The following is a 54,622-nucleotide window of genomic DNA, read 5'->3' as shown; positions in this document are numbered from 1 at the left end:
GAGGGCGTTGTAGCCGCCGTTGCCGAGGCCGTCGTCCGCGAGGGAGCCCATCACGTCGTACAGGGTGATGTCGGCGTAGACAGCGAAGAGGTCGGCGGCGATGACCACGCCGAGCAGAATGGCGACGGCCTTGCCGAGCCCGACGGGCGACCGCAGCCAGGCAGGCCCGTGCGGCTGGACGACGGGTCCGGCCGAAGTGGGTGTCCGGGCACGCTTGCTGAACATAAGGATTCCCCCGCATACGAAACTGTGTGCGGAACCTATGGTTCACCCGGCCCCCGCGTCCAGCCGGTATCAGTCCGACCCGCCCGTCTCAGCCCAGTTGCTTCGCCAGCTTCTTGAAGTCGGTCCAGGACAGGGCCGGTTGGGTCCGGGGATCCCACAGTTTCTGTACGGTCGCCCGCAGCGGCAGCCGGATTCCGGCGGCCACCTGGCTCTGCGTCTGCGATCCGGCGAGGTCGCACCAGACGGCGAAGACCCCGCCGAGTATCTGGCTGTCGTACGTCGAGGAGACGGCCGTACTGCCGCGCAGCACCCGCGGCGTCCACTGCTTGTAGATCCGCTCGCCGGTGGGATAGACGAAGGTGTTCGGCTGCCCGAGCACGTAGTAGAGGTACTCGTCGTTGTAGTTGACGACCTTGCGGCCCGCGCTCAGATACGCGGCCGGCTTACGGGCGCCGATCTCCTTGCCGGTCCAGTAGGCGACCTGGACGTTCTTGCCCGCCTGGACCGAACTCGACGCGTAGAAGCCGTCGTTCCAGGCCCGCACGGTCCGGTTCCGGGGTGCGTGGGAACGCACGGTGGCGGCGCGGTCGTTGAGCCACCCCGTCGCGAGGTCGGAGACACCGGCGCCGGCGCCGTACTTCGCGGTGGCCGCGGCGGCGAGCTGGGGATAGGAGGCCGCCGGGTTGGCGACCGTCAGGGCCCGGTACTCGTCGCCGCCCAGATGCCAGGACGCGCCGGGGAACAGGTCGGCGTACTCGCCCAGCAGATCGTCGACGATCTTCGCGGCCCCGGGCTTGGAGATGTCGATCGCCCCACGGGCCGGCGTGCCCTGCGCGTTGGTCAGCTGGAGGTCGGGGTGGGCGGCGAGGACCGCGCCCAGATGGCCCGGGGAGTCGATCTCGGGGACGACGGTGATGTGGCGGCTCGCGGCGAGGACGAGGATGCGGCGGACCTCGGCCTTGGTGAGGTGGTCCCTGGACACGATCTCCGGGTGGGTGTCGGAGGCGATCCGGAAGCCCTGGTCGTCGGAGAAGTGCAGGCCGAGCTCGTTGAACTTGAGGTCGCCCAGTTCGCGGACGCGGTCCTCGATCCAGGAGGCCGTGAAGTGCTTGCGCGCGATGTCCAGCATCAGCCCGCGCTGCGGCTTGGCGGGCCGGTCGCGTACGACGCCCTCGGACGCGGTGCCGCCGCCGGTCACCTCCTGCTTGAGGGTGCGGGTGCCGTAGAAGACGCCGGCCTCGGTGGGACCGGAGACGGTGACACGCCGGTTGGTGACGGTGAGGGTGTAGGACTCGGGGCCACGCGTCGCCTGAGCCGGGTCCAGCTTGAGCTGCACGTCCCCGGCGCGAGGCGCGGCCGTACCGCCGTACGCCATCCGCAGCTCACCGGCGAGCAGCTTCCCCTCGTCGGCGAGCCCGCCGGCGGTGACGACCACCCGCGCGGCCGGGGCGGGACGCCAGCCCGGCCCCCGGGCGGGTATGTGCTCACGCACGGCCGGGATGGTGCGGGGCGTCTTGGAGAGGGGGTAGACGCGGGCCGGGGACGGAGACGGGGTGACGGGAGAAGAGGCGCGGGACCCTGCCGCGCGCTCCTTGGGGTCGTCCCCTTCGGCCCCCTCCGAGGGGCTTGCCGCAGCGGTCGACGCGGCGGTCCGGCCGGCGTCGATGTCGGTGCCGGGATCCGAGTCGCCGACCGGCCAGAAGACGACGGACACGCCCACCGCGCCGGCGGCGACGAGAACACCGGCCCCGAGAAGCAACCCGGACCCCTGTCCGTACGTCTTCCCACTCAGACCTCGTTTCCGCTCGGGAGCCCGTCGCCTCCGCCCGGTCACCGGTTCCCGCCCGTTCGTGCCTCACATATCGCCCGCATGCCACCCACTCTTTGGATCTCCTCCGCCTCTGCGCCTACGCATCCGCCGCACCCGAAGTCGTCCACGATACGTTCCGAAACTCTCCCGTTCGGGTGAAATTCAGACGTCCGTCGGACGGCTCCTGACCGCTTCTCGATAATGTGAGCGGCAATTGACGCGCATCTCACACACCGAATGACGCGTACCTCACACACCCCACCAGCCCACGACGCCGAGGACTCCCGCTGCCCGCGCACCGTCTCACCCACTGCTCCGGCGGTCTCGCCATGCCGGCCCAGACGCGCACCGAGTCCCCCTGCCCCACCCTGCCGGGTTCTCTTACGCCGACGAGCCTGGAGAGGTTCAACACAGAGCCGGCCGAGGACGTCGAGCGCGCCCTCCTCACCTGCCTGCGCAGCCTCCGCTGGGCCCGCCGCCTCACCGACCACCGCCCCTACCCCGACCTGGACTCCCTGCTCGCGGCAGCGGACGAGGCGGCCTACGACCTGACCTCGATCGACCTCGCGGAGGCCCTGGCCGCGGAATCCCTGCCCGACCTCCCGGAGGGCGTGTACTCGGCGGCGCACACGGCGCTGGGGGCGGCGCATGCGGCGTACGAGAGTCGATTCGGACACGTGTTCGTTATCTGCGTCGACCACACCTCCCCGGACGAGGCCCTCAACCAGGTCCTGACAGGCATCCGGTCACGTTTGACAAACGATCCGGAGGAGGAACGGGTGGTGTCGGCAGAGGAACTCCGACGCCTCGCAAGGCAACGGCTGGGAAACGCCCTAAGGGGCGCGGGGAACTGCGCGACAAGCCACTGACAGCCCGCACCCGGCACACAACCGCGACCCCTTCCCCCGCAGCCGCACGCAATAGCCCGTACGAGCCTGTTTGATCACATCAGTAGGCCCGCTGTAAGCGTTCCGACAACACGTCGCTACGATGGCGAGGGCCGGAGGACCGTACCCGGCCGGGCCCGTCCGACAACCAAGCCGGCGCGGCCCCGATCCCCGCTCCCGGAGGGTTTTCCGTGCCGGCTGGAACGCTGTACCGCGGCCGGGAAGGAATGTGGTCCTGGGTGGCTCATCGAGTCACCGGCGTCCTCATCTTCTTCTTCCTGTTCGTACACGTCCTGGACACCGCTCTCGTCCGTGTCTCCCCCGAGGCATACGACGACGTCGTGGCCACGTACAAGACGCCGATCGTCGCCGTGCTGGAGTACGGCCTCGTCGCCGCCATCCTCTTCCACGCGCTCAACGGCCTGCGCGTCATCGCCGTCGACTTCTGGTCGAAGGGCCCGCGCTACCAGAAGCACATGCTGTGGACCGTCGTCGGCCTGTGGGTCGTGCTGATGCTCGGGGCGATCTACCCCGTCCTCGGTCACGCCGCTCGTGAACTGTTCGGGAGCTGACACACATGGCGACGACTGAATCCACCGCGGGCATCGGCCCCGTCGAGGGCGCGGGCGCGTTCTCGGGGTACGACGCCGACAACCCGGCGCCGCTGATCGAGGCCCCCCGCAAGCGCACCAAGAAGTCCCCGAAGTCCACCCGGGGCAACTTCGAGATGTACGGCTGGCTGTTCATGCGCCTGTCCGGCATCGTCCTGGTCGTCCTGGTCCTGGGTCACCTCCTCATCCAGCTGGTGCTGGACGGCGGTGTCTCCAAGATCGGCTTCGCCTTCGTGGCCGGCCGCTGGGCCTCCCCGTTCTGGCAGGTCTGGGACCTGCTGATGCTGTGGCTCGCGATGCTGCACGGCGCGAACGGTCTGCGCACCGTCATCAACGACTACGCGGAGCGCGCGAACACCCGGCTGTGGCTCAAGGGCCTGCTCTACACCGCCACGGTGTTCACGATCCTGCTGGGCACGCTGGTGATCTTCACCTTCGACCCGAACATCCGCTAGGCCACCGGGTCACAAGGGGCTGAGGTAATACTGATGAAGATCCACAAGTACGACACCGTCATCGTCGGCGCGGGCGGCGCCGGCATGCGCGCGGCCATCGAGTCGACGAAGCGCAGCCGTACCGCCGTACTGACGAAGCTCTACCCGACCAGGTCCCACACGGGCGCCGCGCAGGGCGGTATGGCCGCCGCGCTCGCCAACGTGGAGGAGGACAACTGGGAGTGGCACACCTTCGACACGGTCAAGGGCGGTGACTACCTGGTCGACCAGGACGCCGCCGAGATCCTGGCGAAGGAGGCCATCGACTCGGTCCTCGACCTGGAGAAGATGGGCCTGCCGTTCAACCGGACGCCCGACGGGACGATCGACCAGCGCCGCTTCGGCGGCCACAGCCGCAACCACGGCGAGGCCCCGGTCCGCCGCTCCTGCTACGCGGCCGACCGCACCGGTCACATGATCCTCCAGACGCTGTACCAGAACTGCGTGAAAGAGGGCGTGGAGTTCTTCAACGAGTTCTACGTCCTCGACCAGCTGATCGTCGAGGTCGACGGTGTGAAGCGGTCCGCGGGTGTCGTCGCCTACGAACTGGCGACCGGCGAGATCCACGTCTTCCAGGCGAAGGCGGTCATCTACGCGTCCGGCGGCTGCGGCAAGTTCTTCAAGGTGACGTCGAACGCGCACACGCTGACGGGCGACGGCCAGGCGGCGGTCTACCGCCGTGGTCTCCCCCTGGAGGACATGGAGTTCTTCCAGTTCCACCCGACCGGCATCTGGCGCATGGGCATCCTGCTGACGGAGGGCGCCCGCGGTGAGGGCGGCATCCTCCGCAACAAGGACGGCGAGCGCTTCATGGAGAAGTACGCGCCGGTCATGAAGGACCTCGCGTCCCGTGACGTCGTGTCGCGCTCCATCTACACGGAGATCCGGGAAGGCCGCGGCTGCGGCCCCGAGGGCGACCACGTCTACCTCGACCTCACCCACCTCCCGCCGGAGCAGCTCGACGCCAAGCTCCCGGACATCACCGAGTTCGCGCGCACCTACCTCGGCATCGAGCCGTACACGGACCCGATCCCGATCCAGCCCACCGCGCACTACGCGATGGGCGGCATCCCGACGAACGTCGAGGGTGAGGTGCTCTCCGACAACACGACGGTGGTGCCCGGCCTCTACGCCGCCGGCGAGGTCGCGTGCGTCTCCGTCCACGGCGCGAACCGCCTGGGCACCAACAGCCTCCTGGACATCAACGTGTTCGGGCGGCGCGCCGGAATCGCGGCGGCGGAGTACAGCCAGAAGGCCGACTTCGTCGAACTGCCCGAGAACCCGGCCGAGTTGGTCGTCTCCCAGGTGGAGCACCTGCGCGAGTCCACGGGCACGGAGCGGGTCGCCGCGCTGCGCCTGGAGCTCCAGGAGACCATGGACGCGAACGTCATGGTGTTCCGTACGGAGCAGACGATCAAGACGGCGGTGGAGAAGATCGCGGAGCTTCGCGAGCGCTACCGCAACGTCTCGATCCAGGACAAGGGCCGGCGTTTCAACACCGACCTCCTGGAGGCCATCGAGCTGGGCAACCTGCTCGACCTGGCCGAGGTCATGGCGGTCTCCGCCCTGGCCCGCAAGGAGTCGCGCGGCGGCCACTACCGCGAGGACTACCCCAACCGCGACGACGTCAACTTCATGCGCCACACCATGGCGTACCGCGAGGTGGGCGACGACGGCGCCGAGTCCATCCGTCTCGACTACAAGCCGGTCGTCCAGACCCGCTACCAGCCGATGGAGCGTAAGTACTGATGGCAACCCCTGTTCTGGACAAGGCGGACGCGGCCGGCGAGCCCGAGCCCGGCTTCGCCGACTCCCCGTACATCACGGTCACCTTCCGCATCCGCCGCTTCAACCCTGAGCTGGCGGCAGAGGCGGTCTGGGAAGACTTCCAGCTGGAGATCGACCCGAAGGAGCGCGTCCTCGACGCCCTCCACAAGATCAAGTGGGACCAGGACGGTTCGCTCACGTTCCGTCGTTCCTGCGCGCACGGCATCTGCGGCTCGGACGCCATGCGGATCAACGGCAAGAACCGCCTTGCCTGCAAGACGCTGATCAAGGACATCAACCCGGCGAAGCCGATCACGGTCGAGGCCATAAAGGGCCTGACGGTCCTCAAGGACCTGGTCGTCGACATGGAGCCGTTCTTCCAGGCGTACCGCGACGTGATGCCCTTCCTCATCACGAAGGACACCAACGAGCCGACGCGCGAGCGCTTCCAGACGGCGGAGGACCGGGAACGGTTCGACGACACGACGAAGTGCATCCTGTGCGCGGCGTGCACCTCGTCCTGCCCGGTCTTCTGGAACGACGGCCAGTACTTCGGCCCGGCGGCCATCGTCAACGCCCACCGCTTCATCTTCGACAGCCGTGACGAGGCGGGCGAGCAGCGCCTGGAGATCCTGAACGACCGTGACGGTGTCTGGCGTTGCCGGACGACGTTCAACTGCACGGACGCGTGCCCGCGTGGCATCGAGGTCACGAAGGCGATCCAGGAAGTGAAGAGGGCGCTGATCACTCGGCGGTTCTGATCTTTCGCAGTCGTTTGCTCTGCCCCAGGGCCCTGTTTCTGCATCGCCAGAAACAGGGCCCTGGGGCGTTCGGCTCACCGATACCTCTAGGGATACCTCTAGGGATACCTCTAGGAACTTGGTCAACTCCCGTTACAGACTGGGCACATGACCATTCTGAGGAAATCGATCGCAGCACTGTCGGCCGTCGCGGCGACGGCGGCCACCCTGCTCGCGATACCCCCCACCGCCTCGGCAACTCCGGTGCACGACACGACACTTGGCCAACGCCCCCTCGCCCGCGAGAACTTCGACCACCTCCCCCTCGGCCCGGTGACCGCCGGCCGCGGCTGGACGACGGACACCTCCAACGGCACCCTGACCGTCGCCCGCAGCTCCACCGGCAAGGGCCGCGAACTCCGCATCCACACGGAGGGCAACGGCCGCGCGTTCCTGGTCTTCCCCGACCTCGCCCCGCCCGGCAACAGCTACTGGGCCCGCCTGCGCCTGCGCGTGGACGCCTTCCCCACGGCCCCCGACTGGGCCCACTGGACGATCGCCGAGGCCTCCGGCGCCGACTCTCCCACCCTCGTACGTCCGTTGGGCGGCCAGTACGCCCCCACGGACAAGGGCAACTTCTGGGGCGTCGGCTCCGACCTGGGCCCGACGGGCGACTGGACGTCGTGGAAGACGTCGGCACCGGCGGTGGCGGACAAGTGGAGTTGCGTGGAATTCCATCTGGACTCCACGAACAGCCGGGTCACGGTGTACTTCGACGGGGTCGAACAGTCCGACCTGACGGTAGACGCCACCCGGCACGGCGGCGCCCAGGACGCCGACTTCACCTTCCCGACGTTCGACAAGCTGAAGCTGGGGTGGCAGCTGTACCAGGGGAACCCGTCGCCGGCGTCGTACGACGTGCGGATGGACGACGTGGTGGTGAGTTCGCGGCGCGCGGGCGGGTGTTGAGGACGTACGTCCACGTCCTGACCCGGTGAGGCATGTGTGACGAGGGGTGAGGCGGGCGGTGCCCTGCCTCACCCCTCAGCCGAGGATGAGGGGGAGCCTCGCGGCGAGGTCACCGAGGGCGGCTGTCTCCGCGTCCGTCGTCGGCGTACGGCGTCCCGTGCCGATGAGCAGCGCGTGCTCGTCGGAGAAGTCGGCCGGAAACGGCGCCCCGGCGATCGCCTCCAGCGACGCGCGTGCCGCCGCGAGGGTCTCGGCGGGCGGAAGGTGCGCAGGCTGCGGCAGGTGCGCGATGAGGTCGAGGTGATGCAGGGTCCATTCGAGGACGTACGCGGAGAGGTAGTCCCCGACGGTCAGCACCTCGTCCCGGGTGCCGACACGGACGGCGGGATCGGCGAGCCGGGCGGCCCGGCCTGCGGCGGAGCCGACGTCGTCGAGGTGGAACTTGAGAAGCGCGGGGTCGCCGTAGGCGGCGGCCAGCCGGGGAATCAGGGCGTCGAGGGGATCGTCGCCGGTCGGGGGTTCGGCGAGGACGTCCCAGTAGGTGACGGCGTCGACGGTCGGCTCGGCGTCGGTGGGCGTGGCGAGGGTGATGAGGACGTCCTGGGCGTCGATAACCAGATGACAGACGAGGTCCCGTACGAGCCAGCCGGTGCAGCCGGAGGGGTGGGCGAAGTCGTCGTCGGGGAGGTCGGCGACGGTGGTGAGCAGGGCTGTCCAGGAGTGCGTGAAGAGGTCCACGGGTGCGCACAGTAGTGGCGGTCGGGAATTCGTGCAGGGAATTCGTGCAGGGAATTCAGGCAGGGAATTCAGGCAGGTGATTCGCGTAGCTGAGGCAGTCGGCGAGGAGTCGGGATCGGGGGACCTCGACGGGCAGCCACGATCGGATGAACCAGAGCGAAGGGGACACTCGGGTTCCTGCGGCCTACGATGATGGCCTCGACACCAGCCCACGGGAGGCACGTGATGTCCGCAGCACCTGTCGAGCGGGGGCACGGCGAGCGGCCCCTGATCGCGGAAGCACGCCGGATCATGGAGCGTCTTCCGGGCCGCCGCGTCGAGATCATCGGAGGCCAGATCCTTGTGACGCCATCCCCGGACGTCGCTCGTTCGAGGGCTCTGAAGAAGGTCACGGGTCCACTCACAGCCGCCGGCCTCGACGACAGCGAGACAGAGATCCACCAGGGCATCGGGGTCTGGCTGCCGAGCGGCCCCGAAGACTACGCGATCCCCGACCTGTGTCTCGTCGAGTCCGACATCGACGCACACCTCATCGAGAACAACAGCTACGACCCCGCTGTCTTCCGCCTCGTCCTGGAGGTCACCTCCAGCAATTGGAAGACGGATCTCCAGGCGAAGGTCTCCGCGTACGCGGACGCCAGGATCCCCGTCTACGTGATCGTGGACCGTAAACACCAGCGTCTCCACGTCCTGACCGATCCCACCAACGGCGACTACGAGACTCATCGCATCCACGCCCCCGGTGAACTCGTCACCCTCCCCGATTCCATCGGGGCCAAAGTCACCCTCGACGTGACGGAGATCCTCAAGGCGGGACAGACAAAGGAGAGCTGACGCTTCAGCCGGTGCGTTGGCTGGTCGCGGACACACTCTCTCGCTCAAGCTCTCTCGCTCAGGAAATGGCATGATCGACCCCTGCATGTCATGAACAGAGCGACCTCTGGGGAGAGGTCTGGGGGGAGGTACGCAGCGATGCGCACCATCGGAGAAGGCCTGCTGGAGTCCAGTCAGTGCCCTCAGTGCGGTACGGAGATCCAGGCGGACAGCCGCTTCACCACGTGGTGTCCGGCGTGCGACTGGAACGTGGATCCGGGCGGCCCGGAGGAGACGAAGGGCAGGCTGGAGGCCCTGCGCCGCACGCTGGCGCAGCGGCACGGCGAGAAGCTGCTGGACGCGATGAGCACAGAAACGGGAACGGCGGCAGCATCCCAAGGGGAGCGGGCTCATCGTGATGTGTACGGGGCGCTGGCCTACGCCATCGCGCTGCTGATCCACGGAGTGACGGTTGCCCTCTTCGTGACCGGCATCTGGTGCGTGGTGAGTGGCTGGGGCGGATTCCTCATGCTGCCCGGACTGTTCCTGCTCCTGTTGGGCTTTGCACTGCGGCCGAGGCTGGGCCGGCTCCCGAAGGAGGAGGACAACGGCGTCGTCCTGCGCCGCCCGGACGCGCCCGAACTGTTCGCGCTGATCGACGAGATCGCCGAGGCGTCGGGTACGAGGGGCGTGAACGCCGTAGCGGTCGACGCGTCGATCAACGCGAGCGTACGGACCTACGGCCTGCGTGGCCGCCTCCTCACCCTGGGCCTCCCCCTGTGGGAGTCACTGACCCCCGAGCACCGAATCGCCCTGCTCGGACACGAGTTGGGCCACTACAGCAACGGCGACACGCGTCGCGGCCTGGTCCTTGGCAGCGCGTTCCACTCGCTCGGCCTGTGGCTGCACTACGTATCCCCCATCGCCAACCCGGTGACCGCGATCCAGATGATCACCAACCTGGCGTACGTCGTGCCCCGCCTCCTCCTCCAGGGCGTACTGATGCTGCTCGACACCCTCACCCTGCGCGCCACACAGCGCAGCGAGTACCTCGCCGACTCGGCTGCGGCGAGGGCCGGTTCGACGAACGCGGCTGTCGGCCTGATGGACCGCCTCCTGGTCACCGACTCCATCGACATCACGCTGCGCCGCGAGGTGAACAACCGCCGGCTGCGGCGAAGCGGCCAGACTCGGGGCACCGAAGGCGAGGGCCTGTGGGCGGAGTTGGCGGCACATATCGGCTCCATCCCGGAGTCGGAGTACGAACGCCAGCGCAGAGTAGGCGCACTGCGCGGCCACAGCGTCGACTCGACGCACCCGCCGACCCACTTGAGGCGACGGCGTTTGCTGGAGGGGGCTCCGGTGGCGGGGGTGGTTGCGGTGGATGAGGGGCGGGTGGGTCGTATCGCGGGGGAGTTGGCGGGGGCGCGGGGGATTGTGGCTCGGGAGATTGTGCGGGACGGGATTTAGGGAGTCGGGGAGGCGGCGGCTGAAGCTCAGCGAATGGTTTTGGGTCGGAGGCGGCCTTCCCGTACTCGGTCACCAGTCCCGGCCGGAGGTCAACTCCTCCGCGTCCGCGTCCATGAAGCCGTATGCCGACGCGACAAAGTGGAACTCGTCACAGATCCACTCACGTGCAACCGTCTCGATCCCACTCCCGGCCGCCACGAACTCCCTGTCCAGCAGGTTGAACTCCTCCGTCGCAGCTTGGGTGAGTACATAGAGGCTCATCAGATCCGATGGCTGGGCGGCCTCAACGCCTTCGCACAGCCGTAGCAGGATCGCCCTTCCTTGATCGACCACGTGGTCAGGGAAATATGAGTCCTCGTACATCTGTCGCAGGAACGCGTGTCCCGCTGCCTGCTGGTTTGTGATCGGCATGGTGCTCCCTACCTCCGCGCAAAGCTGACGCACCGATCATGCACGGCGCCACTGACAATGACGCCCACATCAATGCCAGACACCAGACCACCAGGACTTTCACAACAGGCCCCAGGGCTGCGAGTGAAGGATCGGTCCGGACCGACTTCGCAGAAGGGGGGCCGCTCGCTGAGGGGCCTGGTGACCGACACATGTGCTGTCTGTCGGTCATCAGGCCCAGTGCGACGATTCAGCTGGCGGAGCTCCCGGCGCGCAGCGCACGAATACGCGCCAGCAGTGCGAGCGGGTACGGGTCCGGCTGTACGAGGTGCGCGTGCGCACTGTGGGCCCACACCACCCGGCCGGGCCCGGAGTTGGCGTGCACGTACGCCACGACGACCGCGTCCTCGGGGTCGATGATCAGCCCGTCGCAGTGACGGCACACGTGCAGTCCCGGCATCATGAGCCGACTCCGGTCCGGCTGTGGCAAGTGCAGCCACACCGCCGCATCAGCAGCAGCCCGCCTCCATGGGGCAAGGGCACGTCCTTGGTCTGGCGGCAGGCCCGGTGCAGGTCCGCGTACTCCGGCCGCTGTGCGACGGTGCATTCCGCTGACGGGGGCGGGGTGTCCGTGGCAGCATGCGTGGTCACTGTGAGGCCTCCTGGCCGCGGTGCAGAGGGCAGGCACAGGGCGGGAACCCGATCCTCAGCGGGAGAGGGCCATTACTCCCCAAAACCCTGACCACGCCACGATCCTCGACGATCTCACCGCTTCCGCCGCGCACCGTGTAGACGCGGATCGTCATGCTGACCCCGGGGTCACGCTCTCGCTCGGGGGTTGTAGTTTGCGACATGTCGACGCTCCTAGTCAGTGTTGATCACGCCCCGGGACCGTTCGCGCGGTCGCCGGGGTATTTCGCGTCAACTGTCCGTCTTGGTACGGCTGCTGACTTCCCGCCTGTGGGTATCCCCGTCATGGGTAGGCTGAGCGCCAGCCGAGCGCAGCACACTGTCATCAGCAGCACGACGGGACGCCTCATGACCGGTTACGTACCGCCGACCGCGCTTCCGCGCGCGCTCTTGGAGCGGGCGGAAATGAGAGCTGCGATCAGGGCGCACGACTTCGGCACGGTGTTCCGTCTCGCTCGCCGTGACGCAGGGATCAGTTATTCGAAGATCGCCGCCGAGTGCGACATCAAGCCGGAGCGCGTCGGGTTGCTGGCACGCGGGCACGGCAGTGTGACCACCTTCGAGAAGGTCGCCCGGATTGCCGACGCCCTTCGTATCCCCGGAGCCCTGCTCGGTCTCGCCCCGCGCGAGTGGGAGGAGCCGCCGACAGTGCACGGCGCACTTCCTCGGCCTCGATACCCGACCACTACCGATGGATACGGAGACGGAGACGGAGACGAAGTGCGGCGTAGGGAGTTCTTCAAGTCATCGGCCGGGGTTGGGCTCGCCGTGGGATTGCCTGACCTTTGTCGCCCTCAGGCGGGCCGCCGAGTCGGAAGCGACTTTCCCGCGCGTCTGCGGGAGCGCACCACGCGACTACGTCGCCTGGACGACGTGCTCGGAGGCGGGGACACATACCGTGTCTACCTGGGCGAATACCAGGCCACCAAAGCTCTGATCCGCGACGCCACGTGCAGCGAAGGGACATACAAGGCACTGCTTTCCGTACTCTCCGAACAGGCACAGCAAGCCGGTTGGGCAGCCTTCGACTGCGGCAGGCAGGCCGATGCGACGGGGCTGTACGAAGCAAGCCATACGGCTGCCGTAGAGGCCGAGGACACCGCGCTGGCCGGCAACGCCCTCGCCTTCCTCGCCTACCAGACGGTCAGCGGCGACCGACAGGCCGGCATAGAGACAGCTGCCCGCTCGTGTGCGACTGCGGGACCTGACGCTGCGCCCGGGGTGCGCGCACTGCTTCAGGAACGCCTGGCCTGGGCCTACGCGGTGGCGGGACTCGCTACGGAAACAGAACGCGCCCTCGCTGCCGCAGAGTCCGCCCTTGCGGAGATCGACGACGCGCCGCAGCCGGACTGGGTGGCGTGGGTCGACCGGAACGAACTGAGCATCATGACCGGCCGGTGCTGGACGGAACTACGGCGTCCCCTCCGCGCGGTCCCGGCCCTGGAGACAGCCCTGGCGGAGTACGACGACGCGCACGCACGGGACAAGAGCCTGTACATGTCGTGGCTCGCCGACTCCTACATGGCTGCCGGGGAGATCGAGCAGGCGGCCACTGTGACGAGCCGCGCCCTCGACCTCTCAGCCGGGGTGGCGTCTGTCCGGCCACGGGAGCGACTTGCGCCCGTCCTGCGACGACTTGGTGGTCATCGAGCACTTCCGGAGGTGGCTGAGGTACTGGAGAAGGCGCAAGCCTGACAGTCACTCAGCGGGCATGGGCCCAGACCCAAGGGTCGCGGTTACCCATCGCAGGTAGGCATCCGACCCGGCCACGATCGGCACCGCCAGGATCTCCGGGTTCTTCCACGGGTGGCGCGCCATGAGGTGCGCCTCAAGTTCGGCGTACCTGTCGGCTCGGGTCTTCAGGAGGAGTTGCCATTCCTCACCGATCCCGAACTCACCCTCATGCCAGAACACGGAGCCGACTGGCCCGACGATCTGCGCCCCGGCCGCCAAACGGCCGGTCACCACCGACCGAGCGAGCTCTACCGCCTGTTCACGCGTCTCGGTTGCCGTCGAGACCTGCACGAAGTCAGCCATATAGGCGAGAGTATCCCTCACCGCCGACGAAGCGCGTGAGTTTCCGGCCGCCGCCCGCGGCCACCGGTTGCAGCCTCTGTTCGAACTCGCTCTGCACACCGGACTCCGCAAGGGCGAACTCCTCGGCCTACGCTGGGAAGACCTCGACCTGGCCGGCGGAACCGCCAGCATCCGACGCACCCTCCAACGCACCAACCTCAGCGGCCTGACCGCCCTCCCGACCGAGACCAAGAGCTCCGAACGGCGCATCGCTCTGCCGACGCGGTGCCTGCGCTCCCTCGAACAGCACCGCGACCGCCAATTCCAGGAACGCGAAGTGGCGGGGACGGGCTGGAAGGACAGCGGCTACGTCTTCACCCGCCCCGACGGCGTACCGGTCGAAGGATCCACCCTCACCCGCCACTTCAACGCCCTGCTCCGCCGGGCAAAGCTCCGCCGCATCCGGTTCCATGACCTCCGACACTCAGCGGCCACCCTCCTTCTGGAACCGGGAGTGGAACTCGTCGTGATCAAGGAACTGTTGGGCCACGCCCACATCGGCGTCACCGCTACCGTCTACGCCCACGTCCGGCTCCGTCTCCAGCGCGACGCCATCGACCTCCTCGGCCACGCCCTCCACAACCCCGCCGAGATCACCGGCACGCCCGACGACGGCGACGAACCACCGCTCTGCGCGGCCCCCGTCCGCTGACGTTGCCGTCAACTACCGGTACTGGCCCCCGATGGACTCGCGGAACCGCCGCACCTCAGAGATGGTCGTCAACCACTCAGAAATTTGGTTCCCGTCCTCGTCAACCAAACTCCGAGCCTCCACATACCGCCAAGGCTCTTGCGGATTGAACTCTTCTTCGAGGCCATCCAGGAAGATGATCGAATTTTGCACGTGGACAGATTCTCCTTCCCGATAAATGGGCCAGCAGAAGATGAAGTTAGCGGTCTCCGGATCCGTGATCGAAGAGATGAGGCACGAGGTCGAATTGTCGCTCGCCTCAAGCTCCCTCAGGGCTCTCTCCCAACTTCGAGAGTAGTCAGCCACCGTCCAGAAGCTCAGGTCCATCGGGAATGATTCTGAGAAATCCCCGACCGTGACCCTACCGGCGGCCTCGGAAGGCGACGAGACGCCACCCTCCGAGGCGGGATCACCGATCACTTCGATCGCGAATCGGTTATTCCTTGAGATAGTTGAGGTCTGGGTCATAAGTACCGATCCGTTGGCCCTTGCGGTTGAACATCTTCCATCCGTCCGACACATTATGCCCGTCAACATCTGGCGTGATGTAGTTCTTCCCGTTCGAGAAGACGACCTGTCCATGCGAATTGAACGGAGCCTTCTGCGCAGGGATTCTCGTCCTGTACCCAAGGGCCCCCGCCCTGTCCCCTACGGTTCCGGCGTACAACTCCCGGTTCTGCGCTCTTCGCGCGGCTACCGAGTCCGGATGATACGGATCACCCTTGAGCGCCGGGGAAGACGTGTACCCCTCAGGAAGATCACAGTCGCTGTTGTGAACGAGAACCGGCGTCTGACCAGCGAGTACATAGTACGTGTGCAGGTCGTCAACGGTGAGGTTGTACGTACGAGCATGCTTGGTGAAGGGACGGTTCCCGGTGACGATGACGGTACCGCCGTCGTCGGTGAGCAGCGTCATGCCCGGCGCGAGGTCGCCGTCCGCCGGCCCGAACGTGCTCTACGTCCGGGTCGTCGACCAGGCGGGCAACGTCTCCCAGCCCACGAAGTACCTCTTCTACGTCACCCCACGCGACCAGGCGGACGCCCCCATGGACTTCACCGGCGACAAGCTCGCCGACATGATGGTCGTCACCGCGGCCGGCGACCTGGGCATGTACTCCTCCCGGGCCGACGTCAAGGACCTGACGAAGGAGACCGGTGATCTCAACGAGAACTCGATGCCGGGTGCCTACTGGGCCAACCGGGCCAAGGACCCCAACGGCGACGACGGCCTGCCGCCCTACTCCTCTCCGGGGCACGGTCACTTCATGGGCGCGCTGATCACCCACAACGGTGACATCTACGGGGGCGACGGACTCCAGGACCTCGTCGTCCGCAAGGACGACAGGCTGTGGGTCTACCCCGGAGACGGGTACGGCGCCGTCAACATCGACAAACGCGTCGAGATCCTGCTGCCCAGCGGTGCGCCGAGCCCCGAGACCTTCACCCAGATCATCTCCGCGGGTGACGCGACCGGCGACACCCGGCCCGACTTCTTCGCCACCATCGGCGACGAGCTGTGGGCCTTCACGGGCTACCACGGGGCGACCATCGACCAGGCCATCCGGCTCTCGGCGACCGGTTGGACCGGGCGCGACATCGTCACCGCCCAGGACGTCAGCGGGGACGGCGTGATGGACCTCATCTACCGCGAGGACAGCGCGTCCGTGCTGAGGCTCCGCAAGGGCAACGCGGCCACGGGCGGCGGGGTCAACCTGGCCTCCCTCGCCAGCAGCAACGCCTCGTCCGGCGGCACCGACACCGAGTACGCCCCCGCCGGCTGGAACGTCACCAACATGCCCCACCTGCTCGGCATCCCGGACTCCAACGGCGACAACATCCCCGACCTCTGGGCCGTACGCGCGGACGGCACCGTCCGCTTCTACGCCGGTGGCAGGGCGACGTTGGCGCCCGTCGCGGGGAGAGAGGTGATCCCGGCGAAGAGCTACTGGCAGAACCGGATCACCATCGGCTGATCATCTGAGGGTCCCGTTTCCGCAGGAGACGGGGCCCTCGGGCGTGCCGGGCCGGACACACGATCGGGTGACGCAGTACGAAGAGGACATGTCCGTTCCCTCCGGCCTACGATGATGGCCTCGACACCAGCCCCCAGGAGGCACGCGATGTCCGCAGCATCCGTCGAGCGGCCCCACGGCGACCGTCCGCTGATCGCGGAAGCGAACCGTCTCATGGAGCGCAACCCGGGCTACCGCGTCGAGATCATCGGAGGCCTGATCCTCGTGTCCCCGCCCCCGGACGCCCCGCACGCCGACGCCCTGACCAGTCTCACCGTCCCCTTTCTCGCAGCAGGGCTGCACGGGGCCGAAACACGTGTGCTACAGGGGATCGGGCTGTGGCTCCCCACAGGCGCCGAGGACTATGCGGTCCCCGACCTGGCAGTGGTGGACGGCGACTACCGGGACCGCCTGGTTGAAAACGGCTGCTACGAACCGGTCTGTTTCCGCCTCGTCCTGGAGGTCACCTCCAGCAACTGGAAAGCCGACCTGCAGACCAAAGTCGCTGCGTACGCCGATGTCAGAGTACCCGTCTACGTCGTGGTCGACCGCAAGCACCAGCGCCTCCACGTGCTCACCGACCCCGAGGGCAGCACGTACGCGACCCACCGCATCCACGCCCCCGGCGAAGCCGTCACCCTCCCCGACTCCATCGGCGCCAAGGTGACCCTCGACGTAGCGGAGATCCTCGACGCCGGACAGTCGAAGCGAACTCCCTGATTTCGGCCTCGGGACAGGTCTGTCAGGCCCAGCAGCCGTTGACCGTGGCCGCCAGGCCGTCCATGGCGTCCTTGATGTCGGCGGCGTTGGCGGTGGAGCCGTTCTCGATGAAGGAGAACACCTTCCACTTGCCGTCCTTGCCCACCGTCAGGCCGCTCAGGGCGATGGCCCCGGTGAGCGTGCCGGTCTTGGCCTGCACCTTGCCGACCGCGCACTTGGAGTTGGCGTCGTCGAAGCGCCCCCACTCCGGGCCGAGGGTGCTGCCGGCCTCGCCGGAGACGGGCAGACCGTCGCGGATGGAGCCGAGAACACCCTCGTAGCGGGGGTCCGTCAGCAGGTCGAGGATCTGCGCGAGGGTCGCCGCCGGGATGCGGTTGGCGCGGGACAGCCCGCTGCCGTCGTAGATCTCGAAGTTGGCGAGGGAGACGCCGTAGCGCTCGCTCAGTACCTGGCGCACGACCGCGGTGCCGTCGTCGAAGGTCGCCTGGCGGCCGGCGCCGAGGGCGGTCATCCGCAGCAGCGACTCGGCCATGTTGTTGTCGCTGACCTTGATCATGGTGTGCACGTAGTCCGACAGCGGCGCGGAGGTGTGCTGCGCCACGGGGACGTCGGTGCTGCTGGCCGTGGCGCGGGTGACGGAGCCGGTGACGGTGACGCCGGCCGCGGTGAGCTGCCGCGCGAAGGCTCCTCCGGCGTCCGTCGAGGTGTCGTTCACCAGGTGCCCGTCGACGACGAGCGCCCGCACCGGGGAGACCGAGTCGGGGTAGTAGCCGGTGTTCCAGCCGTTCGCCAGCGTGGGCTCGGGGAACAGACTGTCGTCGACGGCGACCTTCACCGAGGTCAGCCCGGCCGCCTTGAGCCCGGCGACCGCGGTCTTGGCCAGCTCGGTCAGGTCCGCGGTGGTGAGGGTGCGGTCGCCGCCGCCGACCAGGGTGAGGGTGCCGTTGCCGTACACGACCTTGGTGGTGAAGCGGTGCTCCGGGCCGAGGATCGTGAGCGCGGCGGTCGCGGTGGCGAGCTTGGTGTTGGAGGCGGGCATCAGCGCGGTGTCCGCGTTGTGGCCCCACAAGGTGGTGTTCGTCTCCGCGTCGAGCACCACACCGCTCACGTTGGTGCCGAGCCGCTGGTCGAGGACCCGCTTCTCGAGGTTGGCGATCAGCTGCTCGTCGTCGAGGTTGAGCGTGGCGTCCTTGGCGGTGGTGCCGATGCCCTCGTCGGCGGCGAAGGCGGAGGGGCCGGTGAAGGCCACCGAGACGACGGGCACGGCCATCGCGAGCACGATCGCGCGCCGCATCCCGTTCCCGCCCTGCTTCACCTTGCGGTGCCGGCGACTGCCGCCCGGGGCGAACGTGGGAACAGGGCTTTCGACGCTCATGTCGCTCATGTCGCTCATAAAGGTTTCGTGGACTTTCTTGTGGGGCCAGGCAAGGGAATTGGCCGCACGATAGCAGCGCCGCAAGGGCCCCGCGGGTGACTGAATTCGTGTCAGGGGAGACGGCGTGAGGGAACTGGCCGTAATTCGGAATGAATGTCCCAGTGGACCTCTTTCATCCTCTGCAGTCGCAGGTCAGCAGGGTGTGGACTGCTTGGACGACGGTGCCGACGCGGCGGGAGTACGTGGGCGTCGTCACATCCGGATCTGTACGTTCAGGGCAGGACGCTGCCCCGGCGGGACGTCCCACTCGGGCAAGGCTGCCGGGTACACACGCCCCACCCGGCCTCCGAGGTTTCCGCCGACCACACCCTTAACCTGACGCCATGTCAGATCACGAGTCGTACGAGCTGCTCGGTTTCGACAACGTGCTGCTGCCCGTCGGTGACCTCGCCGAGGCGGTCGCCTTCTACCAGCGCGCCGGGTTCGGGATCACCGCCCGGCTCGACGAGGCCGGGATCGCCGTACTGCGGGTCGGGCCCGAGACGCCGGGGCTGTTGCTGCGGGTCGAGGAGGCGCTCGGTCACCGGCCGCCGCCCTGGGCCTCGCCCCGGGTGTGGCTGGAGGTGCCGGACGCCAAGGCGGCGGCCCGGGCCCTGAACGCGGCCGGCGTCACCCCGCTCGACGCCCCGGTGTCCGTGGCCACGGGCTGGACCGTCGAGATCGCCGACCCGTGGGGCAACGTCATCGGCTTCACCGACTACCGGAAGCGGCCGGAACTCGCCCGCTCCTGAGTCCACTCAACGTCACCCACCCAACCCCGGCTACCACTTGAACGTGTTCAAAAACAGGTCTACAGTCATCCCCGTAAGCACTTTTGAACGCGTTCAACTCGTTCAGTGAGCACGGGGACAAGGACGAAGACATGGACCTCACAGTCGTCGCGTACGTCATCTATCTGCTGGTCAGCGTCGCGCTGACCGTCTGGGTCGCGCGGACCCTCAGCGCCAACGGGCGGGTTTTTCTCGCCGATGTGCTGCGCGGGAACGAGAAGCTCGCCGAAGCCGTCAACCATCTGCTCGTCGTCGGCTTCTATCTCGTCAACCTCGGTTTCGTCGCCCTCTATCTGAGCGGCGACGGGGACATCGGCAGCACCCGGGAGGTCTTCGAGGCCCTCTCGACCAAGCTCGGCGTCGTGCTGCTGGTGCTCGGTGTCATGCACCTCGGGAACGTGTTCGTGCTCAGCAAGATCCGTCGGCGGGGTGTCATGGAGCGGGAGCAGGTGCCGCCCGTCGCGCCGCAGGGCTGGGTCGCCCCCACGGCCGGGGCGTGAGAGCGATGAGCCACCTGAACGCGGCGGGGTCGGGGGACACCGCCGCCCGAGCGGACCGGGATGCCACGGGGGGCGTCCCGGTCCGCCGGCTCACCGTGTTGTACGACGCCGACTGCGAGCTGTGCACGTTTGTGCGGGAGTGGCTCGGACGGCAGCCTCAACTGGTGCCGTTGGTGCTGGTTCCGGCCGGGTCCGAGCGGGCCCGCGCACTCTTCCCCACCCTCGACCACTCCGCCACCCTCGCCGACATCACCGTCATCGGGGACGGAGGGCAGCTCTACCGGGGCGCCGGTGCCTGGGTCGTCGTCCTGTGGGCCCTGCGTGAGCACCGGCCGCTCGCCCATCGGCTCAGCACTCCGGCCGGCGCCCGGGTCGCCAAGGGTGCCGCCCTGGCCGCCGCCAAGTGGCGCGGGGCGCGGAAGGACGACAACGGGCGCGGCCGGCAGGTGTACCGGCGGGCCGACGGATGGTCGTACGACCCCAGCCTCGGGTGGACCCACACGCCGCCCGCCTGTGACAGCGGCGCCTGCTCCACTGGTTAGGCTCCTTCACGTGCCAGCAGCAGCCAAAGACAGCCCCAGCCCCAGCCCCGGCTCCGGTCCCGGTTCCTCCGGCCCCGGCGCCAAGAGCGAGCAGACTCGTGCGCTCATCCTGGAGACGGCCATGCGGCTGTTCAAGGAGCGGGGGTACGACAGGACGACCATGCGGGCCATCGCTCAGGAGGCCGGGGTCTCCGTCGGCAACGCCTACTACTACTTCGCCGGCAAGGAGCACCTGATCCAGGGCTTCTACGACCAGCTCGCCCGCGAGTACCAGGTGGCCGCGCGGGAAGTCCTGGGCAGGGAGACGGAGTTGGAGGCCCGGCTCGCCGGGGTGTACCGGGCCTGGCTCGATGTGTCCGCGCCCTACCACGAGTTCGCGGTGCAGTTCTTCAAGACCGCCGCCGATCCGAACAGTCCGCTCAGCCCCTTCTCCGCCGAGTCGGAGCACGCGCGCGTGCAGGCCATCGACGTGCACCGGGAAGTGCTCGCCGGGTCGAAGGCCAAGGTGCCGGAGGAACTCAGGGACGTACTGCCGGAGTTGATGTGGCTGTCCCAGATGGGCCTGGTCATGTACTGGATCTACGACCGTACGGAGGGCCGTGAGCGCACCTACCGGCTTGCCGGGCGCGGCGCTCGGCTCACCGCGCGCGGGGTGGCCCTGGCCCGTTTTCGCGTGCTGCGGCCGCTCGTGCGTGAAGTCCACGATCTGTTCAGCGACTTCCTGCCGGGGATGACCAACGCCCTTCCCGAGGAGAAAGTTGAGGAGCCCGGGAAGGGCGATCAGGTCAAGTAGGCGCCGGGCGAGGTCGGTTCGGCGTCCGTCAGATCCAGTCGAGGTTCCAGAGGCGGAAGACTCCGGTGCCGTCGGACAGGTTCTGGCCGCCGCCGACGTCCTCGCTGCTGACGACGTACTCCTTGCGCTGCCACAGCGGGATGACGGGCACGTCCTCGGCGACCTGTTCCTGGACCTGGTCGAAGTCCTGGGCGGCGCGGGTGCGGTCGGCGTATCCGCGGCTGTCCCGGATCAGCCTGTCGACCCTCTTGCTGCCGTATCCGTTCTTCATGCTGTTGTCGCTGCCGACGAGCGGTCCGCTGAAGGTGTCCGGGTCGGGGAAGTCGGCGACCCAGCCGACGGCGTAGGCGTCCAACTTCCCCGCCGCGTACCGCTTTTGGTAGTCGGTCCACTCATAGCCCCGGACGCTGACCTTGAACAGGCCGCCCGTCTCCAGCTGCCGCTTGAGCAGGGCCGCCTCGTCGGCGGCGGCGCCGCGCCCCTCGGCGTAGCCGTAGGTGAAGCGCACCGGGAGCTGTACGCCGGCCTCGGTGAGCAGGGCGCGTGCCCGGGTGACGCTGGGCTTGGGGTAGTGGTCGAAGAACGAGGTGGTGTGGCCGGTGATGCCTGCCGGGATCAGTGAGTAGAGGGGGTCGGCCGTCCCCTCGTACACCGTGGCGGCGAGTTGTTCGCGGTTGACCAGCCAGGCCAGGGCCTGGCGGACGCGCGGGTCGTGGAGGGGGGAGCTCGCGCGGACGTTGAGGACGAGGTTGCGGGTCTCGGCGCTGTCGGCCTCGATGACCCGTTGGCCCGGGTCGCTGGGCGAGAGGCCCGCGAGGACCTTGGGCGGCAGCTGGCGGGCGGCGACGTCGATCTGCTTCGCGTTCCAGGCCTTGTCGAGGGCCGGCGGGTCGGCGTAGTAGCGCAGGCGGATGGGGCGGCCGGTGTTCTCCACGGCGCCCTCGTAGTTCGCGTTGGGCTCGAGGACCGCCTGCTTGTCCTTCGTGTACGTCTTCAGGACGTACGGTCCGGTGCCGTCGGCGCGGTAGTCCTTGCGCAGGCCGCCCTTCGGGTAGCGCTCGCGGTCGACGATCGCACCGGCCCCGGTGGCCACCTTGAACGGGAAGGTGGCGTCGGGTGAGTTGAGGTGGAAGGTGACCGTCAGGTCCTTGGCGTCGACCGAGCCGAGGGTGCCGAGCAGGGATGCGGGGCCGACGTCGGAGTTGATGCGCTTGACGCGGTCGAAGGAGTACTTCACGTCCTCGGCGGTCATCTTCCGGCCGCTCGGGAAGGTGAGGTCGTCGCGCAGGACACAGACGTAGGTGCGCAGGTCGGAGCCCTTGAACGCGCAGCTCTTCGCCGCGTCGGGGACGGGGGCGGCGCCGTTCGGCTTGTAGGTCAGCAGTGACTGGAAGACGTTGCTGAACAGGGCCCAGGAGCCGGCGTCGTAGGCGCCGGCCGGGTCCAGGGAGGTGACGGCGTCGGTGGTGCCGACGGTGATGGTCTTGCCGTAGTCGGTCCGCGACGGCATGAGCTGCCAGGCGACCGCGCCCGCGGCGGCGACAATGAGCAGCGCCGCGAGAATCCGTATGCGTACCGAGCGCATCGGTGTGCCCTCCCCAGGCCCCCTGCACAGGCGACTCCCCCTGTGGCGTTGATCACCTAACCACAGGTGTTTCGCGTGACGGAAGGGGGTTCCGGCGAGATGGGAAAGACGTTACCGATGTGAGGTACCGGCCGGTTTCAGCGCGTGCTCAGCTCGTGCTCAACGCTGCCCGCACCGAACGCTCCAGAGTGCCCGCAATCGCCCAACTCGCCCCGCCGTCAAGGCGTTTCCAGGCGACCGTGGGCCGACAGACGATGGCGGCGACGGTCCTGCCCTCGGCAACGGTGATGTCTATGGACACCTGGACCCGGGGCCCGTACGGCGCCTGACAGATCAGGGCGACCTTGCCGTGGCCCAGCTCCTGCACCTCGGCGACCACCGGGGTCCGCGCCAGCTTGATGGCGTGCAGCGCGCTGTCGGCCAACTGGAACGGAGTGGCGCCCGGCGAGTCGGCGGTGACCCGGCGGACCGCGGGCAGCCGTGCCGCCGCCGGGTCCAGCGACAGCCCGTAGTGGGAGGCCGTGCGAACGGCGGTGACCGTGTCCGGCACAGGCACGACCAGGAGGAAGGCGGCACCGCAGGTCAGCCCGGCGAGCACGCTCTGTCCGAGCGCGGACGCGAGCGGCACCCCGTCCGCCACCAGCAGCACCGCGAGGATGACACCGCCGACGGCCAGGGCGATCAGCCCGGCGGCGGGCGCGACCCGACGGACCACCGCCGCCCAGTACGTGATCAGCTGACGCGGCACCGAATCGTGCGTGCGGGTCATGCGGTCGACGCCAACTGCACGACGGTGATGTCCGACGGCGCCCCGACCCGCGTCGGCGGGCCCCACGCGCCCGCACCCCGGGAGACGTACAACTGCGTGTCCCCGTACCGCTCCAGGCCCGCGAGGGTGGGGTTGGCGAGGTCGGCGATGAAGTTGCCGGGCCACAGCTGGCCGCCGTGGGTGTGGCCGGAGAGCTGGAGGTCCACGCCGTGTTCGACGGCGTCGTGGATCTGCACCGGCTGGTGGGCCAGCAGCACACTCGCCCGGGACGTGTCCCGGTCGCCGAGCGCCTTGGCGAAGTCGGGGCCCTGGCCCTCGCTCTCGCCGGCGATGTCGTTGACGCCCGCGAGGTCGAAGGCGGGCAGTTCGACGCGCGCGTTCTCCAGCGGGCGCAGACCGAGCCGCCGTACCTCCTCGACCCACTGTTCGGCGCCGGAGAAGTACTCGTGGTTCCCGGTCACGAAGAACGCGCCGTGCCGCGCCCGGAGCCCGGCGAGCGGCGCGGCTGCCGGACCGAGGTCCTTCACACTGCCGTCGACCAGGTCGCCGACGACCGCGATCAGGTCGGGCTGGGTGGAGTTGATCGTGTCGACGACCTTCTGCGCGAACCCCCGGCCGAGGACCGGCCCGAGGTGGATGTCGCTGACGACGGCGATCCTGAACCCGTGGGCGCCGCGCGGGAGTTTGGCCAGCGGCACGGTGACGCGCTTCACGCGGGGGCCGCGTACGACGCCGTATGTGCCGTAGCCGACGGTCCCGGCCGCGATGGTCGCCGCCGCGCCCGCCACCGCGCGGGAGACGAACAGACGCCGGGAGGGGGCGGCGAGGAGGCGGGGGGAGGAGGCGGGGGTGTCCAGGGAGTTCGGAGCAGGAGCGTCCGCCGGCGGGTCCGGGGTCTCCGACGCGCCCGCCGGTACGGTTTCCGTCTTCCGGAGCAGGACCGGCGGTACCGGCGGCGCGGTCTGTACGGGTGCCTCGGCGGGGGCGCGCCGTTCCAGGAACCGTCGCAGCAGTGGCCGTACGGCCTCGCCCGCGATCAGGGCCAGGCCCAGATAGATGAACAGGGCCAGCCACAGGAAGCCCGGCCAGGCCAGGGTGCGCTGGAGCCAGAAGGGCGCGCCGGTCCGCTCGGCGACCAGGGCCGCGATCATCATGACGGGCAGGGCGACGATCGCCACCGTGCCGACGCGACGGGCCGGGCCGGGGCCCGCGGTCGTGTCGCGCACCAGGCGGCGCCAGACATACCAGTGCAGCCCTACGAGGGTGGCGACCGCGGCGAGGGCGGCGAGCACAAAGACGATGACCATGTGGGTGTGTCCCCCGTTATGAGGTCTGGCGTTATGAGGTCTGGCGCAAAGCGCGCAGTCCGCGCAACCCGATGCTGCCGACGATCGTCCCCAGTACGAAGGAAACGACCGCGAGCACCAGATGCACCCAGAAGTACGCCGTGGGAGTGCCCGCGTCGTCGAACGCGAGTCCGCTGCCGTCCTTGACCAGATTCTTGATGAAAGTGACCCAGATGAACCAGCTCCACACCCCGAAGGCGAGCAGGAACCAGGAGACGGGACGGCTGAGCTTCATGGGTTCAGTATCGCCAACCGGTACTGGGTCCGGTCGCCGGGGTGGGGAGAGGCACATCGGTGCCGGGTGCGGGGGTGGTACGACTTCACGGGCCACTACATGTACGTTCTCCGTCGTGTCCGCCTCCAAAAAGACCGCCAAGCGAACCCTGCTGGTCACCTCCGCCACCCTGCTGTCCGCCGCGCTGACCGCGCCCGTACCGGCGTTCGCGGCCCCCAGGCCGACACCGAGCGCCAAGCCGACCCCGAGCGCCACGCCGAGCACCACGCCGACGGCGACTCCCCCGGCGAACATGTCGACCGTGGGCGGGCCGCGGCTCGGGCAGGCGGGGACGCAGGTGAACCTCGCCGAGGGCGTGCCGGTGATTCCGAAGGACGTCACCGCCCGCTCCTGGATCGTGTCGGACGCCGAGTCCGGTGACGTCCTCGCCGCGCACAACGCGCACTGGCGGCTGCCTCCGGCGAGCACGCTGAAGATGCTGTTCGCCGACACCGTGCTGCCGAAGTTCCCGAGGACGCTGAAGCACAAGGTCACGCCCGCCGAGCTGGCGGACGTCGGCGCCGGTTCCAGCATGGTCGGCATCAAGGAGAAGGAGACGTACACGGTCCACGACCTGTGGCTCGGCGTCTTCCTGCGGTCCGGCAACGACGCGGTGCACGTGCTGTCACACATGAACGGTGGCGTCGCGGCCACGGTCAAGGAGATGAACGAGCACGCCGAGGAGCTCCAGGCCCTCGACACGAACGTGGTCAGCCCCGACGGCTACGACGAGCGGGGGCAGGTGTCGTCCGCGTACGACCTGACGCTGTTCGCGCGCTCCGGGCTGCAGAAGAAGGACTTCCGCGAGTACTGCTCGACCGTGTCGGCCAAGTTCCCGGGCGAGTGGAAGAAGAGCAAGCAGGGCAAGTGGGTGCGCGGAACCTTCGAGATCCAGAACACCAACCGGCTGCTCGCCGGCGACTCGGACGTCTCCGTGTACCAGGGCATCGCGGGCGTGAAGAACGGCAACACCACCAACGCGGGCGCGACCTTCACGGGTGTCGCCGAGCGGGGCGGCAAGGTGTTGCTGGTCACGGTCATGAACCCGGAGAAGACCGAGCACAACGAGGTCTACAAGGAGACCGCACGGCTGCTCGACTGGGGGTTCAGGGCCGCCGGGAAGGTGAAGCCGGTGGGTGAGCTGGTCGCGCCCAAGGGGACCGCGGGGTCCGACGCCTCGCCGGGGGCAGCCGGGGGCACCGACACCGGGGGCGGGTCGGGCGCCGACTCCGGTGAGGCGGGGGGCGGTGAGGCGGGGGATCCCGGGAAGGCGGGTGCGTCCGCGTCGCCGGTCGCCAACGCCTCGTCCGAGGTGGATCCGGACGGTCGGGGGATGGGGGTCGCGCTGGGGATCGCCGGTGGGGTGGTGGTGCTGCTGGCGGGGGGTGCGTTTCTGGTCAATCGGCGGTGGCCGTTGCCGGAGTTGGTGCGGCGGAAGCGGTGAGATGAGGTGGGGCGGTCCTCTCGTCCTCAATCGCCGGACGGGCTGGATGAGCCGGGCGACGCCTCTGGGATCGCCGAGGGCGTCGCCGTCCAGCTCGCGCAGAACAGTACGAGTCTGGATGTGAAGTTGATCCAGAGGAGCAGGGCCACCGGGACGCCGAACGCGCCGTACATGCTCTTTCCCGCCACGTCCTGCAGATAGCTGCTGAGCAGCAGCTTCAGCAGTTCGAAGCCCGCCGCGCCGATCAACGCGGCGACGAACAGGCGCCGCCGGGTCGGTTCCACGCCGGGCAGCAGGGTGAGGACGTACAGGAGGACCAGGAAGTCGGCGAGGACCGCGACGGCGAACGCGGCCAGGCGCAGCAGGACCGCGCCCCAGCCGGCCTCGTCGATGCCGAGCCCGCGCGCCGCCCAGCCGATCGCCGCCGAGGCGACGGTGGACGCGCCGATCGTGACCAGGACCGCGCCGCCGAGCCCGACCAGCACACCGGTGTCCTTGACCTTGCGCAGGACGGGGTTGCCCTCGTCCTCGGGCACCTCCCACACCGCCCGCAGACACTCGCGCATCGAGCCGACCCAGCCGATGCCGGTGAACAGGAGTACGGCGCCCGCGATCACCCCGATCGTGCCCGCGTTCTGGACGAGACTGTCGATGTTCAGCTGCTCGGAGATACCGGGCACCTGTTCGGAGATCTTGTCCTCGAGTTCGGCCTGCCGTCCGGTGCTGAGCGTGGCGGCGGCGATCGCGGCGGCCAGGGTGAGCAGCGGGAACAGGGCCACGAAGCTGATGAAGGTCATCGCGGCGGCCAGTCGCGACCACTTCACACGGTCGAGCCGCTCGTACGACCGCCAGATGTGCGTGGTCATCAGACGGACGACGACCGGGCCGATGCCGGGGAGCTTCTTCAGCCAGTCCATGGAGAACTTGTACCCCGTAAACGCCGTACCGTGGTGGTCGGTTGGGCCTGGTCCTGACTGGTTCTACCTGGTGGGAAGGGGGCCGCGCACCACATGGGCCGCCTGCGGCGGTACGACGGGCCCGCCGAAGGTGAAGTCGCGCAGCTTGCGCCACACCGCGTCGGCTCCCTGCTCGTAGAGCGCGAAGCCGGTGCAGGGCCACTCGGCCTCGTAGTCGGCGAGTTCGGCGAAGGCCCGGTCCATCGCCTCTTCGGAGATGCTGTGGGCGACCGTCACATGCGGGTGGTACGGGAACTGCAGTTCGCGTGCGATCGGGCCCGAGGCGTCACGGACCTGCTTCTGCAGCCAGGTGCAGGTGTCGGCGCCCTCGACGATCTTGACGAACACGACGGGGGACAGTGGCCGGAAGGTGCCGGTCCCGGAGAGCCGCATCGGGAACGGCCGGCCCGCGCCTGCCACCTCGACCAGGTGGGCCTCGATGGCGGGCAGCGCCGTGGAGTCGACCTCCGTGGGCGGCAAGAGAGTGACGTGGGTGGGGATGCCGTGTGCGGCGGCGTCACCGAAGTCCGCACGCCGCTGCTGGAGCAGGCTGCCGTGTGGCTCCGGGACCGAGATCGACACACCGATCGTTACGGTCCCCACGTCGTCTCCTGTTCGTCGGCTCGCTGTGAGCAGGTCGTGCTGGTCTTGCGGTCTTGCTCGTGGTGCTCGTGGTGCTGGTGGTGCTCGTGGTGCTCGTCTTGCTGGTGGTGCTCGTCTTGCTGGTGGTGCGGTGCTGCTGGTCGTGCGGTGTTGCTCATATGGGCTGTTGCTCGTACCGGTCGGCTATCGACTGTACGGGCACGGCGGGTCTGCGGGCAGGCGCAACCATAGTGATGTGCAGCGCTCTGATGCCGCGTCGTACACAGTGCGGTGGTACTGGTACCCGTGGGACTGCGGTTCAGTGCCCGCAGTCTCGGGGACAGTGTCCGGGGTCGATCTCCGGGGTCAGTGTTTGGCGGGCAGGAAGCCGACTCTCTCGTACGCCTGGGCGAGTGTCTCCGCGGCGACGGCCCTGGCCTTCTCCGCGCCCTTGGCGAGGATCGAGTCGAGGGTCTCCGGGTCGTCCAGATACTGCTGGGTGCGCTCCCGGAACGGCGTCACGAAGTCGACCACGACATCGGCGAGGTCCACTTTCAGCGCACCGTAGCCCTTGCCGTCGTACTTCCGCTCGAGTTCGGCGATGTCGATGCCAGTGAGCGTCGAGTAGATGCCGAGCAGGTTGCTGATGCCGGGCTTCTCCTGCGGGTCGAAGCGGATCACGGTGTCCGTGTCCGTGACCGCGCTCTTGACCTTCTTGGCGGTGGTCTTCGGATCGTCGAGCAGGTTGATGAGGCCCTTGGGCGTGGACGCCGACTTGCTCATCTTGATCGACGGGTCCTGAAGGTCGTAGATCTTCGCCGTTTCCTTCAGGATGTACGGCTTCGGGATCGTGAAGGTCTCGCCGAAGCGGCCGTTGAAGCGCTCGGCGAGGTCACGGGTCAGCTCGATGTGCTGGCGCTGGTCCTCGCCGACCGGCACCTCGTTCGCCTGGTAGAGGAGGATGTCGGCGACCTGGAGGATCGGGTACGTGAACAGGCCGACGCTCGCCCGGTCGGCGCCCTGCTTGGCGGACTTGTCCTTGAACTGGGTCATCCGGGACGCCTCGCCGAAGCCGGTGAGGCAGTTCATGATCCAGGCGAGCTGGGCGTGCTCGGGGACGTGGCTCTGGGCGAACAGCGTGCAGCGGTCGGGGTCGAGGCCGGCCGCGAGGAGCTGGGCGGCGGCCAGCCGGGTGTTGGCCGTGAGCTCCTTCGGGTCCTGCGGGACCGTGATCGCGTGCAGGTCGACGACCATGTAGAACGCGTCGTGGGACTCCTGCAGGGCCACCCACTGGCGCACGGCGCCGAGGTAGTTGCCGAGGTGGAACGAGCCTGCGGTGGGCTGGATTCCGGAGAGCACGCGCGGTCGGTCTGAGGCCATGTTTCTCATTGTCTCAGAGGTACGGGGGTGGTTTCGGTACGCGGGGAGGTGCGGGCCGGTGGGGGTTTGTCGCGCAGTTCCCCGCGCCCCTGGGTGGGCTCAGTCCAGGTCGCACGGATAGCTGCGGGCCGGTGGGGGCCGGTCGCGCAGTTCCCCGCGCCCCTAGGTGGGGAGCTGCGGGCCGGTGGGGGTTGGTCGCGCAGTTCCCCGCGCCCCTGGGGGTGGGCTCAGCCCAGGTCGATTTCCGGGTAGAGGGGGAAGCCCGCCACCAGGTCCGTCGCCCTGGTCGCGATCTCGTCGGAGATCTTCGCGTCCAGGACGTGCGACGCCTTCGACGGGGCGCCCGACTTGGTCGTGCCGGGCTCGGCGGCCGTGAGGACGCGGTCGATCAGGCCGGCCACCTCGTCCATCTCCGCCGTTCCCAGGCCCCGGGTGGTGAGGGCCGGGGTGCCGATGCGGATGCCGGACGTGTACCAGGCGCCGTTCGGGTCGGCCGGGATGGCGTTGCGGTTGGTGACGATGCCCGAGTCGAGGAGCGCGGTCTCGGCCTGGCGGCCGGTGAGGCCGTAGGAGGAGGCGACGTCGATCAGGTTGAGGTGGTTGTCGGTGCCGCCGGTGACCAGGGTGGCGCCCCGGCTCATCAGGCCCTCGGCGAGGGCGCGGGCGTTGTCGACGACACGCTGGGCGTAGTCCTGGAACGCGGGGCGGCGGGCCTCGGCGAGGGCGACGGCCTTGGCGGCCATGACGTGCGGGAGGGGGCCGCCGAGGACCATCGGGCAGCCGCGGTCGACCTGGTCCTTGAGGGAGTCGTCGCACAGGACCATGCCGCCGCGCGGGCCGCGCAGCGACTTGTGGGTGGTGGTCGTCACGATCTGGGCGTGCGGGACCGGGTCGAAGTCGCCGGTGAGGACCTTGCCGGCGACGAGGCCCGCGAAGTGCGCCATGTCCACCATCAGCGTGGCGCCGACCTCGTCGGCGATCTCGCGCATGATCCGGAAGTTCACGAGGCGGGGGTAGGCGGAGTAGCCGGCGACGATGATCAGCGGCTTGAAGTCGCGGGCGGTGACGCGCAGCGCCTCGTAGTCGATCAGGCCGGTGGCCGGGTCGGTGCCATAGGAGCGCTGGTCGAACATCTTGCCGGAGATGTTGGGGCGGAAGCCGTGGGTGAGGTGGCCGCCGGCGTCGAGGGACATGCCGAGCATGCGCTGGTTGCCGAAGGCCTGACGCAGCTCGGCCCAGTCGGCCTCGGTGAGGTCGTTGACCTGGCGGGCGCCGGTCTTCTCGAGGAAGGGGGCCTCGACGCGGTCGGCGAGGACGGACCAGAAGGCGACGAGGTTGGCGTCGATGCCGGAGTGCGGCTGGACGTAGGCGTGGGCCGCGCCGAAGAGTTCGCGGGCGTGCTCGGCGGCGAGGGATTCGACGGTGTCGACGTTGCGACAGCCGGCGTAGAAGCGGCGGCCCACGGTGCCCTCGGCGTACTTGTCGCTGAACCAGTTGCCCATGGCGAGGAGGGTGGCCGGGGAGGCGTAGTTCTCGGAGGCGATCAGCTTGAGCATCTCGCGCTGGTCGCTGACCTCCTGGCCGATGGCGTCGGCCACACGCGGCTCGACGGCACGGATCACATCGAGGGCGGCACGGAAGGCGGTGGACTCGTGGGAGAGGGGCTCGGCAGACATGGGGACCTCCGGACGTGGCGTTCGGCGTTCACGGCTCGGCCCAGGCGCACGGCACTGACTCTCGGATCCGGACGGCGAGTACCGCCGGGCCCTGGGGCCGCTTCCCGATGGTCGGTCCCATCCCAGCGCGCCAGTCACGGCCCACGCCCAGCGTACCGGCCGGGCGAGAGGCGGGGGCCGCGCTGTCCAACATGCGAGCGGGGCCGCTGGCGCGGGGGCGGGGGGCTTCGGGGGGCGGGGTGGGCTTCGAGGGGCGGCGTGGTTGCCGGTGGGCGGGGGTGGGCGTCGTGGTTGCCGGTGGGCGGGGGTGGGCGGCGTGGTTGCCAGTGCGTGCTGGTGAGTGCCGGTGAGTGTCAGCGGGCTCCGGTGGGCGGGGCGCGGGTGGGCGCGGGTGGGCGCGGGTAAGCACGGCAGGCGCCGATGGGCGCGGCGGACGCGGCGGACGCCGGCGAGTGTGAGCGGGCGCCAGCCGGGCGCCAGTGGGCGCGGTGGGGCTGGCGGGCGCGGCAGGCGCGGTGAGTGTCAGCGGATGCCGTCCCGGGCGCCGGTGGGCGCAGCAGGCGCCGACGGGCGCGGCGGACGCCGGTGAGTGCCAGCGGACGCCGGCCGGACGCCGGTGGAGGCAGCAGGCACCGACGGGCACGGTGAGCGCCGACAGGCGCGGCAGGCGCCGGTGACTGTCAGCGGACGCCGGCCGGGCGCCGGTGGAGGCAGCAGGCACCGACGGGCACGGTGAGCGCCGACGGGCGCGGCAGGCGCGGCAGGCGCCGGTGACTGTCAGCGGATGCCAGCCTGGCGCCGGTGGTCGCCGCAGGCGCCGACGAGCGCGGCGAGCGTTACAGGATGACGTGGGGCAAAAAGCGGGCGTACTCGTCGGTGATCGGACCGTCCGACTCTCGGATGCCGAGACCCGCCGACTCGCCTGCGACGACCCAGGCGCCGAGGACGACGTGGTTGCCGTCAAAGGTGGGCAGGTCCGCCAACTGCTGGTAGCAGCAGGGGCCTTGGAGGGCGGACTCGGAGGGCGCGCGGGATGTGGTGGGCGCGGCGGAGGCCGCAGGCGCAGCAGACGCGGCGTGCATCTCGGATGCCACAGGCGCCGCAGGCGCGGTCGGCGCCACAGACACGGTCGGCGCCACAGGCGCGGTCGGCGCCACAGACACCGCAGGCCCGGCGGGCACCGCAAGCGCGGCGGGCACCGCAGGCCCGCTCGGCGCCGCACGCCCGCTCGGCGCCGCAGGCCCGCTCGGCGCCGCAGGCCCGCTCGGCGCCGCAGGCGCAAGGAGTGGCCTGTGGATGGTTACGCCCGCGCCCTCTCTGCCCAGCAGTGGCTTCTTGACGTAGCCGGTCGTGTGGGCCAGTTCCCCTGCGCCGTTCAGGTACGCGGGGAGGAGGTTCGGGTGGTCGGGATAGAGCTCCCAGAGGATGGCCAGCAGCGCCTTGTTGCTGAGCAGCATCTTCCAGGCCGGTTCGATCCACAGCGTGCTGCCCGTGCCGCCGCCGTTGTCCAGGGTGGCGAGGACCTGGTCGGCGAACTCGTCCGTGGTGAGCCACTCCCACGGGTACAGCTTGAAGCAGCTGCGGATGAACCGGAGTTGGTTGTCGACGAAGCGCCCGGAGAGCGGGTCCCAGCCGATCTCCTCCATGGGGATCCAGTCGGTGTCGAGGCCCGCCTGTTCCGCCGTCTCCTTCAGGTAGGCGACGGTCATCAGGTCCTCGCCGAGTTCGTCGGCGGCGGAGTGCGCGAAGTGGAGGGGGCTGCCGGGCGGGAGGAGCTCTGCCTGTTTCCGCCAGGCGTCGACCAGGCGTTCGTGCAGGGAGTTCCACTGGTCGGCGCCGGGGAAGCGGTCCTCCATCCAGAACCACTGGGCGGACGCCGCCTCCACCAGGGAGGTGGGGGTGTCGGCGTTGTACTCGAGCAGCTTCGCGGGGCCCGTACCGTCGTAGCGCAGGTCGAACCTGCCGTAGAGGGACGGGAGTTCGGCCCGACGGTGCCAGGCCTCGGCGACCGCCGCCGCGACGCGCGGGTCGGTGATCCCCAGCTCGGCGAAACGGTTCTCCGTGACGATGTGCTCGGCTGCGGCGAGACACATGGCGTGGAGTTCCTCGACCACCTCCTCCAGCGCCTCCACCTCCGGGAGCGAGAAGACGTAGTACGCGCTCTCGTCCCAGTAGGGGCGCAGCGTGCCGTCGGGGAGGCGGGTGAGCGGGTAAATGAGCCCCTGCGCCTCGACGGTCTGCTGCCAGCCGGGGCGGGGCTCGATCGTGTGGCGCCGCATGCCGGGCTCAGCCGCCCGAGCCGGAGTCGCCGCCGCCGAAGCCGCCGCGGTGGACGCCGGTACGGCTGTCGTCGTCGCCGCTTCCTCCGCCGCTCGAACTTCCGCCGCCCGAACGGGACTCGGTGAAGGAGCCGCCCTTCACCCAGCCGGACTTCTTCTTGCCACCGTAGTAGTGGGCGCCGTTGACCGACGTGACGGTCTTGCAGTTCTTCTCGGCGACGACCTTGTAGCCCTTGGCGGCGCGGTAGCTGTCGCGGTCGACGCAGCGCTTGTCGGGGTCGTCCGAGGAGCACGCGGTGAGGGCGGCGGCGAGGAGGCCCATGCCGCCGAGTACGACGGTGCCCGAGCGGAGCCGTCTGCGCGTGTCAGCCATGTTCGTGTCTCCCCGTTTTCCCCGTTGTGGTGTTTCGCCCGGCTCAGCCTAAAGATCGCCCGAGGGCCGGGCTCGGCTGACCCCCTGTTCCTACCGCCCGCTCCTCCACGCCCCACCTCTCACCTCCCTCCTACCGCCGCCCTCCACTCCGCCCCACCTAGAGTCACCGTGTGCTCTTCGGAATGGTGTGCGCGCTCGGCGCGGCGGTCTGCTTCGGTACGGCGACGGTGTTGCAGGCGATGGCCGCGCGGGCGGCGGCCGCCGCTCCCACCGACTCGCGCGAGAGCCCACGCGGCGGGCCGGGCGGCGACGCGGCGTTGCTGTTGCGGGCGTTGCGGCAGTGGCGGTACATCGCGGGACTGACCCTGGACGGGCTCGGCTTCCTCTTCCAGATCGCCGCGCTGCGTTCCCTTCCGATCTACGCCGTCGGCGCGGCGTTGGCCGCGAGTCTCGCCGTCACCGCGGTGGTCGCCGCCCGCCTGCTTCGGGTGCGGCTGAGCGGGGTGGAGTGGGCCGCCGTGGGGGTGGTGTGCGCGGGGCTGGGCATGCTGGGGCTGTCCTCCGGGACGGAGGGCGAGCGGGCCGGGTCGGACGCGCTCAGGTACGCGATGCTCGCGACCGCGGTGGGGGTGCTGGTGCTGGGGTTGCTGGGCGGGCGGTTGCCGGAGCGGGGGCGGGGGCTGCTGCTCGGGTTGGGGGCGGGGTTCGGGTTCGGGGTGGTCGAGGTCTCGGTGCGGCTCGTCGATGAGCTGTCGGTGGGGGCGCTGGTGGCGAACGCGGCGGTGTACGCGCTGGTGGTGGGGGGTGCGGGGGCGTTCCTGGCGTTGACTTCGGCGTTGCAGCGGGGGGCGGTGACCGTGCCTACGGCGGGGATGGTGATCGGGGAGACGATCGGGCCGGCGGTGATCGGGGTTGTGTGGCTGGGGGATCGTACGCGGGAGGGGTTGGGGTGGCTGGCGGTGGCGGGGTTCGGGGTGGCGGTGGTGGGGGCGTTGGCGCTGGCACGGTTCGGTGAGGCACCGGACTGAGGCTCGCCCCCGCAGGTTGGGTACGCGGGCCGGCACGGAGAGGTTCGAGGGCGCCAGGCAAACGGGGTGGAAACGGGTGGGTGGGTGGGAAACCCACTACTCCATCACCCCCACCACCCCATCCCACAACCGCACCCTCGCCTCCAACGCATCCGTCGCCGTCTCCGCCGCCTCCGCCCAGTGGGCGTCACTCGTGCCGCACAGGTCCGCCACCATCTGCATGGCCATCGGGGTGTGTTCCTCGCCGTCGACCTCGATGTGCCGGGAGAGGTAGTCGCGGAACAGGGGGAACCTGTCCGTGCCCTCCTCCTTGATCACCTGGTCGAACATGTCGGGGATGAGGTCCTCGCGGGAGAACGCGAACGCCGCCGCCCGGCAGTGCAGTGGCCGGTCGTTGATGATCTCGAACGTGGTGCGGACGAACTCGGCGGCGGGGCCCGGCACTTGGGCGACACGCAGCGCCGAGTCCACATCGTGCCCCTCCCCCACCAGACCGATGAACGCGTCGAGCCGGGACGTGTCCGCCCCCGCCTCGCCCATCCCGGCGCGGTACAGCTCGAAGTGGCTGGTGAAGCCGCCGTTCAGCTCGTCGCTCTCCTCCACGAGCACGATGTCGTTGATGAGGCGCCGGCTCACCTCCGACCCGCGCGGCACCCAGGGGACGTCGACGCAGGTCAGCTCCCGCTGCAGCGACTTGAGCAGGGACATGAAATCCCAGACCGCGAACGCATGGTGCTCCATGAACGTCGCCATGTGTTCCCTGGTGTTTATCCGCCGGTAAATCGGGTGGGCGGTCACTTCTTTCCGCACCGGCTCGATCACGGACCTGGCCCGCTCGATTCCTTCGTGGGTCATATCCCAGTCGTACCTGGACATGAAATCTCCCTCGCGTCGGTCGAATGGCGATCGTGCAGCTTCACCACTCCTCCGGGCAAGCCCTTTCGTCAATTCCGAAAAAGTTACCCCGAGTATCGCTCGAAAGAGCGCAGAAAGATACCCTAAAGAGTGACAAAAAGCCACCTTGCGGACATCTTTGAGGAGGTTTCGAAAATCTTGGTTGAAGCTTTGAGTGCGATCGCTTCGGGCTCCGTATACGACGGGGTGACCAGGAATCCCGTCACCGTCACGGTGGCGTATCAAGTGATCCCGGGCCGCGAGACCGAGTTCCACTCCTGGGGGTGGGCCATGCTGCGCGCAAAGGCGCGTGAGCAGGGTTTTCTGGGGGGTGGTGTACTTGTCGACGGAGAGGCGGAGTGGCATGTGGTCTACCGCTTCGACAGTGAGAGTTCGGCGCTGGCCTGGGAAAACTCCGTCAGTTGGGCACAGTGGGCGGCCAGGGCGGACGGGCTCGCCCGGGAGACGGGGCGCCGGCGCATCCAGGGCTCCAAGGCGTGGTTCGACTCCCAGACCGACTTACCGGCCACCGCCGCGGCGCCCGCTCCGCCACGCCCGCCGGACAAATGGAAGCTCTGGTTCGTGAATATGAGCGCGGTTTTTCCACCCGTGCTTGTATTCAATCTGACCATTCTGCCGTTCCTCGGCGGTGTCAATGCACTCATTCGTACTCTGCTGCTGTGTCTGGCCGTGACGGCACTCGTCACCTGGATCCTCATGCCGCGTCTGCAGCGTTTCTTCAAGAAATGGCTCTACCCGCCGCTCCAGGCACTCCGTGGACGGCACAAAAGGCGAACCGCATGATCGACGGCATGGTAGACGGCATGAACGACGCAAGGGAGGTGGGCGGGTGAAGACCCTGCTCATCGACAATTATGACTCGTACACGTACAACCTGTTCCAGCTGATCGCCGAGGTCAACGGCGAGGAGCCGGTGGTGATCCGTAACGATGCGCCGACCAGCGGATTCGACACTCTCGTGGAATTCGACAACATCGTCGTCTCACCCGGTCCCGGTCACCCGGGCACCCCTCGCGACTTCGGGATCAGCGCACGTGTACTGGCCGAGTCCCGGATCCCTGTCCTCGGCGTCTGCCTCGGTCACCAGGGGATCGCGCTCGGCGAGCAGGGCGGGATCGTGCCCGCGCCCGAGCCCCGCCACGGGCATCTCTCGACGATCCGGCACGACGAGCAGGACCTCTTCAAGGGGCTGCCGCAGCACTTCACCGCCGTGCGCTACCACTCCCTGTCGGTGCGCGAGCCGCTCCCCGAGACCCTGGAGGCCACCGCCTGGGCCGAGGACGGCGTCCTGATGGGCCTGCGGCACCGTACGCGCCCCCTGTGGGGAGTGCAGTTCCACCCGGAGTCGGTCCTCACCGAGTACGGCCGCCGCATGTTCATGAACTTCCGCAACCTCACGGCGGAACGCGCCCGCAAGCTCCGTACGAAGAACACCGCCGTCACCCGCAGCGCGGCGGCGATGCCCGAGTCCCCCTCCCCGGTGCTCGTCCCGCGCACCCCCCGCATCCCCGCCCAGCGCCGCTCCGCGCGACCACGCCCCACCCACCGGCTGCACACCCGCCGGATCGCCTCCGCGGTGGACACGGAGGCCGCGTTCGGCCGGATGTACGCGGGCTCACCGCGCTCCTTCTGGCTGGACAGTTCACAGGTCGAGAAGGGACGCTCCCGGTTCTCGTTCTTCGGGGACGGGTCAGGCCCGCTCGCCGAGTTCGTGCGGTACGACGTCACGAGCGGCGTCTGTGAGATCGAGCGGGAGGGGCGGCCCGCGCGCAAGGTCCGGGCGAGCGTCTTCGACTATCTGAAGCGGCAGTTGACGAGTCGTCAGGTCGATGCCACAGGGCTGCCCTTCGACTTCACCGGCGGATACGTCGGCTTCTTCGGGTACGAGACGAAGGCCGACTGCGGGGCCTCGCCCAACGTCCACCGGGCCCAAACCCCTGACGCCTGCTGGCTGTTCGCCGACCGGCTGATCGCGGTGGACCACCAGGAGGGCTACACGTACGCCGTCTGCGTCGCCGAGGACACCCCGCAGGCCACGCTGGAGGCCGCCGACTGGCTCGACAGCGCGCTGGCCCAGCTCACCTTCGTGTCCGGCGAGCAGCCGGCACCGCCCGTGCCCACCGCCGAGCCCGATCCCGCGGCCGCCGAACCGTGGCTGGTGCGCGACCGGTCCACCTATCTCGCCGACATCGAGGCCTGCCAACGGGAGTTGGCCGCCGGGACGAGTTACGAGGTCTGTCTGACCAACGCGGCCCGCATGCCCGCCCCCAAGGACGCGTACGACTACTACCGCGTCCTGCGCCGCGTCAACCCGGCGCCGTACGCGGCCTTCCTGCGGTTCGGGGACCTCGAGGTGGCCGGCTCCTCCCCCGAGCGGTTCCTGCGGATCACCCGTGACGGCATGGCCGAGGCCAGACCCATCAAGGGCACCGCGCCCCGGGGCGTCGACCAGGAGGAGGACGAACTCCTGCGCGACTCGCTCGCCGCCGACGACAAGACACGCGCCGAGAACCTGATGATCGTCGACCTGCTCCGCAACGACCTGGGCCAGGTCTGCCGCACCGGCACGGTACGCGTCTCCCGGCTGATGGTCGCCGAGACGTACGCCACCGTGCACCAGCTCGTCTCCTACGTCGAGGGGCGGCTGCGCGAGGGCACCGACGCGGTGGACGCCGTCCGTGCCTGCTTCCCCGGCGGCTCCATGACCGGCGCGCCCAAGCTCCGCACCATGGAGATCATCGACTCGCTGGAGACGGAGGCGCGGGGCGTGTACTCCGGCGCCCTCGGCTACCTGGGGTGCAGCGGCGGCGCGGATCTCAACATCGTCATCCGGACCGCCGTGATCGCCGACGGCGAGATGCAGTTGGGCGCCGGCGGCGCGATCGTCCTGGCCTCGGACCCGGTCGCCGAGTACGACGAGATGCTGCTGAAGACGGCCGCGCAGATGCGGGCCTACCAGGAGTACGAGCGGGGGCGCGAAGAGCGCTCGTCGCTGTCGGCCACCGCGGAGGAGGCCACCCGATGACGACCCAGCAGGACTTCACTGCCACCACCGCTCCCTTCACACCCGCGCCCGATCCCGCACTCGCTGACGCCGGCGCCGGCGCCCCCGGGAACCTAGCCGCGCATCTCGCCGACCTCGCCGGGCGGCGCGGCTGGAACGACCGGCCCGCCTTCCACCAGAGCCAGCAGGGGCACCGCTCCTGGACGCACGGCGAGGTGCACGAGCTGGCCGCCCGTACGGCGACGGTGCTCGCCCGGCACGGAGTGGGCGCGGGCGACCGGGTCGTCCTCGCGCTGCCCGACGGCATCACGTGGGTGACCGCGTTCCTCGCCATCGCCCGGCTCGGTGCCGTGGCCGTCCTGGTCAACCCCGAACTTCCGCCCGCCGACCACGCGTTCATGACCGAGGACACCGAAGCGGTGCTGTGCGTGACCGGGCCCTGGCTGGAGGAGGGCGAGGGCGAGGGCGGGCGATTCGCGGGGCGTCCCCTCCTGGGCGCCGATCAGCTCGCCGCCCTCGCGCCCACCGTCGAACCGGCCACCGCCGCCCACCCGGTGGACGCGCACACGCCGTTATACGTGCAGTACACCTCCGGAACTACCGGTCGTCCCAAGGGAGTTGTGCACTGTCACGGCGATCCGAAGACCTACCACGACCTCATCGGGCGCCGTCTGCTGCGGATCACCGAGGACGACGTCACCCTCTCCGTGTCGAAGCTGTACTTCGCCTACGGCTTCGGCAACGCCTTCGCCTTCCCGCTCTTCTCCGGCTCGTCGGCCGTCCTGGTGGACCGCCGTCCGAGCCCGGCGGCCGTGGACGAACTCGTCGCCCGGCACCGGGTGACGCTGCTCTACTCGGTGCCGTCCGCGTACGCGGCGCTGGTCGCCGACCGGGGCAACGGCCACCAGGGCTGCTTCGCCTCCGTACGGGCCGCCGTGTCGGCCGGTGAGGGGCTGCCGGACGGGCTCGGGCAGCAGATCGGCGAGCTGCTCGGCGCGCCCGTCCTGGAGCAGATCGGCTCCACGGAGGCCGGGCACGCCTTCTGCGCCAACAGCCTCGACCACAACCACCCCGGTACGGTCGGCCGCCCCGTCCCCGGTTTCGAGATCGAACTGCGTGACCGCGCCGGGCGCGCACTGCGTGCCGGCAAGGAAGCCGAGGGCGTCGAGGGTGAACTCTGGGTGCGGGGGCCCACGTTGACGAGCGGCTACCTCAACCGGCCCGACGAGACGGCCCGTTCACTGGTCGACGGCTGGCTCGCCACCCGGGACCGGGCGGTACGCGAACCGGACGGCAGCTACCGGCATCTGGGCCGCGCCGACGACATGGAGATGGTCGGCGGCATCACGGTCTCGCCGCTGGAGGTGGAGGCCGTCCTGCGCGCCCATCCGGCGGTGAAGGAGATCGCCGTGGCCGCACTCACCGACGAGCGGGGCTTCAGCAGGCTGCGTGCCTTCGTCGTGCCCACCGGACCGGCCGGCACGGGCCTGGAGGCCGAGCTCATCGAGCTGGCCCGCACCCGTCTCGCCGCCTTCAAGGTCCCCCGGAGCGTCAGCTTCGTCCCGTCGCTGCCCCGCACCTCGACCGGGAAACTCCGCCGCCATCTGGTCCGCCAGGGCGCCTGGTGACCCCCACGGCCACCGTAAGAAGTGCCGTCACCGCAGTCACCGCAGCCATCGCAACCCCCCGCAGTACTTCAGAAGGGAACGGGCGCATGCCACAGCCGCAGCCCCTGCTCGCCGAGCGCGGTTTCTATCTGGGCCCGGTCTTCCGGCGGGCCGCCGACCGCCACGGGGCCGTCTTCGTCACCCTGGACCGGCCGCTCGACGTCAGCCCCGAGGCCGGGGTCGACCTCAGCTACTCGCAACTGGCCGATCTGGTCGAGGAGTTGTCGGCGCGGCTGTGGGCGGCCGGGGTGCGGCCCTCGGAGGAGGTGGTCGTCCACAAGACGGACAACGTCGACATCGTGCTGCTGACCTGTGCCGTCTCCCGTATCGGCGCGGTCCCCGTCCTGCTGTCCCCCGGTCTCGCCGGACCGGTCGTCGGCCAGCTGCTGGCCCGGCTGCACCGCCCCTGGCTGCTGACCGACAGAGCCAAACTCACCGGCCCGCTCGCCGAGTTGGACCTTGCCCCGCTGGTCCGCCGGACGCTCGCGGTGGACGCCGAGGCCGGCGCCGACGTACCCGGCGCGGAACCGCTGGCGATGTACGCGGGTGCCGACCCCGTCGCCCCGGTCCGCCTCCACCCCCGCGAACCCGCCCTGATCACCCACAGTTCGGGCACCACCGGCATCCCCAAGCTCGCCGTGCACTGCGCGAACACCATGTGGAACCGGCTCGTACCGCAGCAGGCGATGGGCTGGCCCACGCGAGGTGAGACGGCCGCGCTGCACATGTCGTTCGTGCACTCGCGCTTCTACCATCTCCTCGGCGTGCTCCTGCACTTCGGCAGTCCGCTGCTCCTGATCACCGACCCGACCCCGGCCGCCGTCGGCCCGCTGCTGGCCCGCCACCGCCCGGGCATCGTGGAGACCCACCCCAACACCTTCGTCCTGTGGGAGGAGTTGGCGGACGCGCCGGGCCAACCCCTGTCGCGCGTACGGTCGTACGGGTCGACGTTCGACGCGATCCACCCGCGGACCGTACGACGGCTGCTGGGCGCCTCGAAGCGGCGTAGCGCCTGGCTGATCCAGCTGTACGGGCAGAGCGAGACCGGTCCCGTCGCCTTCCAGTGGTTCACCCGGCGCAGCGCGGCGAAGGCGGACGGCCGCCGGGTCGGGATCGGGATTCCCGGCTTCACCCGGGTCCGCGTCACGGACGACGACGGCCGGCCCGCCGCACCCGGCAAACCCGGTCGCATCGAGGCCCGTACGCGCGGACGCATCCTCACCTACCTCGGCGCGCGCGAGCAGTACCGGCGCCAGCTCGACGGCGGCGGGTGGTGGCAGATGGGCGACATGGGCTACCGGAGCCGGCTCGGCGCGCTGTACCTCATCGACCGCGAGATCGACCAGATCGACTCCGTGCACAGCAACCTCGAGGTCGAGGACACGCTGATGGACCGGCTGGAGGAGCTGCGCGAGGTCGTCATCGTGCCGGGCGCCGACCGTGAGCCGGTGCCCGTGGTCTGCGTACGGGACGAGATGCCGCTGGACCCGGACCGCTGGCGTCAGGCGACCGCCGACCTGCCGACGATGGCCGAGCCCCGGCAGTGGCGGTTCGAGGAGCTGCCGATGACGGCGACCTGGAAGGTGAAACGGGTGGAGATCACCCGCATGCTGGCCGAGAGCGCACGCGCATGAGCTCCGCAGACCCCGCGGCCGAGCGCGTACTGGTCGTCGGAGCGGGCCCCGTCGGTCTCTCCGCGGCCCTCGGACTGCGCGCCCACGGTCTGCCCGTCCTCCTCCTGGAGGCGGACCCGGAGGACCGTCAACGCCCGGGCAGCCGCGCCCTGTTCGTGCATCGCGAGACCCTGCGGCTGCTGGACGGGATGCGCCCGGGCCTGGCCGCCGAGTTCGCGTCGTACGGACGGACGTGGCACACCCGGCGCACGCTGTACCGGGGCCGCGAGGTCTACTCCCGCACCTTCCCCGAGCAGCCGAGGACGCCCACGGCCACCCCGCCCCCCTTCACCAGCCTGCGCCAGGTCGACACGGAGCGCTTCCTGCGCGCCGCCTGCCGGGAAGCGGGCGTGGAGTTCGCGTGGGGCGTGCGGGTGACGGGCGTACGGTCCTCGCCGACCGGGGTCACCCTCACCGACGCCGACGGCGGCGTCTGGCACGGCACCCATGTCGTGGCCGCCGACGGCGCCCGCTCCGCCGTACGGGCGGAGTTGCGGATCCCCATGGAGGGCACCCGCTCGGCGGGGTTCCATGTGGTCGTGGACGTCGCCGACATCCCCGGGGCCGAACTCCCCCTGGAGCGCGTCTTCCACTACGAACACCCGGGCGTGGGCGGCCGCAGCGTGATGCGGGTGCCGTTCACCGGCGGCTTCCAGGTCGACCTCCAGTGCCGCGACGACGACGCCCAGGAGGCGTACGGCACGGAGGAAGCCGTACGGAACTGGCTGCCGGAGGTCCTGGAGGCGCCCGGATACGGGTCGCAGATCCTGTGGGTGTCGACGTACCGCTTCCTGCGCAAGGTCGCCGACGCGTTCACGGACAAGCACCGGCGGGTGCTGCTCGTCGGGGAGGCGGCGCATCTGTTCCCGCCGTTCGGGGCGCGCGGCATGAACAGCGGGATTGCGGACGCGGCGGCTGCGGCGGACGCCATCGCGGCGGTGTCCAGGACGGGACTGGTGGGAGCGGTCGCCGAGTTCGCCGAAATACGGCACGCGGCGGCCGTGTTCAACAGCGCCGCCGCCGGCAACGCCCTGGACCACCTGCGGCCCCGGCGGCGGATCGTCCGGGCGAAGCAGCGCGCGGCGGCGGCCCTCGCACCGGTGCTGCCGTGGTGCGGATCGTGGCTGGAACACGCGCCGTACGGTCCCCGCAACGGGGCACCCGCGGTGGCGGGCCGCAAGTACTGACCAGCGTGTACGTGTGTACGCGCGTATGTATGTACACGTGTACGTATGTACCGAGGTATCGAGAAGAGCACTTGATGACGCAACCAGCAACACAAGCAGCGCCTGCGGAGGGGCTGTTGACGTGGACGCCCCGCCGTGGACTGACCGGCCCGGACGCGCACGGTTTCGTTCCGGCGATCGGTGAGCGACTGGCGGTCGCCGACTCGTGGCTGCTGCGCGACGGCCGGGTACGCGCCCTCGGCCGGCACCGGGAGCGTTTCCTGCGCGCGTGCGGTGACTCCGGCGGCCCTTCGCTGCGCCAGCTGATCGATTTCTGGCGGGACATGACCGACGCGCTGCCGCGCACCGGAGAATGGTTTCCCCGGGTCGAACTGGGCGCGGAATCAAGGGAGTTGAGACTGCTCCTCCGCCACGCCCCCACCCTCGGCACGGGTGTACGGGCCTGGGCGGCGGGCCAGATCGACCCGCGTACCGTCCCTCGCCGCAAGGGCCCCGACCTGGACATCCTGGCCCGGGTCAGGCACCGGGCGTCCACCGCGGGAGCGGACGAGGCGCTGCTGATCGCGCCCTCGGGCGTGGTCCTGGAGGGCGCCACCACCAGCATCCTGTGGTGGGAGGACGACACCCTGTGCCTGCCCTCGCCGCAACTCCCCGTCCTGGCCGGCGTCACCTCGGCGCTCATCCAGGAGCGGGCCCAGCGCACCGGCGTCCGCGTGGCCCACCGCGAACGCACCCTCGCCGACCTGACCGGCCGCGAGGTGTGGCTCGTGAACGCCCTGCACGGAATCCGCCCGGTGACGGAATGGACGGGCGGCGGCGAACCCCCTCTCAGGGCGGGCCCGGCGCCACGCGCGAGCGAATGGCGCACATGGCTGGAGAACCTGGCGGAGCCGCTTCTCTAAACACCGGCGGAGTGTACGAAAAAAGGAAGGGCAGGACGAAGAGAATTCGCCCTGCCCGGCTTTTCCATTCCCGAATTCAGCTGGTCTTCTGCACCGGCTGATAACCCCCGGGAACCATGCGCGTCGCGATGGCGATCCGGTTGTACGCGTTGATGACGGTGGCGGCCCAGATCAACGCCGCAACCTGCGCCTCATCAAACACGGCGGCGGCCTCGGCGTACACGTCGTCGGGCACGTGCCCGTCGTGCACCAGGGTCACGGCCTCGACCAACGCCAGTGCGGCACGCTCCCGTTCGGTGAAGAAGGGGGTCTCCCGCCAGGCGTTCAGCGCGTAGATCCGCTGCTCGGTCTCACCGGCCGCACGGGCGTCCTTGGTGTGCATGTCGAGGCAGAACGCACAGCCGTTGATCTGGGAGGCGCGAATCCGGATGAGCTCGAGAATCTCGGGTTCGACCTTGGCATCCTGAGCGGCGGAAACGGCGGCACCGTGCAGGGCACCCATCGAGGCGGAGACGTCGGGGGTGATTTTCTTGAGGGCGACGCGGGATATTGGTTCGGTGGTGGTCATGAGAATACTGTAACCGTTGATGAGGACTCCGGGATCCGGAATTCCCCTGAATTGATCAGGCTTCATGGTCCCGCCGCTGATGGGAGCGGAGCAGTACGTTCGCATCCGTCTCCCCGCTCCAGTCGAACCCGCCACGGGCGGCGGCACGCCGGGCGTCGAGTTCGGCACACTCCGCACAGCCGGGAACCGGCACCGGCGGACGGCACATCTCGCGTCCCGGGGCGTTCACCGGTTCCGCCCGGTTGCGCGCGGCCTGGTCGTTGGCGGCGCGAACCTTGGCGCTCAGCTGCTCGGCAGGGGTCGCGGGGCGCACATCAGCGGGGGCCGCCTCCCACTCCCGGCCACCTCCGAGCGGGCGGAGCAACAAATACGGGCCGGCCTTCGCCCGGTACTCCCCGACCCTCTCCGACCCTCTCCGACCGCACGTCGTACAGAACCGCTCCGGCCTCCGGGGCCGCCGTCCCCGCACACTTGTCAGTCTCCACGCGCTTCTCCAGGTCGAAGTGTCCCTGTGCCCCTTTGGAGTGGGCAACTACTGGTTGTCAGGACAGCGTTGCGCTCCGCTGGGTAGCTTCACCAGGGAGAACGCCATGACCTGACCGGGGTCATGGGAGGTCGCCATGACCGGGATCCGGTCATGCCGGAGGAGGTTTGCGCATGGCTGTCGAGACCGACCCCGCACCCGACCCGACGAAGTCCCTCCTGGCCTTCTTCGGCACGGAGTTAGCCCGCATCCGTACCAAGCTGGGCCTGTCGCAGGAGCAGACGGCACGACTCGCCCACACCACCCAGTCGATGATCTCGAAGGTGGAGGCGGCGAAACGGGTCCCGTCCTTGGACCTCGCGCGCGACCTGGACCTCGCCTTGAAGACGGACGGGCACTTCGCGCGGCTGCATCCGCTGGTCATCCGCTACGCGTATCCGTCCTGGTTCCTGCCGTTCGTGGAGCTGGAGGGGGACGCCACATCCATCCAGTCGTTCCAGAACCAGGTCTTCCACGGCCTGTTGCAGACAGAGGCCTATGCACGCGCGATGCTGCTCACCGTCCGCCCGGACAACCTGGATGACCTGGTGGCTGCCCGAATGACGCGCCAGGAGATCTTCGAACGCGAGGAACGCCCTCGAACCTGGTTCATCGTCGACGAGTACGTTCTCATGCGTCACATCGGCGGCGAGGCCGTGATGCGAGCCCAGTTCGAGCACCTCTTGGCAGCGGGTCAACACCCACGCACGGTGATCCAGGTCATCCCTCGGACGGTGGTCGCGCATCCTGGGCTGGCAGGCCCGTTCACTGTCCTCGGGTTCGACGAAGGGCCGGACGTGCTCCACGTCGACGGCTTCTCTCCGGGACGAACAGCTCTCGGCCAGGACGAGGTGACCGAGGGAATCCGAGCCTATGATCTGCTCAGGGCGGTTGCCCTGTCGCCCGACGCATCGGCCGAGTTGATCCGCAGGCATCTGAAGGAGCTGGACACATGATCAACGCAAGCGAGCTGTCTGTTGTGTGGCGCAAGAGCAGCTACAGCAGCACCAACGGCGGTGAGTGCCTCGAAGTCGGCGACGGGATGACCAACCTCGTCCCCGTCCGCGACTCCAAGGCCCCCCACGGCCCGGCCGTCCTCTTCACGGCCGCCGCGTGGGCGTCCTTCGTCGCCGAGGTAAAGGGCGACTGAAGTCCCTCGAAGGTTTCGGGGGTGACCCGCCTAGGCAGCCTCAGGGTGCATTCGGCCTTGCCCTGCTGCTGGGACGACGGATCCACCGGTGGCTACTTCGTCGTGCGGGATTCCGCGCGAACCTGGCCCGCATGCCCACCGAGCGAGACAGCTGTCCTCTTGTTCTCCCCAGAAGAGGCGGACGCCGGAGAGTCTGTCCTCATGCTGATCGTCGGTCTGTCCGACCCGGTGAAGAACCTGCTCCTGCACACTCTGGGCGCGACGGTGGCCGGCGACCGTCTGTTCTGCAGCGAGCGGCACGACTCCACCTACCGGCCACAGCCGAGCGAGGACGTGGAACCGCTGCAGGCCACCTGTTCGCCAGAGAAATTGGGCCGGATTGCCGCCGCCTGGTTCGAGGAGATCGTCCGCCGCCCCATCGTCGCCCCGCCTGGTCCGCGCGGCATACTTCGCCGCCCCAGGCGCTGCTCTGGCCACCGGTCACCGCTGGGTCCGCAACGGCCCCGGCACTGCCTGACGCTGTGACGTCCCCCGCGTGGACCAGGCAGACGGACGGGGCACTTTGCTGAGCTCGGAAGAGCCCGTGGCACTCCCCAGACATATCGAGATCGCATACTGCAATCATGTATAACGACTGGCTCGATGATGACGGCGCGAACAGCCAGCACAGGGCTTTTCTGGACGTCGTGCGTCGCACCTCACCCAACCGGTTACAGGGAGTACGACGCCGCGCTGGAGTGGGCTTTCGTCAACAGGGAATCGGTACTTGAAGCGATCGTTGACGTCATCGACTTCGGAAAGAATCTTCGCCTCAAGGTCCTGGGCGCTACCCTAGTCGGCACCAGTCTCATATGCATGGAACGGAACGACTCCTTCGGGCCTGAACCCAGCAAGGACGTAAAGCCACTCAACGCCACCGGATCACCGGAAGAACTAGGCCGGATCACCGCCGACTGGTTCGAGGAGATCGTCCGCCGCCCGGTCATCCACGCAATGCGCCCTCCGGGAAGGTGGTACTCCGTTGCCCCGGGCACGGCTCTACCGACCGGGCACCGCTGGGCTCGCAACGGCCCCAGCGCCGAATGATGGACGGCATTCCCACGCCGCACCCGGCAGCCGTAAACTGACACAATGGATGACGACTGGTTCGACATAGAAGTTTCCGAGACAAGCGAGCAACAGAGAGTCTTTATTGGCGTTCTACAGGATTTTGCGCGCTCCTGGCCAGAGTGCCCCCCGGATCATACGCTTGTGCTTGCCTATCGCCCCGGCTTGGACGACGAAGAAGACGAACATGAACCAGTCGAACCGGTAAGGGACGACATCTTTGCGAGTGGAGAGGACGTAGTCCGAGCTGTCGTGGACGTGAGTGACCTGAAGAACAAACTTGTCCTCAGGACACTTTGCGCCACCATGGTCGGTGACAGACTCGTGTGCAGCCAGGTGCACGATTCGACCCCCGCCCGCGAGTTCAGCAAAGACGTGGAGTCGCTGGAGGCCACCGGATCGCCTCAGGAGTTGGGGCGGATCGCCGCTGCCTGGTTCGAAGAGATCCTCCGCCGCCCGGTTATCGCCCCACAACGCATCCGCGAGCCGAAGTCGTTCGCCTCTCCAGGGTCACCCCTCCCTCCAGGGTACGTATGGATTCGCAACGCCCCTCACCCCGATTGATAAACAACGCTTACGCCGTCGGTCAGCGACTGGTCGAGCAACGCCCTCAGGGCGGTCTCACAGCGCGCACGGGGAAGAACGGCGTCGATCTCGGGACGGTTGAGCAGGGACAGGGGCACTGGTTGATCGTGTTGCCCGAGGGGCCGGTCGAGCCGCCCGGCTCGAGTTCGTCGAGGAGTCGGCGCAGGTCCACAGCGGCGTCGGGTCGGGCGGCGAGCAGGCGTCGGAGTCGTCCCTGCCATTCGAGGTGCAGTTCGCCGAGCGTCTCCGTGTCATCGAGTTCGGCGGCCGCCAGAGCGTCTTCGCGGGTCGCTTCCAGTTCCGCGACAACAGCCTCGGCTCGCTGCGGCTGCGCTCGGCGCCACAGTTGTGCGAACCCTTCGCGGGTGCGATTCCAGGCGTCGGTTGTCATCAAGGTGACGAGCGTGACTCCAGCGCTCTGCGCGAGTAAGACCGTTTCCGGTTCCACGGTTCCCCCTGTCCAAACCACTTTGCGGATCTTCTTAATATACGCTGACCGAATCGAACCGTCGATATGACCACCCCTGACCAAGTCTGATTTTGACCTGGCGAATCAGATTCGTCGAGTGCTAAATTAGTGAGACTTTGGCCTAATCGAGGGGGCGATGGCATGACCAGGCCGTGGGAAGCCGACCCGACCACTACATTCAAGCGGCGTCTGGGAAAGTCACCACAGGAACTGGGAAACACAACCGACACGCCTGACTGCCCGGACATCTGGGAGCTCGAGAACGGGGACATCGCCGTCATCGGCCGGGATCTCACGGAGTCACTCGGCAGGGAGTTACCGGCCGGCGTCTCGCTCGGGTCCGACGAGCGGCTCGTTGTCATCCCAAGGAACATGTTGGTCGCGGCGAAACCGGATATCCCCAGTGTTTGATTCCTTCCCAGGCAGCCTTTCCGAACGCATGGATCGGCCCACCTACCACGCGGATTTCCATCGAATGCGGAACAGCGGCATTCGCTTCCTGAACAAGCTCGAGCGTGGGCAGAACTTCAAGGAGCGAGGATTCGCCAGCTGGGAGGCCTTCGCCGCCGGAGACTGGGACAGGGCCCTGTCCCTCGTCGACGAGAAACGCGATGTCTACGCACGGCAGTTCCGCGAATCGGCACAGCTGAACATCCTGGAGCGCCGCCTTCGCGTGGTGGATTTCCCTGTCACCCCGTATGTGCAGTGGGAGATGTTCGTTCTGCGCCTGCGAGTAGAGCTGGGCGACAATATCCGGGTGCTCGACGCCCGCAAGATCGCGGACATCGAGAGGGAGCGGCCCGTCCCCGAGGTGGTGATTCTCGGAGACGTCGTCATGTACGAGGTGCGGTACGACGCCGACGGTAACGCCGCGGGAGCCAACCGCTTCGCCGATCGAGCCCTGATCCGGGAAACGCTGGCCGGATTCGACGCGCTGTACGAGCGCGGGGAAGAATTCCACAGCTTCTTCGACAGGGAGATCATTCCCCTTGCCGCACCCGCGGTCGCCCACTGACCCGTCCGCCTCCGACTACCGCCGGGAACCGGCCACGGCAACCGTCCCCCACCTTCCCCAACTTCGCTGTCCCCGGCGGGAGTTGAAGGAGGGGGCCGCTGTCCCAGCCGTAATGCCGGTGGCGTGGTCTCGGGGCACCCTGGCGACCAGGGTGCCCCCGAACTCCCCCTGGCCGTCAGACCTCAGGCCCCCTACCCTCCCCCGTCACCCCTGGGCCCCCTTCCCCCGCCCCTCCCGCACCGCCTTCCGGCGTGCCTCCTCCGCCTCCCACAGCCTCTTCAACTCCAGGCTCCGTGGGCTCAGTTGGACCGGCTCGTCGTCCTCCTCCCGCCACAGGCCCTGTTCCTTGAGCAGGCGGGTCTGCACCTCGACCGGCGGTTCGGGGTCGAAGTCGGAGGGGCGTGGGCCCTCGGGGCCGTCCGGGCCGATCCTGATCAGGCGTTCGACCCGGGTGACCCGGTAGCGGATGCCGTCGACGGTCGCCACGTTGGAGCGTTTCGCGTCGAGGCGGTCGGCGATCAGGGCGTACTCCGCGACCTTCTCCGGGCTCAGCCGCAGGGTGAAGGGGGCCATCACACGCAGCCAGTGAGCCAGGGCGTCCCGGGCGCCCTGAGGTGTGGAGTCGGAGGCGCCGGGGTTGTGGGCCCGCCAACTCCCGTCCACCCGCTCGGAGATCATGTAGACGGCGGGCAGCAGTACTCCGCCGGGGTGCGTGTGGATCGCCCGCCGCGCCTCCTCCCGGACCTCCTGCGGAGCGCCGGGCGTGACGCCGACGAACTGGATGAGGTCCAGTTTCAGGATGCCGTCGGACAGTCCCGTACCCGTGACGGGGTCGACCACGAAGCCCTTGGTGCGCGGCCCCACCCGGTACGCCTCACCGACCTCCGCCGGGTCGGGGTCGGAGGGGCGTGGCGGCTCCGGGCCGTTCGGCCCCATCCGTACGAAGCGTGAGGCCCGTACGATCCGGAAGCGCTCGCCGCGTACCCGCACCTCGTTCACCACCTCCCGGTCCATGCGCAGCGCCGCCGCCATCCACTTGCGCCGGGCGGTCTCGTCCCCGGCGTCCTCGGCCTCCTTGGCCCGCAGCCGGAACACCGAGCCGAGCGAGTCCCGGGAGCCCTGCGGTGTGTCGCTGCCGTAGCCGTAGAGTTCCCAGCCGCCCGCCTCTCGCTCCCTGGCGTGGAAGAACTCCGGGACGCCCACCCCCATCAGGTCGGGATACCGCCGCGCGGCCTCCCCCGCCTCCTGCTCGGCGAAGGCCGCGATCGGGCCCTCCTGGGCGGTGACCCGGATCGTCAGATACGCCGGGACGTCATCCCGGTAGTCGCCCCTGTAGTCGCTCATGCACCGAGCGTGCACACAACGGCCTTGCCCGACACCCGATTTCACCGAAATTGGGGGGTGCCGCCGTGGAATCCTGTGGAATTCCGCCATGTGCCACCTGGGCCGCGACCGGCCCCTCGGCACCGCCCGCCGACTGCTCCGCCTCGCCCCGGGGGCTTCGACACCGCAGCCCTGGTCCGCCCGGAGGAGGTCTCGGGGTCGGCGAGATCCGCCATGTCCGGGTGCACCCCGACGCACGCCCTCCCGGCCTCGCCCGCCGGCTGCTCGACTCCCTCGAACACGCTGCGGCGGAACGGCACTTGACCGTCGTACGGCTGGACACGCACACCGTGCTCACGGAGGCGCGGGCGATGCACCTGGCCTGCGGCTGCGCGGAGATCCCGCGCTACGACGACAACCCGTACGCGGGACACTGGTTCGAGAAACGGCTGTCCCCGGCGGAGCCGGAAACCGGGCCCCGTCCGGCCGAAGCCTGAACGGGGCCCGAGGGCACAGCGGTTGGGACCGTGGATGCGGGTCCTAGATGAGGCCGAGGGCGCGGACCGCCTCGCGCTCCTCCGCGAGCTCCTGCACCGAGGCGTCGATGCGGGCGCGGGAGAACTCGTTGATGTCCAGGCCCTGGACGATCTCGTACACGCCGTCCTTCGTGGTGACCGGGAAGGAGGAGATGAGGCCCTCCGGGACGCCGTACGAGCCGTCGGACGGGATGCCCATGGAGGCCCAGTCGCCGTCCGCCGTGCCGTTGACCCAGGTGTAGATGTGGTCGATGGCGGCGTTGGCGGCGGAGGCCGCCGAGGACGCGCCGCGGGCCTCGATGATCGCGGCGCCACGCTTGGCGACGGTCGGGATGAAGTCCTCGGCGAGCCACTTCTCGTCGTTGACGACCTCGGCCGCGTTCTTGCCGCCGACCGTGGCGTGGAAGATGTCGGGGTACTGGGTGGCCGAGTGGTTGCCCCAGATGGTGAGGCGCTTGATGTCGGCGACCGTCGAGCCCGTCTTCTTCGCGAGCTGCGTGAGCGCGCGGTTGTGGTCCAGCCGGGTCATCGCGGTGAAGCGGTCGGCCGGTACGTCCGGCGCGGCGGCCTGGGCGATCAGCGCGTTGGTGTTGGCCGGGTTGCCGACGACGAGGACCTTGATGTCGTCCGCGGCGTTGTCGTTGATGGCCTTGCCCTGGGGCTTGAAGATGCCGCCGTTGGCTTCCAGGAGGTCACCGCGCTCCATGCCCTTGGTGCGCGGGCGGGCGCCGACCAGCAGGGCCACGTTGGTGCCGTCGAAGGCCACGTTGGGGTCGTCCGTGATGTCGATGCCCTGGAGCAGCGGGAAGGCGCAGTCGTCCAGCTCCATCGCGGTGCCCTCGGCGGCCTTGAGCGCCGGGGTGATCTCCAGGAGGCGGAGCTTGACCGGCACGTCCGCGCCGAGCAGCTGGCCGGAGGCGATGCGGAAGAGGAGGGCGTAACCGATCTGGCCGGCCGCGCCGGTGACGGTGACGTTCACGGGAGTGCGGGTCATGGCGTTCTCCGTATGACAGCTGGCGGTGGGGCGTCGCTGCCCCGGGGGTTCGGATGATCGATCTCTTGGCGTCAAGAGATATCCGGCCGTCAGGCTATCGCGCATCCGGGATCCCGGGCGTCCGGGTCCCGTGTGGCCCACCCCACAGATTCGCCCACGGCAGGCGACGGCCGCCCGTCCGGGAGAGGAGAGACGAGCGACCGCCGCCCGGGGACCGACCGTGCCGGACTCCCGTGGGGTACTGCTCGCCTGCCCCGAACCGGGCCGGGCATTCCCCTCGTACGGAAATTCCGCGATTCCGTACGAGGGGAAGGTGCCCTGGGCCTCGCGACCTGCCGTGTGCACCCCTACTGCTACGGCCTGCTACTGCGTGCAGCCCTTCTGCCCGGTCGCCTTGAGCGTGACGCACGCCGTCGCGTCGCCCGCGTCCTTCACGGCCACCATCGGCGTGTACGCGTCGGTGTCCGTGTCGACCGCGCCGACCTGCTTCGCCGCGCCGGACGCCGTGACGTCAACCTGGTCGCCCGGGGCCGCCTGGGTGATGCGCGCCCAGGCCGCCTGGCAGGTCTTGCTGTAGCGGACCTCGACGAGCGTGGTGCCGACGGTGACGCTGTTGGCGGTCTGCGCCAACTCGCCGCCGCAGCCCATGTTCTCCGGGTCCTGTCCGGTGCACGCGGCGCCGCTGCACTTCACGCCGACCGGCAGGTTCGGATTCACCGTCGGCTTGGTCGGTGACGGGCTCGGCTTGGCCTCGGGCGTGTCGTCACCCCGGTTGGTGTAGATCACGGCGGCTGCGATGACCACCGACGCCCCCACGAGGCCCGCGAGGAACATGGTGAGCCGCCGCTTGCGCCGCGAAGCGCCACTGCCGCCCTTGCCGCCTTGCCCCTTGCCGCCGTTGCCGCCCGGCCGGGCGTCCTGCGGCGCGACGCCGGGTGCCGCTCCGAGTCCACCGAGTCCACCGGGCGTACCGGGTACGCCCGGCGTCCAGGGCGCCGCGCCCGGATATCCGGGCGCTCCTGACGCCCCGGAAGGTCCGGCGGATCCGGGTGGTCCGGCGGGCGGAGCCTGGCGCCCCCCGACGCCGCCTCTCGCCGCCGGGCCCCGATATCCGGCTATGCCCCACGAGTTGTTCTCGGCCGAGACGGAACTCGATGACCCGGTGGAACTCGCCGAACCGGCCGAACTCGCGGAACTCACCGAGGCGCCCGAGACACCTCCCCGTGCCGCGCCCGCGCCCACACCGCCGACCGCGTCCCGGGTCTCCGGGGGCGTCGGCTGCGGCGGCACGGTCGGTGAGACACCGGCGGGGCCCGCGATTCCCGGAGTCACCGTCGCGCTCCGGGCGGCCCTGCCGTTGCCACCGCTCCCGCTCTTCGCCTCCGCGGCAGGCGTCGCGAGCTCACCCAGCGCGGCGCGCGCCTGGGAGATCCGGATCGCCTCCATGGTCATGTCGTGACGCATCTCCGAGCGGCTCCAGGCACGCTCGGCCAGTTCCCACATCGTGGTCAGATGAACGGGATTGGTGCCGGTGACCTCGGCCAGGGCGACGATCGCACCCTTGGGCGCGAGAAGCCGGCCGTTGAGATAACGCTCCCAGGACGTCTTGCTGTAGCCCGTGCGGTCGGCCACCGCCGCGATGTTCATGCCGCTGCGGTCCACGAGCCTGCGCAACTGGCTCGCGAACTCCCTGACCTGCGGATCCAGTTCATCCGGCAAGGCCCTCCAACGAGGCATTGCTTCCCCCCTCATTCCCCCCGGTCGTGCCGGCTGTTCTCTCGTGCGTGGTGCCTTTGGATCCCTCGGCCGAATCCGTTTTGACTGTCTTGGGCTACCCACACGGATGCGCCCAGTCAGGATCTCGGTTCCCGGGGTGGGGGCGCACGAGAGCATTGTCAGGCCTGGAGGTGCACCGTCGCACGCCCCCGGCTCACGGTCCAGTGTTCCAGTTTTTCACCGACCACCCTCCCGGTCGGCCGAACCACTGGATGGTGCACAGGACGCCCCGGACCGTCCCGATTGCCCACATTAACCCTGCCGTATTGCGCCCTGGTTGCAAATCCTCGAACTTATCGACACATCGCCACACAGAAAGCACAAGTACGGTCACATCGGGCGCGTTGATGTCAGATTCCCTCAACGGCATCATCCAAAAGCGACAGCACCGAC

At 69.1% G+C, this 54,622-nt stretch carries 57 protein-coding genes and 4 pseudogenes (2 of these 61 cut by a window edge); 32 read left to right on the top strand and 29 right to left on the bottom strand.

The genetic code is table 11. The annotated features are described in order from the left end of the window. Together ABZ855_RS10240 and ABZ855_RS10235 are read right to left on the bottom strand one after the other, a co-directional pair. Nucleotides 1–225 carry the 5' portion of a DUF4328 domain-containing protein gene (locus tag ABZ855_RS10240; protein ID WP_360803949.1) on the bottom strand. 504 nt of this gene lie to the left of the window's left edge, so the window shows 225 of its 729 coding nt (coding positions 1–225); it begins with the start codon at nt 223–225; its stop codon lies off the left edge, out of view. 88 nt (nt 226–313) lie between these two features. Then, entirely contained in the window at nt 314–1,984 is a 1,671-nt protein-coding gene (locus ABZ855_RS10235; protein WP_360803946.1) for a glycoside hydrolase family 20 protein, read from the bottom strand. 380 nt (nt 1,985–2,364) lie between these two features. Between ABZ855_RS10235 and ABZ855_RS10230 the strand changes: the two genes are divergently transcribed. The 6 genes from ABZ855_RS10230 to ABZ855_RS10205 all read left to right on the top strand — a co-directional run bounded on the left by ABZ855_RS10230 (nt 2,365) and on the right by ABZ855_RS10205 (nt 7,503). Then, nucleotides 2,365–2,904 carry a 2-oxo-4-hydroxy-4-carboxy-5-ureidoimidazoline decarboxylase gene (locus tag ABZ855_RS10230; RefSeq protein ID WP_360803943.1) on the top strand — a complete coding sequence of 180 codons (540 nt, stop codon included), beginning with the start codon at nt 2,365–2,367 and terminating at the stop codon, nt 2,902–2,904. 209 nt (nt 2,905–3,113) lie between these two features. Beyond that, on the top strand, nt 3,114–3,494 hold the full coding sequence (gene sdhC, locus ABZ855_RS10225) for a succinate dehydrogenase, cytochrome b556 subunit (RefSeq protein WP_360803940.1): 381 nt from the start codon (nt 3,114–3,116) through the stop codon (nt 3,492–3,494). A 5-nt stretch (nt 3,495–3,499) separates the two neighbouring features. Beyond that, nucleotides 3,500–3,988: a succinate dehydrogenase hydrophobic membrane anchor subunit gene (locus ABZ855_RS10220; RefSeq protein ID WP_360803937.1), complete on the top strand. Its 489-nt coding sequence runs from the start codon at nt 3,500–3,502 to the stop codon at nt 3,986–3,988. Nucleotides 3,989–4,021: 33 nt separating this feature from the next. Continuing rightward, nucleotides 4,022–5,776: a succinate dehydrogenase flavoprotein subunit gene (gene sdhA, locus ABZ855_RS10215; protein WP_360803934.1), complete on the top strand. Its 1,755-nt coding sequence runs from the start codon at nt 4,022–4,024 to the stop codon at nt 5,774–5,776. Continuing rightward, nucleotides 5,776–6,555 carry a succinate dehydrogenase iron-sulfur subunit gene (locus tag ABZ855_RS10210; protein ID WP_360803931.1) on the top strand — a complete coding sequence of 260 codons (780 nt, stop codon included), beginning with the start codon at nt 5,776–5,778 and terminating at the stop codon, nt 6,553–6,555. Before sdhA ends, ABZ855_RS10210 begins: the two co-directional genes overlap by 1 nt. Nucleotides 6,556–6,702: 147 nt before the next feature. Next, nucleotides 6,703–7,503 carry a hypothetical protein gene (locus tag ABZ855_RS10205; protein ID WP_360803928.1) on the top strand — a complete coding sequence of 267 codons (801 nt, stop codon included), beginning with the start codon at nt 6,703–6,705 and terminating at the stop codon, nt 7,501–7,503. 75 nt (nt 7,504–7,578) lie between these two features. Here the strand turns inward: ABZ855_RS10205 and ABZ855_RS10200 are convergent, their stop codons facing one another. Beyond that, the gene (locus ABZ855_RS10200; RefSeq protein WP_360803925.1) at nt 7,579–8,241 is read right to left on the bottom strand and encodes a maleylpyruvate isomerase N-terminal domain-containing protein; all 663 of its coding nucleotides are present in this window, start codon (nt 8,239–8,241) and stop codon (nt 7,579–7,581) included. Nucleotides 8,242–8,466: 225 nt separating this feature from the next. Between ABZ855_RS10200 and ABZ855_RS10195 the strand changes: the two genes are divergently transcribed. Then, nucleotides 8,467–9,075, top strand: coding sequence for a Uma2 family endonuclease (locus ABZ855_RS10195; RefSeq protein WP_360803922.1), 609 nt, complete (start codon nt 8,467–8,469; stop codon nt 9,073–9,075). Nucleotides 9,076–9,213: 138 nt separating this feature from the next. After that, nucleotides 9,214–10,524 (top strand): M48 family metalloprotease, encoded by a 1,311-nt coding sequence (locus ABZ855_RS10190; RefSeq protein ID WP_360803919.1) that lies wholly within the window; start codon nt 9,214–9,216, stop codon nt 10,522–10,524. Between the two features lie 69 nt (nt 10,525–10,593). Here ABZ855_RS10190 and ABZ855_RS10185 read toward each other — a convergent pair whose 3' ends face one another. Together ABZ855_RS10185 and ABZ855_RS10180 are read right to left on the bottom strand one after the other, a co-directional pair. Further along, nucleotides 10,594–10,935 (bottom strand): DUF5713 family protein, encoded by a 342-nt coding sequence (locus tag ABZ855_RS10185; RefSeq protein WP_360803916.1) that lies wholly within the window; start codon nt 10,933–10,935, stop codon nt 10,594–10,596. Between the two features lie 229 nt (nt 10,936–11,164). Continuing rightward, nucleotides 11,165–11,377 (bottom strand): hypothetical protein, encoded by a 213-nt coding sequence (locus ABZ855_RS10180; protein ID WP_360803913.1) that lies wholly within the window; start codon nt 11,375–11,377, stop codon nt 11,165–11,167. 1,100 nt (nt 11,378–12,477) lie between these two features. On the opposite strand from ABZ855_RS10180, the gene ABZ855_RS10175 reads away from it, so the two are divergent. Further along, the gene (locus tag ABZ855_RS10175) at nt 12,478–13,299 is read left to right on the top strand and encodes an XRE family transcriptional regulator (RefSeq protein ID WP_360803910.1); all 822 of its coding nucleotides are present in this window, start codon (nt 12,478–12,480) and stop codon (nt 13,297–13,299) included. 3 nt (nt 13,300–13,302) lie between these two features. Here ABZ855_RS10175 and cutA read toward each other — a convergent pair whose 3' ends face one another. Continuing rightward, nucleotides 13,303–13,641: a divalent-cation tolerance protein CutA gene (gene cutA, locus ABZ855_RS10170; protein ID WP_360803907.1), complete on the bottom strand. Its 339-nt coding sequence runs from the start codon at nt 13,639–13,641 to the stop codon at nt 13,303–13,305. A 16-nt stretch (nt 13,642–13,657) separates the two neighbouring features. Here cutA and ABZ855_RS10165 point away from each other — a divergent pair. Then, nucleotides 13,658–14,332, top strand: a pseudogene (locus ABZ855_RS10165) (site-specific integrase); the annotation flags it as partial. Nucleotides 14,333–14,344: 12 nt separating this feature from the next. Here ABZ855_RS10165 and ABZ855_RS10160 read toward each other — a convergent pair. Next, on the bottom strand, nt 14,345–14,839 hold the full coding sequence (locus ABZ855_RS10160) for a hypothetical protein (RefSeq protein WP_360803904.1): 495 nt from the start codon (nt 14,837–14,839) through the stop codon (nt 14,345–14,347). Further along, a complete protein-coding gene (locus ABZ855_RS10155; RefSeq protein WP_360803901.1) occupies nt 14,808–15,287 on the bottom strand; it encodes a toxin C-terminal domain-containing protein in 480 nt (159 codons plus the stop codon). Before ABZ855_RS10155 ends, ABZ855_RS10160 begins: the two co-directional genes overlap by 32 nt. Between ABZ855_RS10155 and ABZ855_RS10150 the strand changes: the two are divergent. Both ABZ855_RS10150 and ABZ855_RS10145 read left to right on the top strand, forming a co-directional pair. Continuing rightward, nucleotides 15,268–16,344, top strand: a pseudogene (locus ABZ855_RS10150) (hypothetical protein); the annotation flags it as partial. The gene ABZ855_RS10155 and the pseudogene ABZ855_RS10150 overlap by 20 nt on opposite strands. 147 nt (nt 16,345–16,491) lie before the next feature. Next, entirely contained in the window at nt 16,492–17,103 is a 612-nt protein-coding gene (locus tag ABZ855_RS10145; RefSeq protein WP_360803898.1) for a Uma2 family endonuclease, read from the top strand. Nucleotides 17,104–17,125: 22 nt separating this feature from the next. On the opposite strand, the gene dacB is transcribed toward ABZ855_RS10145, so the two are convergent. Continuing rightward, a complete protein-coding gene (dacB, locus tag ABZ855_RS10140; protein WP_360804198.1) occupies nt 17,126–18,487 on the bottom strand; it encodes a D-alanyl-D-alanine carboxypeptidase/D-alanyl-D-alanine-endopeptidase in 1,362 nt (453 codons plus the stop codon). Between the two features lie 374 nt (nt 18,488–18,861). On the opposite strand from dacB, the gene ABZ855_RS10135 reads away from it, so the two are divergent. From ABZ855_RS10135 to ABZ855_RS10120, 4 genes are all read left to right on the top strand, one after another. Beyond that, on the top strand, nt 18,862–19,269 hold the full coding sequence (locus ABZ855_RS10135) for a VOC family protein (RefSeq protein WP_360803895.1): 408 nt from the start codon (nt 18,862–18,864) through the stop codon (nt 19,267–19,269). 131 nt (nt 19,270–19,400) lie between these two features. Then, nucleotides 19,401–19,808 (top strand): hypothetical protein, encoded by a 408-nt coding sequence (locus tag ABZ855_RS10130; protein WP_319214007.1) that lies wholly within the window; start codon nt 19,401–19,403, stop codon nt 19,806–19,808. A gap of 5 nt (nt 19,809–19,813) precedes the next feature. Continuing rightward, nucleotides 19,814–20,350, top strand: coding sequence for a DCC1-like thiol-disulfide oxidoreductase family protein (locus tag ABZ855_RS10125; protein WP_360803891.1), 537 nt, complete (start codon nt 19,814–19,816; stop codon nt 20,348–20,350). Between the two features lie 10 nt (nt 20,351–20,360). Continuing rightward, nucleotides 20,361–21,143 carry a TetR family transcriptional regulator gene (locus ABZ855_RS10120; protein ID WP_360803888.1) on the top strand — a complete coding sequence of 261 codons (783 nt, stop codon included), beginning with the start codon at nt 20,361–20,363 and terminating at the stop codon, nt 21,141–21,143. A gap of 28 nt (nt 21,144–21,171) precedes the next feature. Here the strand turns inward: ABZ855_RS10120 and ABZ855_RS10115 are convergent, their stop codons facing one another. The 4 genes from ABZ855_RS10115 to ABZ855_RS10100 form a co-directional block, all read right to left on the bottom strand. Next, nucleotides 21,172–22,728, bottom strand: coding sequence for an ABC transporter substrate-binding protein (locus ABZ855_RS10115; RefSeq protein WP_360803885.1), 1,557 nt, complete (start codon nt 22,726–22,728; stop codon nt 21,172–21,174). A gap of 148 nt (nt 22,729–22,876) precedes the next feature. Next, the gene (locus ABZ855_RS10110) at nt 22,877–23,497 is read right to left on the bottom strand and encodes a hypothetical protein (protein ID WP_360803882.1); all 621 of its coding nucleotides are present in this window, start codon (nt 23,495–23,497) and stop codon (nt 22,877–22,879) included. After that, nucleotides 23,494–24,804, bottom strand: a complete 1,311-nt coding sequence (locus ABZ855_RS10105) for a metallophosphoesterase (protein ID WP_360803879.1) — start codon at nt 24,802–24,804, stop codon at nt 23,494–23,496. Before ABZ855_RS10105 ends, ABZ855_RS10110 begins: the two co-directional genes overlap by 4 nt. A gap of 31 nt (nt 24,805–24,835) precedes the next feature. Beyond that, complete coding sequence (locus tag ABZ855_RS10100; RefSeq protein ID WP_319214016.1) at nt 24,836–25,078, bottom strand: SCO4848 family membrane protein; 243 nt, start codon at nt 25,076–25,078, stop codon at nt 24,836–24,838. Between the two features lie 115 nt (nt 25,079–25,193). Between ABZ855_RS10100 and ABZ855_RS10095 the strand changes: the two genes are divergently transcribed. Next, nucleotides 25,194–26,561 (top strand): D-alanyl-D-alanine carboxypeptidase, encoded by a 1,368-nt coding sequence (locus tag ABZ855_RS10095; RefSeq protein ID WP_360803875.1) that lies wholly within the window; start codon nt 25,194–25,196, stop codon nt 26,559–26,561. 26 nt (nt 26,562–26,587) lie between these two features. On the opposite strand, the gene ABZ855_RS10090 is transcribed toward ABZ855_RS10095, so the two are convergent. The 8 genes and pseudogenes from ABZ855_RS10090 to ABZ855_RS10055 all read right to left on the bottom strand — a co-directional run bounded on the left by ABZ855_RS10090 (nt 26,588) and on the right by ABZ855_RS10055 (nt 33,807). Further along, nucleotides 26,588–27,478: a YihY/virulence factor BrkB family protein gene (locus ABZ855_RS10090; RefSeq protein WP_360803872.1), complete on the bottom strand. Its 891-nt coding sequence runs from the start codon at nt 27,476–27,478 to the stop codon at nt 26,588–26,590. Between the two features lie 63 nt (nt 27,479–27,541). Beyond that, the gene (locus ABZ855_RS10085; RefSeq protein WP_360803869.1) at nt 27,542–28,120 is read right to left on the bottom strand and encodes a 2'-5' RNA ligase family protein; all 579 of its coding nucleotides are present in this window, start codon (nt 28,118–28,120) and stop codon (nt 27,542–27,544) included. Continuing rightward, nucleotides 28,108–28,278, bottom strand: coding sequence for a hypothetical protein (locus tag ABZ855_RS10080; RefSeq protein ID WP_360803866.1), 171 nt, complete (start codon nt 28,276–28,278; stop codon nt 28,108–28,110). Before ABZ855_RS10080 ends, ABZ855_RS10085 begins: the two co-directional genes overlap by 13 nt. Before the next feature lie 187 nt (nt 28,279–28,465). Then, nucleotides 28,466–29,479: a tryptophan--tRNA ligase gene (gene trpS, locus ABZ855_RS10075; protein WP_360803863.1), complete on the bottom strand. Its 1,014-nt coding sequence runs from the start codon at nt 29,477–29,479 to the stop codon at nt 28,466–28,468. 227 nt (nt 29,480–29,706) lie between these two features. Beyond that, on the bottom strand, nt 29,707–31,155 hold the full coding sequence (locus tag ABZ855_RS10070; protein ID WP_360803860.1) for a glycine hydroxymethyltransferase: 1,449 nt from the start codon (nt 31,153–31,155) through the stop codon (nt 29,707–29,709). An 836-nt stretch (nt 31,156–31,991) separates the two neighbouring features. Next, nucleotides 31,992–32,156: pseudogene (locus ABZ855_RS10065) on the bottom strand (glutathionylspermidine synthase family protein); the annotation flags it as partial. 285 nt (nt 32,157–32,441) lie between these two features. Next, a pseudogene (locus ABZ855_RS10060) lies at nt 32,442–33,434 on the bottom strand (glutathionylspermidine synthase family protein); the annotation flags it as partial. A gap of 7 nt (nt 33,435–33,441) precedes the next feature. After that, the gene (locus tag ABZ855_RS10055; RefSeq protein ID WP_360803857.1) at nt 33,442–33,807 is read right to left on the bottom strand and encodes a hypothetical protein; all 366 of its coding nucleotides are present in this window, start codon (nt 33,805–33,807) and stop codon (nt 33,442–33,444) included. Between the two features lie 182 nt (nt 33,808–33,989). Between ABZ855_RS10055 and ABZ855_RS10050 the strand changes: the two genes are divergently transcribed. Beyond that, nucleotides 33,990–34,835 carry a hypothetical protein gene (locus ABZ855_RS10050; RefSeq protein WP_360804195.1) on the top strand — a complete coding sequence of 282 codons (846 nt, stop codon included), beginning with the start codon at nt 33,990–33,992 and terminating at the stop codon, nt 34,833–34,835. A 96-nt stretch (nt 34,836–34,931) separates the two neighbouring features. Here the strand turns inward: ABZ855_RS10050 and ABZ855_RS10045 are convergent, their stop codons facing one another. Further along, on the bottom strand, nt 34,932–35,690 hold the full coding sequence (locus tag ABZ855_RS10045; RefSeq protein ID WP_360803854.1) for a DUF3050 domain-containing protein: 759 nt from the start codon (nt 35,688–35,690) through the stop codon (nt 34,932–34,934). 210 nt (nt 35,691–35,900) lie between these two features. Here ABZ855_RS10045 and ABZ855_RS10040 point away from each other — a divergent pair, with 210 nt between their 5' ends. The 6 genes from ABZ855_RS10040 to ABZ855_RS10015 all read left to right on the top strand — a co-directional run bounded on the left by ABZ855_RS10040 (nt 35,901) and on the right by ABZ855_RS10015 (nt 44,183). Next, nucleotides 35,901–36,533 (top strand): antibiotic biosynthesis monooxygenase, encoded by a 633-nt coding sequence (locus tag ABZ855_RS10040; protein ID WP_360804192.1) that lies wholly within the window; start codon nt 35,901–35,903, stop codon nt 36,531–36,533. Between the two features lie 46 nt (nt 36,534–36,579). Then, on the top strand, nt 36,580–38,775 hold the full coding sequence (pabB, locus tag ABZ855_RS10035; protein WP_360803851.1) for an aminodeoxychorismate synthase component I: 2,196 nt from the start codon (nt 36,580–36,582) through the stop codon (nt 38,773–38,775). Further along, nucleotides 38,772–40,382: an AMP-binding protein gene (locus tag ABZ855_RS10030; protein ID WP_360803848.1), complete on the top strand. Its 1,611-nt coding sequence runs from the start codon at nt 38,772–38,774 to the stop codon at nt 40,380–40,382. Before pabB ends, ABZ855_RS10030 begins: the two co-directional genes overlap by 4 nt. 86 nt (nt 40,383–40,468) lie before the next feature. After that, nucleotides 40,469–42,055 carry a class I adenylate-forming enzyme family protein gene (locus ABZ855_RS10025; protein ID WP_360803845.1) on the top strand — a complete coding sequence of 529 codons (1,587 nt, stop codon included), beginning with the start codon at nt 40,469–40,471 and terminating at the stop codon, nt 42,053–42,055. Beyond that, nucleotides 42,052–43,281 carry an FAD-dependent monooxygenase gene (locus ABZ855_RS10020; RefSeq protein ID WP_360803842.1) on the top strand — a complete coding sequence of 410 codons (1,230 nt, stop codon included), beginning with the start codon at nt 42,052–42,054 and terminating at the stop codon, nt 43,279–43,281. The genes ABZ855_RS10025 and ABZ855_RS10020 overlap by 4 nt, the downstream gene beginning before the upstream one ends. A gap of 74 nt (nt 43,282–43,355) precedes the next feature. Beyond that, nucleotides 43,356–44,183 carry an aminotransferase class IV gene (locus ABZ855_RS10015; RefSeq protein ID WP_360803839.1) on the top strand — a complete coding sequence of 276 codons (828 nt, stop codon included), beginning with the start codon at nt 43,356–43,358 and terminating at the stop codon, nt 44,181–44,183. Between the two features lie 76 nt (nt 44,184–44,259). On the opposite strand, the gene ABZ855_RS10010 is transcribed toward ABZ855_RS10015, so the two are convergent. Then, a complete protein-coding gene (locus ABZ855_RS10010) occupies nt 44,260–44,751 on the bottom strand; it encodes a carboxymuconolactone decarboxylase family protein (protein WP_360803836.1) in 492 nt (163 codons plus the stop codon). Between the two features lie 55 nt (nt 44,752–44,806). After that, complete coding sequence (locus ABZ855_RS10005; RefSeq protein ID WP_360803833.1) at nt 44,807–45,118, bottom strand: hypothetical protein; 312 nt, start codon at nt 45,116–45,118, stop codon at nt 44,807–44,809. Between the two features lie 290 nt (nt 45,119–45,408). On the opposite strand from ABZ855_RS10005, the gene ABZ855_RS10000 reads away from it, so the two are divergent. The 5 genes from ABZ855_RS10000 to ABZ855_RS09980 all read left to right on the top strand — a co-directional run bounded on the left by ABZ855_RS10000 (nt 45,409) and on the right by ABZ855_RS09980 (nt 48,095). Further along, nucleotides 45,409–46,230, top strand: a complete 822-nt coding sequence (locus tag ABZ855_RS10000; RefSeq protein ID WP_360803830.1) for a helix-turn-helix transcriptional regulator — start codon at nt 45,409–45,411, stop codon at nt 46,228–46,230. Beyond that, on the top strand, nt 46,227–46,424 hold the full coding sequence (locus tag ABZ855_RS09995) for a DUF397 domain-containing protein (protein WP_360803827.1): 198 nt from the start codon (nt 46,227–46,229) through the stop codon (nt 46,422–46,424). The genes ABZ855_RS10000 and ABZ855_RS09995 overlap by 4 nt, the downstream gene beginning before the upstream one ends. 201 nt (nt 46,425–46,625) lie before the next feature. After that, on the top strand, nt 46,626–46,949 hold the full coding sequence (locus ABZ855_RS09990) for a hypothetical protein (protein ID WP_360803824.1): 324 nt from the start codon (nt 46,626–46,628) through the stop codon (nt 46,947–46,949). Nucleotides 46,950–47,066: 117 nt separating this feature from the next. Then, on the top strand, nt 47,067–47,510 hold the full coding sequence (locus ABZ855_RS09985) for a hypothetical protein (protein ID WP_360803821.1): 444 nt from the start codon (nt 47,067–47,069) through the stop codon (nt 47,508–47,510). A gap of 45 nt (nt 47,511–47,555) precedes the next feature. Then, complete coding sequence (locus tag ABZ855_RS09980; RefSeq protein ID WP_360803818.1) at nt 47,556–48,095, top strand: hypothetical protein; 540 nt, start codon at nt 47,556–47,558, stop codon at nt 48,093–48,095. A gap of 46 nt (nt 48,096–48,141) precedes the next feature. Here the strand turns inward: ABZ855_RS09980 and ABZ855_RS09975 are convergent, their stop codons facing one another. Continuing rightward, a complete protein-coding gene (locus ABZ855_RS09975) occupies nt 48,142–48,564 on the bottom strand; it encodes a hypothetical protein (protein WP_360803815.1) in 423 nt (140 codons plus the stop codon). A gap of 162 nt (nt 48,565–48,726) precedes the next feature. Here ABZ855_RS09975 and ABZ855_RS09970 point away from each other — a divergent pair, with 162 nt between their 5' ends. Together ABZ855_RS09970 and ABZ855_RS09965 are read left to right on the top strand one after the other, a co-directional pair. After that, nucleotides 48,727–48,996, top strand: coding sequence for a hypothetical protein (locus ABZ855_RS09970; RefSeq protein WP_360803812.1), 270 nt, complete (start codon nt 48,727–48,729; stop codon nt 48,994–48,996). Next, a complete protein-coding gene (locus ABZ855_RS09965; protein ID WP_360803809.1) occupies nt 48,989–49,600 on the top strand; it encodes a DUF6879 family protein in 612 nt (203 codons plus the stop codon). Before ABZ855_RS09970 ends, ABZ855_RS09965 begins: the two co-directional genes overlap by 8 nt. Before the next feature lie 204 nt (nt 49,601–49,804). Here ABZ855_RS09965 and ABZ855_RS09960 read toward each other — a convergent pair whose 3' ends face one another. Then, nucleotides 49,805–50,944, bottom strand: a complete 1,140-nt coding sequence (locus ABZ855_RS09960) for a DUF5954 family protein (protein ID WP_360803806.1) — start codon at nt 50,942–50,944, stop codon at nt 49,805–49,807. 65 nt (nt 50,945–51,009) lie between these two features. Between ABZ855_RS09960 and ABZ855_RS09955 the strand changes: the two genes are divergently transcribed. Further along, nucleotides 51,010–51,420 carry a GNAT family N-acetyltransferase gene (locus tag ABZ855_RS09955; protein WP_360803803.1) on the top strand — a complete coding sequence of 137 codons (411 nt, stop codon included), beginning with the start codon at nt 51,010–51,012 and terminating at the stop codon, nt 51,418–51,420. A gap of 43 nt (nt 51,421–51,463) precedes the next feature. Here the strand turns inward: ABZ855_RS09955 and ABZ855_RS09950 are convergent, their stop codons facing one another. From ABZ855_RS09950 to ABZ855_RS09940, 3 genes are all read right to left on the bottom strand, one after another. Continuing rightward, nucleotides 51,464–52,453, bottom strand: coding sequence for a malate dehydrogenase (locus ABZ855_RS09950; protein WP_360803800.1), 990 nt, complete (start codon nt 52,451–52,453; stop codon nt 51,464–51,466). Between the two features lie 363 nt (nt 52,454–52,816). After that, entirely contained in the window at nt 52,817–54,172 is a 1,356-nt protein-coding gene (locus ABZ855_RS09945; RefSeq protein ID WP_360803797.1) for an XRE family transcriptional regulator, read from the bottom strand. Between the two features lie 426 nt (nt 54,173–54,598). Continuing rightward, nucleotides 54,599–54,622: the final stretch of a helix-turn-helix transcriptional regulator gene (locus ABZ855_RS09940; protein ID WP_360803794.1), read on the bottom strand. Its footprint extends 495 nt past the window's final position; the window shows 24 of its 519 coding nt (coding positions 496–519); its start codon lies beyond the right edge, outside the window; its stop codon occupies nt 54,599–54,601.

The organism is Streptomyces sp. NPDC047042 (genome assembly GCF_040644035.1).
GTDB lineage: Bacteria > Actinomycetota > Actinomycetes > Streptomycetales > Streptomycetaceae > Streptomyces.
This window is presented reverse-complemented; position numbering and strand designations above follow the sequence as displayed.

Bases quoted from the DNA above. Each gene is read 5' to 3' on its own strand.
- ABZ855_RS10230 (WP_360803943.1), top strand. From the start codon at position 2,365: ATGCCGGCCCAGACGCGCACCGAGTCCCCCTGCCCCACCCTGCCGGGT.
- ABZ855_RS10220 (WP_360803937.1), top strand. From the start codon at position 3,500: ATGGCGACGACTGAATCCACCGCGGGCATCGGCCCCGTCGAGGGCGCG.
- sdhA (WP_360803934.1), top strand. From the start codon at position 4,022: ATGAAGATCCACAAGTACGACACCGTCATCGTCGGCGCGGGCGGCGCC.
- ABZ855_RS10210 (WP_360803931.1), top strand. From the start codon at position 5,776: ATGGCAACCCCTGTTCTGGACAAGGCGGACGCGGCCGGCGAGCCCGAG.
- ABZ855_RS10205 (WP_360803928.1), top strand. From the start codon at position 6,703: ATGACCATTCTGAGGAAATCGATCGCAGCACTGTCGGCCGTCGCGGCG.
- ABZ855_RS10195 (WP_360803922.1), top strand. From the start codon at position 8,467: ATGTCCGCAGCACCTGTCGAGCGGGGGCACGGCGAGCGGCCCCTGATC.
- ABZ855_RS10190 (WP_360803919.1), top strand. From the start codon at position 9,214: ATGCGCACCATCGGAGAAGGCCTGCTGGAGTCCAGTCAGTGCCCTCAG.
- ABZ855_RS10185 (WP_360803916.1), bottom strand. From the start codon at position 10,935: ATGCCGATCACAAACCAGCAGGCAGCGGGACACGCGTTCCTGCGACAG.
- ABZ855_RS10180 (WP_360803913.1), bottom strand. From the start codon at position 11,377: ATGATGCCGGGACTGCACGTGTGCCGTCACTGCGACGGGCTGATCATC.
- cutA (WP_360803907.1), bottom strand. From the start codon at position 13,641: ATGGCTGACTTCGTGCAGGTCTCGACGGCAACCGAGACGCGTGAACAG.
- ABZ855_RS10160 (WP_360803904.1), bottom strand. From the start codon at position 14,839: ATGACCCAGACCTCAACTATCTCAAGGAATAACCGATTCGCGATCGAA.
- ABZ855_RS10155 (WP_360803901.1), bottom strand. From the start codon at position 15,287: ATGACGCTGCTCACCGACGACGGCGGTACCGTCATCGTCACCGGGAAC.
- ABZ855_RS10145 (WP_360803898.1), top strand. From the start codon at position 16,492: ATGTCCGCAGCATCCGTCGAGCGGCCCCACGGCGACCGTCCGCTGATC.
- dacB (WP_360804198.1), bottom strand. From the start codon at position 18,487: ATGAGCGACATGAGCGTCGAAAGCCCTGTTCCCACGTTCGCCCCGGGC.
- ABZ855_RS10135 (WP_360803895.1), top strand. From the start codon at position 18,862: ATGTCAGATCACGAGTCGTACGAGCTGCTCGGTTTCGACAACGTGCTG.
- ABZ855_RS10130 (WP_319214007.1), top strand. From the start codon at position 19,401: ATGGACCTCACAGTCGTCGCGTACGTCATCTATCTGCTGGTCAGCGTC.
- ABZ855_RS10125 (WP_360803891.1), top strand. From the start codon at position 19,814: ATGAGCCACCTGAACGCGGCGGGGTCGGGGGACACCGCCGCCCGAGCG.
- ABZ855_RS10115 (WP_360803885.1), bottom strand. From the start codon at position 22,728: ATGCGCTCGGTACGCATACGGATTCTCGCGGCGCTGCTCATTGTCGCC.
- ABZ855_RS10110 (WP_360803882.1), bottom strand. From the start codon at position 23,497: ATGACCCGCACGCACGATTCGGTGCCGCGTCAGCTGATCACGTACTGG.
- ABZ855_RS10105 (WP_360803879.1), bottom strand. From the start codon at position 24,804: ATGGTCATCGTCTTTGTGCTCGCCGCCCTCGCCGCGGTCGCCACCCTC.
- ABZ855_RS10100 (WP_319214016.1), bottom strand. From the start codon at position 25,078: ATGAAGCTCAGCCGTCCCGTCTCCTGGTTCCTGCTCGCCTTCGGGGTG.
- ABZ855_RS10090 (WP_360803872.1), bottom strand. From the start codon at position 27,478: ATGGACTGGCTGAAGAAGCTCCCCGGCATCGGCCCGGTCGTCGTCCGT.
- ABZ855_RS10080 (WP_360803866.1), bottom strand. From the start codon at position 28,278: ATGAGCAACACCGCACGACCAGCAGCACCGCACCACCAGCAAGACGAG.
- trpS (WP_360803863.1), bottom strand. From the start codon at position 29,479: ATGGCCTCAGACCGACCGCGCGTGCTCTCCGGAATCCAGCCCACCGCA.
- ABZ855_RS10070 (WP_360803860.1), bottom strand. From the start codon at position 31,155: ATGTCTGCCGAGCCCCTCTCCCACGAGTCCACCGCCTTCCGTGCCGCC.
- ABZ855_RS10055 (WP_360803857.1), bottom strand. From the start codon at position 33,807: ATGGCTGACACGCGCAGACGGCTCCGCTCGGGCACCGTCGTACTCGGC.
- ABZ855_RS10050 (WP_360804195.1), top strand. From the start codon at position 33,990: ATGGTGTGCGCGCTCGGCGCGGCGGTCTGCTTCGGTACGGCGACGGTG.
- ABZ855_RS10045 (WP_360803854.1), bottom strand. From the start codon at position 35,690: ATGACCCACGAAGGAATCGAGCGGGCCAGGTCCGTGATCGAGCCGGTG.
- ABZ855_RS10030 (WP_360803848.1), top strand. From the start codon at position 38,772: ATGACGACCCAGCAGGACTTCACTGCCACCACCGCTCCCTTCACACCC.
- ABZ855_RS10025 (WP_360803845.1), top strand. From the start codon at position 40,469: ATGCCACAGCCGCAGCCCCTGCTCGCCGAGCGCGGTTTCTATCTGGGC.
- ABZ855_RS10020 (WP_360803842.1), top strand. From the start codon at position 42,052: ATGAGCTCCGCAGACCCCGCGGCCGAGCGCGTACTGGTCGTCGGAGCG.
- ABZ855_RS10015 (WP_360803839.1), top strand. From the start codon at position 43,356: ATGACGCAACCAGCAACACAAGCAGCGCCTGCGGAGGGGCTGTTGACG.
- ABZ855_RS10010 (WP_360803836.1), bottom strand. From the start codon at position 44,751: ATGACCACCACCGAACCAATATCCCGCGTCGCCCTCAAGAAAATCACC.
- ABZ855_RS10000 (WP_360803830.1), top strand. From the start codon at position 45,409: ATGGCTGTCGAGACCGACCCCGCACCCGACCCGACGAAGTCCCTCCTG.
- ABZ855_RS09995 (WP_360803827.1), top strand. From the start codon at position 46,227: ATGATCAACGCAAGCGAGCTGTCTGTTGTGTGGCGCAAGAGCAGCTAC.
- ABZ855_RS09990 (WP_360803824.1), top strand. From the start codon at position 46,626: ATGCTGATCGTCGGTCTGTCCGACCCGGTGAAGAACCTGCTCCTGCAC.
- ABZ855_RS09985 (WP_360803821.1), top strand. From the start codon at position 47,067: ATGATGACGGCGCGAACAGCCAGCACAGGGCTTTTCTGGACGTCGTGC.
- ABZ855_RS09980 (WP_360803818.1), top strand. From the start codon at position 47,556: ATGGATGACGACTGGTTCGACATAGAAGTTTCCGAGACAAGCGAGCAA.
- ABZ855_RS09970 (WP_360803812.1), top strand. From the start codon at position 48,727: ATGACCAGGCCGTGGGAAGCCGACCCGACCACTACATTCAAGCGGCGT.
- ABZ855_RS09960 (WP_360803806.1), bottom strand. From the start codon at position 50,944: ATGAGCGACTACAGGGGCGACTACCGGGATGACGTCCCGGCGTATCTG.
- ABZ855_RS09950 (WP_360803800.1), bottom strand. From the start codon at position 52,453: ATGACCCGCACTCCCGTGAACGTCACCGTCACCGGCGCGGCCGGCCAG.